48 protein-coding genes, 1 tRNA gene, 1 rRNA gene, 1 other RNA gene and 1 pseudogene (1 of these 52 running past the window's edge) are annotated in these 56639 nt (G+C 74.1%); 27 read left to right on the top strand and 25 right to left on the bottom strand.

Features of this window, described 5'->3' with window-relative positions; genetic code table 11:
* The first annotated feature begins 16 nt into the window (after positions 1-16).
* Positions 17-133 (top strand): 5S ribosomal RNA (gene rrf, locus ACERUJ_RS09120).
* A gap of 379 nt (positions 134-512) precedes the next feature.
* On the top strand, positions 513-1217 hold the full coding sequence (locus tag ACERUJ_RS09125) for a tetratricopeptide repeat protein (RefSeq protein ID WP_370248205.1): 705 nt from the start codon (positions 513-515) through the stop codon (positions 1215-1217).
* Here the strand turns inward: ACERUJ_RS09125 and ACERUJ_RS09130 are convergent.
* Positions 1208-1822, bottom strand: coding sequence for a hypothetical protein (locus ACERUJ_RS09130; protein WP_370248206.1), 615 nt, complete (start codon positions 1820-1822; stop codon positions 1208-1210). The genes ACERUJ_RS09125 and ACERUJ_RS09130 overlap by 10 nt on opposite strands.
* Before the next feature lie 190 nt (positions 1823-2012).
* On the opposite strand from ACERUJ_RS09130, the gene ACERUJ_RS09135 reads away from it, so the two are divergent.
* Both ACERUJ_RS09135 and ACERUJ_RS09140 read left to right on the top strand, forming a co-directional pair.
* Entirely contained in the window at positions 2013-2801 is a 789-nt protein-coding gene (locus ACERUJ_RS09135; RefSeq protein ID WP_370248207.1) for an alpha/beta fold hydrolase, read from the top strand.
* A gap of 196 nt (positions 2802-2997) precedes the next feature.
* A complete protein-coding gene (locus ACERUJ_RS09140; protein ID WP_370248208.1) occupies positions 2998-3507 on the top strand; it encodes a DUF3145 domain-containing protein in 510 nt (169 codons plus the stop codon).
* 91 nt (positions 3508-3598) lie between these two features.
* Here ACERUJ_RS09140 and ACERUJ_RS09145 read toward each other — a convergent pair whose 3' ends face one another.
* The 6 genes from ACERUJ_RS09145 to ACERUJ_RS09170 all read right to left on the bottom strand — a co-directional run bounded on the left by ACERUJ_RS09145 (position 3599) and on the right by ACERUJ_RS09170 (position 10215).
* Positions 3599-5032 carry an acyl-CoA carboxylase subunit beta gene (locus ACERUJ_RS09145; RefSeq protein ID WP_370248209.1) on the bottom strand — a complete coding sequence of 478 codons (1434 nt, stop codon included), beginning with the start codon at positions 5030-5032 and terminating at the stop codon, positions 3599-3601.
* A gap of 1 nt (position 5033) precedes the next feature.
* Positions 5034-6266: a beta-ketoacyl synthase gene (locus tag ACERUJ_RS09150; RefSeq protein ID WP_370248210.1), complete on the bottom strand. Its 1233-nt coding sequence runs from the start codon at positions 6264-6266 to the stop codon at positions 5034-5036.
* Positions 6267-6369: 103 nt separating this feature from the next.
* On the bottom strand, positions 6370-6615 hold the full coding sequence (locus tag ACERUJ_RS09155) for an acyl carrier protein (protein WP_370248211.1): 246 nt from the start codon (positions 6613-6615) through the stop codon (positions 6370-6372).
* Between the two features lie 73 nt (positions 6616-6688).
* Complete coding sequence (locus tag ACERUJ_RS09160; RefSeq protein ID WP_370248212.1) at positions 6689-7699, bottom strand: beta-ketoacyl-ACP synthase III; 1011 nt, start codon at positions 7697-7699, stop codon at positions 6689-6691.
* On the bottom strand, positions 7696-8895 hold the full coding sequence (locus ACERUJ_RS09165) for an acyltransferase domain-containing protein (protein WP_370248213.1): 1200 nt from the start codon (positions 8893-8895) through the stop codon (positions 7696-7698). Before ACERUJ_RS09165 ends, ACERUJ_RS09160 begins: the two co-directional genes overlap by 4 nt.
* A 141-nt stretch (positions 8896-9036) precedes the next feature.
* Complete coding sequence (locus tag ACERUJ_RS09170) at positions 9037-10215, bottom strand: PucR family transcriptional regulator (protein ID WP_370248214.1); 1179 nt, start codon at positions 10213-10215, stop codon at positions 9037-9039.
* Between the two features lie 125 nt (positions 10216-10340).
* Between ACERUJ_RS09170 and ACERUJ_RS09175 the strand changes: the two genes are divergently transcribed.
* Positions 10341-11366, top strand: a complete 1026-nt coding sequence (locus tag ACERUJ_RS09175) for an alpha/beta fold hydrolase (RefSeq protein ID WP_370248215.1) — start codon at positions 10341-10343, stop codon at positions 11364-11366.
* A gap of 81 nt (positions 11367-11447) precedes the next feature.
* On the opposite strand, the gene aceE is transcribed toward ACERUJ_RS09175, so the two are convergent.
* The gene (gene aceE / locus ACERUJ_RS09180) at positions 11448-14273 is read right to left on the bottom strand and encodes a pyruvate dehydrogenase (acetyl-transferring), homodimeric type (RefSeq protein WP_370248216.1); all 2826 of its coding nucleotides are present in this window, start codon (positions 14271-14273) and stop codon (positions 11448-11450) included.
* A gap of 208 nt (positions 14274-14481) precedes the next feature.
* Between aceE and ACERUJ_RS09185 the strand changes: the two genes are divergently transcribed.
* From ACERUJ_RS09185 to ACERUJ_RS09210, 6 genes are all read left to right on the top strand, one after another.
* On the top strand, positions 14482-14940 hold the full coding sequence (locus tag ACERUJ_RS09185) for a DUF3052 domain-containing protein (protein WP_370248217.1): 459 nt from the start codon (positions 14482-14484) through the stop codon (positions 14938-14940).
* Positions 14941-15022: 82 nt separating this feature from the next.
* Positions 15023-16654 carry an AMP-binding protein gene (locus ACERUJ_RS09190; protein ID WP_370248218.1) on the top strand — a complete coding sequence of 544 codons (1632 nt, stop codon included), beginning with the start codon at positions 15023-15025 and terminating at the stop codon, positions 16652-16654.
* Entirely contained in the window at positions 16651-17136 is a 486-nt protein-coding gene (locus ACERUJ_RS09195; RefSeq protein WP_370248219.1) for a peroxiredoxin, read from the top strand. Before ACERUJ_RS09190 ends, ACERUJ_RS09195 begins: the two co-directional genes overlap by 4 nt.
* Positions 17137-17330: 194 nt before the next feature.
* Positions 17331-17402: transfer RNA gene (locus ACERUJ_RS09200), tRNA-Val, on the top strand.
* A 53-nt stretch (positions 17403-17455) separates the two neighbouring features.
* The gene (locus tag ACERUJ_RS09205) at positions 17456-19234 is read left to right on the top strand and encodes a hypothetical protein (RefSeq protein WP_370248220.1); all 1779 of its coding nucleotides are present in this window, start codon (positions 17456-17458) and stop codon (positions 19232-19234) included.
* A complete protein-coding gene (locus ACERUJ_RS09210; protein WP_370248221.1) occupies positions 19234-20067 on the top strand; it encodes a LuxR C-terminal-related transcriptional regulator in 834 nt (277 codons plus the stop codon). Before ACERUJ_RS09205 ends, ACERUJ_RS09210 begins: the two co-directional genes overlap by 1 nt.
* On the opposite strand, the gene ACERUJ_RS09215 is transcribed toward ACERUJ_RS09210, so the two are convergent.
* Entirely contained in the window at positions 20055-21989 is a 1935-nt protein-coding gene (locus ACERUJ_RS09215) for a hypothetical protein (protein ID WP_370248222.1), read from the bottom strand. The genes ACERUJ_RS09210 and ACERUJ_RS09215 overlap by 13 nt on opposite strands.
* Positions 21990-22350: 361 nt before the next feature.
* Between ACERUJ_RS09215 and ACERUJ_RS09220 the strand changes: the two genes are divergently transcribed.
* From ACERUJ_RS09220 to ACERUJ_RS09230, 3 genes are read left to right on the top strand one after another with little or no spacing between them, the layout of a single operon-like run.
* Positions 22351-22599, top strand: a complete 249-nt coding sequence (locus ACERUJ_RS09220; protein ID WP_370248223.1) for a twin-arginine translocation signal domain-containing protein — start codon at positions 22351-22353, stop codon at positions 22597-22599.
* A 1-nt stretch (position 22600) separates the two neighbouring features.
* Positions 22601-23989 carry a DUF4331 domain-containing protein gene (locus tag ACERUJ_RS09225; protein WP_370248224.1) on the top strand — a complete coding sequence of 463 codons (1389 nt, stop codon included), beginning with the start codon at positions 22601-22603 and terminating at the stop codon, positions 23987-23989.
* Positions 23986-24456: a hypothetical protein gene (locus ACERUJ_RS09230; RefSeq protein ID WP_370248225.1), complete on the top strand. Its 471-nt coding sequence runs from the start codon at positions 23986-23988 to the stop codon at positions 24454-24456. Before ACERUJ_RS09225 ends, ACERUJ_RS09230 begins: the two co-directional genes overlap by 4 nt.
* Here the strand turns inward: ACERUJ_RS09230 and ACERUJ_RS09235 are convergent.
* The 3 genes from ACERUJ_RS09235 to ACERUJ_RS09245 form a co-directional block, all read right to left on the bottom strand.
* Positions 24446-25117 carry a response regulator transcription factor gene (locus tag ACERUJ_RS09235; RefSeq protein WP_370248226.1) on the bottom strand — a complete coding sequence of 224 codons (672 nt, stop codon included), beginning with the start codon at positions 25115-25117 and terminating at the stop codon, positions 24446-24448. The two genes, ACERUJ_RS09230 and ACERUJ_RS09235, sit on opposite strands and share 11 nt — an antisense overlap.
* Positions 25117-26514 carry a sensor histidine kinase gene (locus ACERUJ_RS09240; protein ID WP_370248227.1) on the bottom strand — a complete coding sequence of 466 codons (1398 nt, stop codon included), beginning with the start codon at positions 26512-26514 and terminating at the stop codon, positions 25117-25119. The genes ACERUJ_RS09235 and ACERUJ_RS09240 overlap by 1 nt, the downstream gene beginning before the upstream one ends.
* Before the next feature lie 73 nt (positions 26515-26587).
* The gene (locus ACERUJ_RS09245; protein ID WP_370248228.1) at positions 26588-27283 is read right to left on the bottom strand and encodes a hypothetical protein; all 696 of its coding nucleotides are present in this window, start codon (positions 27281-27283) and stop codon (positions 26588-26590) included.
* A gap of 185 nt (positions 27284-27468) precedes the next feature.
* Between ACERUJ_RS09245 and ACERUJ_RS09250 the strand changes: the two genes are divergently transcribed.
* Genes ACERUJ_RS09250 through ACERUJ_RS09265 form a run of 4 tightly spaced genes read left to right on the top strand, consistent with a single transcriptional unit; the run spans position 27469 to position 32139 of the window.
* On the top strand, positions 27469-29016 hold the full coding sequence (locus ACERUJ_RS09250; RefSeq protein WP_370248229.1) for an AMP-binding protein: 1548 nt from the start codon (positions 27469-27471) through the stop codon (positions 29014-29016).
* Positions 29017-29055: 39 nt separating this feature from the next.
* Positions 29056-30174: a Nif3-like dinuclear metal center hexameric protein gene (locus tag ACERUJ_RS09255; RefSeq protein ID WP_370248230.1), complete on the top strand. Its 1119-nt coding sequence runs from the start codon at positions 29056-29058 to the stop codon at positions 30172-30174.
* The gene (locus ACERUJ_RS09260) at positions 30171-30911 is read left to right on the top strand and encodes a zinc ribbon domain-containing protein (RefSeq protein WP_370248231.1); all 741 of its coding nucleotides are present in this window, start codon (positions 30171-30173) and stop codon (positions 30909-30911) included. Before ACERUJ_RS09255 ends, ACERUJ_RS09260 begins: the two co-directional genes overlap by 4 nt.
* Before the next feature lie 4 nt (positions 30912-30915).
* Entirely contained in the window at positions 30916-32139 is a 1224-nt protein-coding gene (locus tag ACERUJ_RS09265; RefSeq protein WP_370248232.1) for a bifunctional RNase H/acid phosphatase, read from the top strand.
* Here the strand turns inward: ACERUJ_RS09265 and yaaA are convergent, their stop codons facing one another.
* Positions 32140-32919 carry a peroxide stress protein YaaA gene (yaaA, locus tag ACERUJ_RS09270; protein ID WP_370248233.1) on the bottom strand — a complete coding sequence of 260 codons (780 nt, stop codon included), beginning with the start codon at positions 32917-32919 and terminating at the stop codon, positions 32140-32142.
* Between the two features lie 21 nt (positions 32920-32940).
* On the opposite strand from yaaA, the gene ACERUJ_RS09275 reads away from it, so the two are divergent.
* A complete protein-coding gene (locus ACERUJ_RS09275) occupies positions 32941-34410 on the top strand; it encodes an RNB domain-containing ribonuclease (protein ID WP_370248234.1) in 1470 nt (489 codons plus the stop codon).
* On the opposite strand, the gene ACERUJ_RS09280 is transcribed toward ACERUJ_RS09275, so the two are convergent.
* Complete coding sequence (locus tag ACERUJ_RS09280) at positions 34407-34868, bottom strand: NUDIX domain-containing protein (protein WP_370248235.1); 462 nt, start codon at positions 34866-34868, stop codon at positions 34407-34409. The two genes, ACERUJ_RS09275 and ACERUJ_RS09280, sit on opposite strands and share 4 nt — an antisense overlap.
* Before the next feature lie 206 nt (positions 34869-35074).
* On the opposite strand from ACERUJ_RS09280, the gene ACERUJ_RS09285 reads away from it, so the two are divergent.
* Entirely contained in the window at positions 35075-36226 is a 1152-nt protein-coding gene (locus ACERUJ_RS09285; RefSeq protein WP_370248236.1) for a magnesium and cobalt transport protein CorA, read from the top strand.
* Positions 36227-36233: 7 nt separating this feature from the next.
* Here the strand turns inward: ACERUJ_RS09285 and ACERUJ_RS09290 are convergent, their stop codons facing one another.
* Genes ACERUJ_RS09290 through ACERUJ_RS09300 form a run of 3 tightly spaced genes read right to left on the bottom strand, consistent with a single transcriptional unit; the run spans position 36234 to position 39519 of the window.
* Positions 36234-37262, bottom strand: coding sequence for a hypothetical protein (locus ACERUJ_RS09290; protein WP_370248237.1), 1029 nt, complete (start codon positions 37260-37262; stop codon positions 36234-36236).
* A complete protein-coding gene (locus ACERUJ_RS09295) occupies positions 37259-38293 on the bottom strand; it encodes a hypothetical protein (RefSeq protein WP_370248238.1) in 1035 nt (344 codons plus the stop codon). Before ACERUJ_RS09295 ends, ACERUJ_RS09290 begins: the two co-directional genes overlap by 4 nt.
* Positions 38290-39519 carry an AAA family ATPase gene (locus ACERUJ_RS09300; RefSeq protein WP_370248239.1) on the bottom strand — a complete coding sequence of 410 codons (1230 nt, stop codon included), beginning with the start codon at positions 39517-39519 and terminating at the stop codon, positions 38290-38292. The genes ACERUJ_RS09295 and ACERUJ_RS09300 overlap by 4 nt, the downstream gene beginning before the upstream one ends.
* An 87-nt stretch (positions 39520-39606) precedes the next feature.
* Between ACERUJ_RS09300 and ACERUJ_RS09305 the strand changes: the two genes are divergently transcribed.
* From ACERUJ_RS09305 to ACERUJ_RS09315, 3 genes are all read left to right on the top strand, one after another.
* Positions 39607-40437, top strand: a complete 831-nt coding sequence (locus ACERUJ_RS09305) for a 3,4-dioxygenase subunit beta (protein ID WP_370248240.1) — start codon at positions 39607-39609, stop codon at positions 40435-40437.
* Positions 40438-40533: 96 nt separating this feature from the next.
* Positions 40534-42195 (top strand): sulfatase, encoded by a 1662-nt coding sequence (locus tag ACERUJ_RS09310; protein ID WP_370248241.1) that lies wholly within the window; start codon positions 40534-40536, stop codon positions 42193-42195.
* 58 nt (positions 42196-42253) lie between these two features.
* Positions 42254-43969, top strand: coding sequence for a TerD family protein (locus ACERUJ_RS09315; RefSeq protein ID WP_370248242.1), 1716 nt, complete (start codon positions 42254-42256; stop codon positions 43967-43969).
* 73 nt (positions 43970-44042) lie between these two features.
* Here ACERUJ_RS09315 and ACERUJ_RS09320 read toward each other — a convergent pair whose 3' ends face one another.
* From ACERUJ_RS09320 to ACERUJ_RS09330, 3 genes and pseudogenes are all read right to left on the bottom strand, one after another.
* Positions 44043-45323: an HNH endonuclease signature motif containing protein gene (locus ACERUJ_RS09320; protein ID WP_370248243.1), complete on the bottom strand. Its 1281-nt coding sequence runs from the start codon at positions 45321-45323 to the stop codon at positions 44043-44045.
* A 685-nt stretch (positions 45324-46008) separates the two neighbouring features.
* An RNA gene (gene rnpB / locus ACERUJ_RS09325) (RNase P RNA component class A) lies at positions 46009-46371 on the bottom strand.
* A 104-nt stretch (positions 46372-46475) separates the two neighbouring features.
* Positions 46476-47633, bottom strand: a pseudogene (locus tag ACERUJ_RS09330) (YibE/F family protein); the annotation flags it as partial.
* 53 nt (positions 47634-47686) lie between these two features.
* Between ACERUJ_RS09330 and ACERUJ_RS09335 the strand changes: the two are divergent.
* On the top strand, positions 47687-49957 hold the full coding sequence (locus ACERUJ_RS09335) for an FG-GAP repeat domain-containing protein (protein WP_370248244.1): 2271 nt from the start codon (positions 47687-47689) through the stop codon (positions 49955-49957).
* Here ACERUJ_RS09335 and ACERUJ_RS09340 read toward each other — a convergent pair.
* The 3 genes from ACERUJ_RS09340 to ACERUJ_RS09350 are packed head-to-tail and all read right to left on the bottom strand — an operon-like array spanning position 49944 to position 53319.
* Positions 49944-50786: a transglutaminase N-terminal domain-containing protein gene (locus ACERUJ_RS09340; protein WP_370248245.1), complete on the bottom strand. Its 843-nt coding sequence runs from the start codon at positions 50784-50786 to the stop codon at positions 49944-49946. The genes ACERUJ_RS09335 and ACERUJ_RS09340 overlap by 14 nt on opposite strands.
* Positions 50783-51724 (bottom strand): alpha-E domain-containing protein, encoded by a 942-nt coding sequence (locus tag ACERUJ_RS09345; RefSeq protein WP_370248246.1) that lies wholly within the window; start codon positions 51722-51724, stop codon positions 50783-50785. Before ACERUJ_RS09345 ends, ACERUJ_RS09340 begins: the two co-directional genes overlap by 4 nt.
* Complete coding sequence (locus tag ACERUJ_RS09350; RefSeq protein ID WP_370248247.1) at positions 51718-53319, bottom strand: circularly permuted type 2 ATP-grasp protein; 1602 nt, start codon at positions 53317-53319, stop codon at positions 51718-51720. Before ACERUJ_RS09350 ends, ACERUJ_RS09345 begins: the two co-directional genes overlap by 7 nt.
* A 94-nt stretch (positions 53320-53413) precedes the next feature.
* On the opposite strand from ACERUJ_RS09350, the gene ACERUJ_RS09355 reads away from it, so the two are divergent.
* Complete coding sequence (locus tag ACERUJ_RS09355; protein ID WP_370248248.1) at positions 53414-53623, top strand: hypothetical protein; 210 nt, start codon at positions 53414-53416, stop codon at positions 53621-53623.
* Complete coding sequence (locus ACERUJ_RS09360) at positions 53620-53913, top strand: hypothetical protein (protein WP_370248249.1); 294 nt, start codon at positions 53620-53622, stop codon at positions 53911-53913. The genes ACERUJ_RS09355 and ACERUJ_RS09360 overlap by 4 nt, the downstream gene beginning before the upstream one ends.
* Here ACERUJ_RS09360 and ACERUJ_RS09365 read toward each other — a convergent pair.
* Positions 53900-55093 carry a sorbosone dehydrogenase family protein gene (locus tag ACERUJ_RS09365; protein WP_370248250.1) on the bottom strand — a complete coding sequence of 398 codons (1194 nt, stop codon included), beginning with the start codon at positions 55091-55093 and terminating at the stop codon, positions 53900-53902. The genes ACERUJ_RS09360 and ACERUJ_RS09365 overlap by 14 nt on opposite strands.
* Positions 55094-55434: 341 nt before the next feature.
* Here ACERUJ_RS09365 and ACERUJ_RS09370 point away from each other — a divergent pair, with 341 nt between their 5' ends.
* On the top strand, positions 55435-55893 hold the full coding sequence (locus ACERUJ_RS09370) for a GreA/GreB family elongation factor (protein WP_370248251.1): 459 nt from the start codon (positions 55435-55437) through the stop codon (positions 55891-55893).
* Between the two features lie 89 nt (positions 55894-55982).
* Here ACERUJ_RS09370 and panB read toward each other — a convergent pair whose 3' ends face one another.
* A protein-coding gene (panB, locus tag ACERUJ_RS09375; protein ID WP_370248252.1) for a 3-methyl-2-oxobutanoate hydroxymethyltransferase crosses the window boundary here: on the bottom strand, positions 55983-56639 show its 3' portion. Its footprint extends 219 nt past the window's final position; only the last 657 of its 876 coding nucleotides appear in the window; the start codon falls outside the window, past its right edge — the gene reads right to left on this strand; it ends in the stop codon at positions 55983-55985.

Below are 56639 nucleotides of genomic sequence, written 5' to 3' on the forward strand. Positions count from 1 at the left end.
GTACGGGGTCTAGAGTTACGGCGGCCATAGCGGCAGGGAAACACCCGGTCCCATCCCGAACCCGGAAGTTAAGCCTGCCAGCGCCGATGGTACTGCAACCGAGAGGCTGTGGGAGAGTAGGACGCCGCCGGACAAACATTCCAGTAGAGGTCACCTCAGGGTGGCCTCTACTGTGTTTTCCACCTTCTTCAATAGCGACCCGACGACACGATCTGGAGATCGACGTGGCAGATCAGCGAGGCCGACGCAGCGACGACGGCCGTTCCCGGAGCGGCGAGCGCTCCAGCAAGTCCTCCGGCGGCACCCGTTCCGCGGGTGGCGCTCGCTCGGGTCGCGGTGGAAGCGCAGGTGGCGCCGCCGGCAAGCGCGACGAGCGTCGTGGAGGCGACCAGCGCGATGAGCGTCGCGGAAGTGGCGAGCGTCGCGGGCCGGCCAAGGCGGGCGACAGTCGCTCGAACCGCTCCAAGCCCGCGGGGGGCGAGCGTCGTCCTCGCACCGAGGGCGAGCGCACGGTGGCGCAGGCGGTCTACGACGGTCCGCCGCTGCCGGAGGAGATCACGGGGCGTGAGCTCAGCAACGACGTCTGGGCGCAGCTGAAGGGTCTCCCGGAGAAGCTGGCCACGCGCGTGGCGCGGCACCTGGCGGCAGCCGGCGCGCTCGTCGACGACGAGCCCGAGGTGGCCTACCAGCACACGCTGGCGGCCAAGGCGCGTGCGCCGCGCCTGGCCGTCGTCCGCGAGGCCGTGGGCGAGACGGCCTATGCGGCCGGGCACTACGCCGAGGCGCTCTCGGAGCTGCGGGCGGCGAAGCGGATCAACGGTGCCACCGCCTACCTGCCGATCATGGCCGACTGCCATCGCGCGCTGGGCAACCCCACGCGTGCGCTCGAGCTGGCCAAGAGCCCGTCGGTCGCCCGCTTCCCAGTGGAGGCGAAGGCCGAGATGACCATCGTCGAAGCCGGTGCGCGGCGCGACATGGGGCAGCTGGACGCGGCACTGCGCACCCTCGAGGTCGCTCCGCTCAACCACAAGGGTCGGGACCCCTGGGTGGTCCGTTTGCGCTACGCCTACGCCGACACGCTCGAGCAGGCGGGCCGGCTGACCGACGCCCTGGCGTGGTTCCACAAGACCAACGCGATCGACGGCGAGGAGTTCACCGACGCCGCCGATCGTGCCGAGGCGCTCGAGAAGCGGATCGACCGCGGCGATCAGCCCTGAGGGGCGGTGGCGCCGCCGTCGCCGCTGATCGTGACGATGGCGCGCTGGTAGCCCGCTGAGGACGTACCGCCGCGCAGGTCCTCACGGAAGCTGATCTGCAGGCGCGACACGATGGCGATCACGCCCTCGGTGGCGCGCACGCGCAGTACGACCGAGTCGCCGGACACCATCCGCTCACCCTCGGGGTCGACGAGGTCGGCGCAGAACTCGTCGGGCTTGGTCGTGACGCCGACCGTGCCGCGGCGGCACAGCAGCGGCACGATGTCGAGACGGCCGCTCGCCTTGGCGTCGACCTTGACCCCGCGGATGCGGATCGTGCGGTCGAAGTCGCGGCCTGCTGCGAACATGCCGATGTAGAGGTCCTGCCCCGCGGCTCCCTGCGCGGTGACGGTGCGGGCGCTGGTCGGCAGCGGCGTGGGTGTCTTGATGTAGAGCGTCAGCAGGGCGAGGAGGCCCGCCAGCACGACCGCGACGATGCCGCGCTGCTGCCACGTGGTGGGGCGCCAGCGGACGGCCGGCAGTCGCGGCTGGTCGAAGCGCACCTCGAGACCGCGCGCGTTGTTCGACGACGCGCTCCGGGGGCGTCGACCGCTGCGCGTGACCATGGACAAACCCTAGGACACCCGGCGTCCGGGGTCCGCACCTGCGACACTCCTCGACATGATTTCGAGAACACGTTCTTGGGGGCGCTCCGAGATCGAGCGGCCCACGCTCGAGGGCAGTGTCGCTGTGCGTGATGGTCGTCGACTCAGCTTCGCCGAGTACGGCCCCGCCTCGGGCAGGCCGGTCGTGTGGATGCACGGTACTCCGGGGGGGCGGCGCCAGATCCCGCTGGATGCTCGCCGGTACGCCGCTGCCGCCGGGGTGCGCATCATCGGGGTCGATCGTCCGGGCATCGGATCCTCCACCCCGCACCTGTATCGCGACATCGTCGAGTGGGTCGCGGACCTCTCCCTCCTGCTCGACGCGCTGGCGATCGAGACGACGAGTCTGATCGGGCTCTCCGGCGGTGGGCCGTACGTGCTCGCGGCCGGTGCGGCACTACCGGAGCGGGTGCGCTCGGTGGGTGTGCTCGGGGGAGTCGCCCCCACCCGCGGGCAGGACGCGGTGGCCGGCGGACCGATCCAGCTCGCGGTGCTCGCCGCGCCCGTGCTCGCCGCCTCGCGAGTCCCGCTCGGGGCGGCGCTGACCACCGGCATCCGACTGGTCAAGCCTCTGGCCGGTCCGGCGCTCGATCTCTACGCGGCCGTCCAGCCGCCGGGCGACCAGCGGCTCCTCGGGCGCCCGGAGTTCAAGGCGATGTTCCTCGACGACCTGCTGAACGCCAGCCGTTTCCAGACCTCTGCGCCCCTGGCGGACCTCATCCTCTTCACGAGGGACTGGGGGTTCTCGCTGGCCGACGTGGCCGTGCCGGTGCACTGGTGGCACGGCGACGACGACCACATCGTGCCGCTGCGCCACGGCGAGCACTGCGTCGCTCGCCTGCCCCACGCGAGCCTGCGGGTGATCGCCGGCGAGAGCCACCTCGGCGGCCTCGGCATCGCGCGCGAGGTGATCGACGCCGTCGTCCTCGGCCGGGGGTGACGCGCCACCGGCAGAGCGGTGACGACACGCGCGTCGCCCGCTGGAAACCGGGGGCCACATGCGCCACAATGGCAGCACAACCGCACAGTCGTCACTCTGGCCCGCTGACCACGGGTCCACGACGACCTCCGCACCGTAGCCCGCTGGGGAAGGCGCAGCTCGCGTCGGAGGTAGCAAGCCAGTCGAGGAGATCGTGGTGTCTGCAAGCACGAGTGCCACCCGGGGCGTGTTCTACGTCCACTCTGCGCCGTCCGCGCTGTGCCCGCACATCGAGTGGGCGGTGGGGGGCGTTCTCGGCGTTGCCGTGAACCCGCACTGGACCCCGCAGCCCGCCCAGCAGGGCACCTACCGCTGCGAGTTCTCCTGGACCGGGCGCGTCGGTGCCGCCGCCGAGATCGCGTCCGCGCTCAAGGGCTGGAACCACCTTCGCTTCGAGGTGACCGAGGAGCCGACAGCCGGCAGTGAGGGCGCGCGCTTCTCGTGCACCCCCGAGCTCGGGATCTTCCACGCCGTCACCGGCGTGCACGGCGACATCATGATCCCCGAGGACCGGCTCAAGGCCGCGGTCGTGCGCTCGGCGCTCGGCGAGGTGACGCTGCAGAACGAGATCGACAAGCTGCTCGGCAAGCCCTGGGACGACGAGCTCGAGACCTTCCGCCACGCCGGCGAGGGAGCACCGGTGCGCTGGCTGCACCAGGTCGTCTGAGCGGTACACGCTGACGCAGAACGCCCCCCTGTCCTCGCGGACCGGGGGGCGTTCTGCGTTCCGGGTGCCTCGGCTGGGACGCGCCCGTTGCTCAGAGCGGAATGTTGCCGTGCGCGCCGCGGCGCACGCCGCGGTGGTGCGCGTCGTCCACGAGGGCGCGGGCGAGTGCGGTGCGGGTGAGCTGCGGAGCGACGATCTCGTCGACCACGCCGATCTCGACCGCGCGCTCGACGCCGCCCGCGATGCGCTCGTGCTCGACGGCGAGCTCGGCCTCGACCTGCTCGCGCAGGTCGGGGGCGACCTCGGCGAGGCGACGCCGGTGCAGGATCCGCACGGCGGCGAGCGGCCCCATCACCGCGATCTCCGCACCCGGCCACGCCAGGACGCGCGTGGCGCCGAGCGAGCGGGAGTTCATGGCGATGTAGGCGCCGCCGTAGGCCTTGCGCGTGACGAGGGTGACCCGCGGCACCTCGGCCTCGGCGAAGGCGTGGAGCAGCTTCGCGCCGCGGCGCACGACGCCGTCCCACTCCTGACCGACGCCGGGCAGGTAGCCGGGCACGTCGACGACGACGACGAGCGGCACGCCGAAGGCGTCGCACATGCGCACGAAGCGGGCGGCCTTCTCCGCCGACGGTGAGTCCAGGCACCCGCCCAGGCGCAGCGGGTTGTTCGCCACCACGCCCACGGTGCGGCCGCCGAGGCGGCCGAGCCCGGTGACGATGTTGGGGGCCCAGCCGGCGTGCAGCTCGACGGCGCTGTCGTCGTCCAGGAGGGCGTGGACGAGCGGGTGGACGTCGTAGGCGCGTTTGCGCGAGGCGGGGAGCTCGGCGGCGAGGTCGCGGTCGGCCACCTCGTCGAGGTCCAGACGGCCCTGGTCGCCCAGGAGCGCGGCGAGCGCGCGGGCCCGGTCGAGGGCCTCCCGCTCGCTGTCGGTCACCACGTGGACGACGCCCGAGCGGCGCCCGTGCGGCTCCGGGCCGCCGAGGCGGAGCATGTCGACGGCCTCGCCGGTGACCGAGCGCACGACCTCGGGTCCGGTGACGAAGATGCGGCCCTCGGGGCCGAGGATCACGACGTCGGTGAGGGCCGGCCCGTAGGCGGCGCCGCCGGCGGCCGGGCCCAGCACGACCGAGATCTGGGGGATCACGCCGGAGGCGCGGGTCATCACCTCGAAGATGCGGCCGACGGCGTGCAGGGAGGCCACGCCCTCGGCCAGGCGCGCTCCACCGGAGTGCCACAGCCCGATGATCGGGATGCGGTCGGTGAGGGCACGGTGGTAGGCCTCGACGACGACGTCGCAGCCCTCGATGCCCATGGCGCCGCCCATGACGCCGGCATCGGAGCAGAACGCCACGACGCGAGCGCCCTGCACGGTGCCGGTGGCGGCCATCATGCCGCCGGCCTCCGTGCCCGACGGCAGCAGTCGCAGCGAACCGGGGTCGAGCAGGGCGGTGAGGCGGTTCACGGGGTGGCGCGGGTCGTCGGCGCGGTCGGCGACGATCGGCCGGTTCTCGGTGGCGGTCATCTCAGTCCACCGACCCGAACACGGTGGCGACGTTCGCACCGCCGAAGCCGAAGGAGTTGTTGATGGCCGCGATCTGACCGAGCGGCAGGTCGCGGGCCTTGGCGGCGACGTCGAGCTCGACGGCCGGGTCCTGCTCGTCGAGGTTGATCGTGGGGGGAGCGGTGCGGTGGTGGACGGCCAGCACCGTGGCCACGCCCTCGAGGGCCCCGGCTCCGCCGAGCAGGTGTCCGGTCATCGACTTGGTGGCCGACACGACGAGGTCGCCGGCGTGGGCGCCGAGCACCGCGTGGAGCATCAGGGACTCGGCCACGTCGCCCTGCGGCGTGGAGGTGGCGTGCGCGTTGACGTGGGCCACGTCGGCGGGGGCCACGCCGGCGTCCTGCACCGCGAGCCGGATGGCGCGCGCGCCGCCGCGGCCGGCCGGATCGGGTTGGGCGATGTCGTGGGCGTCGGCGGTGATGCCGGTGCCGAGCACCTCGGCGTAGATCCGCGCACCGCGGGCGAGGGCGTGGTCGAGGGACTCCAGCACGAGCGCCCCCGCTCCCTCGCCGAGCACGAAGCCGTCGCGCTGGGTGTCGAAGGGGCGGGAGACCTCGGCGGGATCGCGCTCGTTCTTCGACAGCGCCATCATGTTGGCGAACGCCGCGATCGGAAGAGGGTGGATGGCCGCCTCGGTGCCGCCGGCCACCGCGACGTCGACGCGACCGAGCCGGATCTGGTCGGTCGCGAGCGCGATGGCCTCGTTGCCCGACGCGCAGGCCGAGACCGGCGTGTTGACGGGACCGCGAGCACCCAGCCGCAGGCTGATGGTGGCCGCCGGAGCGTTGGCCATCAGCATCGGGACCGAGATCGGCGACACGCGCCGCGGCCCCTTGCTGAGCAGCGTCTCGTGGTTGCTGAGCAGGGTCTGCACGCCGCCGATGCCGGAGGCGAAGGCCACCCCGAGACGCTCCGGCTCGACGCCGTCGGCCCCGGCGTCGGCCCAGGCCTCGAGCGCCGCGACGAGCGCGAGCTGCGAGGAGCGGTCGAGCCGGCGGGCGACCACGCGGTCGAGGACGTCGGTGGGGTCGACGGCCGCGGGCGCGCCGATCGTGACGGGCAGGCCCTCGGCGAGGTCGCCGAGGGGGCGCACCCCCGATCGGCCCGCGAGGAGGGCCTCCCAGGTGCTGGGCACGTCACCCCCGAGCGGGTTGGTGGTGCCCACTCCGGTGACGACGACGCGGATGCGCGACATGGTGGGGATCTCCTTCGTCGGTGCTAGGCGGATGCTGCTGGGGAGGACGGGACCGCTCGGCCCCGACGGCGCCGGGCGCGAGGCGCCCGGCGCGGGGGAGGCCTCAGGCGGCGCGGTTGCGCTCGATGTAGGCGACGGCGTCGCCGACGGTGCGCAGGTTCTTGACCTCGCCGTCGGGGATGGTGACGCCGAAGCGCTCCTCGGCCTCGACCACGACCTCGACCATCGACAGCGAGTCGACGTCCAGGTCGTCGCTGAAGGACTTCTCGAGCTGCACGGTGTCGGCCGGGATGCCGGCGACCTCGTTGACGATCTCGGCGAGGGCGGTGCGGATCTCTTCGGTGCTCATGGCGGACTCCTTGTGTGATGCGGGTGGGGATGGGTGGGGGATGGGTGGATGAGCGGCGCGGGATGCGCCGCGGTCAGGGGACGACGACGACCTGGGCCGCGTAGGACAGGCCGGCGCCGAAGGCGATGAGGAGGGCGAGGTCGCCCGAGCGGGCCTCGCCGTCGGCGATCATGCGGTGCAGGGCGAGCGGCACGGACGCCGCGGAGGTGTTGCCGGCGTCCACGACGTCGCGGGCGATGCGCACCGACGCGGGGAGGCGCAGGGCTCGTGCCATCGCGTCGGTGATGCGGTTGTTGGCCTGGTGCGGCACGAAGCAGTCGAGATCGTCGACGCCGATGCCGGCGCGGTCGAGGGCCTGCTGGGCGACCTTGGCCATCGAGAACGACGCCCAGCGGAACACCTCGTTGCCCTTCATCGCCAGGTAGGGCATGGACGGCTCGGCCGAGGCGAGCACGTCGCGCCAGTCGAGGCGGCTGCGGATGTGGTCGTAGTGCTCGCCGTCGGAACCCCACACGACCGGTCCGACGCCGGGCGTGGTCGACGGCCCGACGACGACGGCGCCGGCGCCGTCGGCGAAGATGAAGGCGGTGCCGCGGTCGGTGGGATCGGTGATGTCGGAGAGCCGTTCGACGCCGATCACCAGCACGTGCCGGGCGCTGCCGCCCCGCACCATGTCGCTCGCCAGGGCCACGCCGTGGCAGAACCCCGCGCAGGCGGCCGAGACGTCGAAGGCGGCGGCCTGGTCGGTGCCGAGCTCGTGGGCGATCGCCGTGGCGGCCGACGGCGTCTGCAGGAGGTGGCTGACGGTCGCCACGACGACGCAGTCGACCTGCTGCGCCTCGATGCCGGCACGGCGCAAGGCCTCTGCGCCGGCGGCGACGCTCATCGAGACGACGGTCTCGTCGTCGGAGGCGAAGCGTCGCGTGCGGATGCCCGAGCGCTGCTGGATCCACTCGTCGCTCGACTCGATCGCATCGACCACCTCGGCGTTCGGCACCACGCGGCGGGGCCGGTAGGCGCCGACGCCGAGGATCGCGGCGAACGGGCTGCCCGCCTCGGGGACGGCGGTGAGGGCGCCGCTCATGCGGGGACGGCCTCGGGGTGCAGGCGCAGAAGCGGCTGGCCGGGGGAGACCGGGTCGCCGTCCTCGACGAGCCACTCGACGACATGGCCGCCGTGGGCCGCCTCGACGGGGATGCGATCGCGCAGGCTGGTGACGTCGCCGATCGTCACGCCGGGTGCGAGGAGGTCTCGCTCGAGGGCCTCCTCGGCGCGGTGGAAGACACCCTTCGCGGGCGAGACCACCATGCGCCAGGTGGGTGAGGTCTCGATCTGCGAGGCCTCTCCGTGCCGCTCGCAGAAGGCGCGGGCGTCGTCCAGCTGGTCGGGGGTGGCGAGGCTGAAGGTCTCGACGCTCACGCCGCGGTCGCGGAAGAAGCGCTTGGCGATGCCGGTGAGCGTGCCTGACGGAGGCATCTCGAGCAGGCCGGTGACGCCGAGGTCGAGCATCGTCTCCAGGCAGAGGTCCCAGCGCACGGGGCGGGCGATCTGGCCGACGATGCGGGCGAGCACCTCGCGGCCGTCGTGCAGGATGCGGCCGTCGGCGTTGGAGATGATCGGGGTGCGCGGGTCGTGCACCGACACCGATCGGGCGAGGGCGGCGACGTGATCGACCGCGGGCGCCATATGCGCGGTGTGGAAGGCGCCGGCCACCGACAGGGGGCGCAGCTTGGCGCGGGCGGGTGCGTCGTCGGCGAAGGCGGCGAGCTGCTCGAGGGTGCCGGCCGCGACGACCTGGCCGGGACCGTTGTCGTTGGCCGCGGTGAGACCGTGCCGCGCGATCGCCTCGAGCACCTCGGCACGGTCGCCGCCGAGCACCGCGGTCATGCCGGTGGGAGTGGCGGCGGAGGCGATGGCCATGGCGTTGCCGCGCTCGCGCACCAGCACCATCGCCTGCTCGGCGGTGATGACGCGCGCGCCGGCGGCGGCACCGATCTCGCCGACGCTGTGGCCGGTGACCGCGCCGATGCGGGCGAAGGCGTCACCGGGGTGGGGGAACAGCTCCAGTGCGGTCACGAGCCCCGCGCCCACCAGCAGCGGCTGGGCCACCCTGGTGTCGCGGATGGTCGACTCGTCGGCCTCGGTGCCGGCGTGCGCGAGGTCGATCCCGGCCACGGCGGAAAGCCAGTCGAGGCGGGCGGCGAAGGTGGCGTCGTCGAGCCAGGGACGGAGGAAGCCGGGGGTCTGGGCCCCCTGGCCGGGGGCGGCGATCACGAGCACGGCTTCAGCCTGCCGTGCCCCGGCGCCGCGGTGCGCCTGCGGCGTCCACGAAACTGGTGCGGGCCTCTTGTGGGAGTCCTACAAGACGCCGAGGACGGCGTGCGACGGCACCGCCGCGTGGACGACGCGGGTGCCAGGACCTCACGGGTGCTGCTGGCGCCCCAGGATGAGCGCGAGCTGCAGCGTCAGCGCGTCGCGCGGCTGCGACGGGGTGAGACCCGTGATCTCGGCGATCTGGCCGAGGCGGTAGCGCACGGTGTTGGCGTGGACGAACAGGCTCCGGGCCGTGGCCTCAATCGCGGCGCCGTGGGCGTAGTAGGCGACGAGGGTCTCGACGAGCTCGCCGCGGGCGGAGGCCAGCGGGGCGTGGATCTGCTCGACGGCCTCCGCGCGGGCGGCGTCGTCGCCACCGACGATGCGCTCGGGCAGGAGGTCGCCCGCCAGCACGGGCCGGGGCGCCGCGGGCCAGCCGGCGGCTGCGCGCAGCGAGGTCAGGGCGATCCGGGCGCAGCGATGGGCGGCACTCAGGTCGGCGGCGACCGGTCCGACGACGACGGGCCCCTCGCCGAACAGGTGGGCCACCGCCGCGGCGTCCTTCTCGGGGTCGAGCACGCCGCCCAGGATCACGACGAGCAGGGCGCCCTGCACCGCGCAGAGCGCATCGAGATCACGCCCCTGGGCGGCCTTGCGCACGGCGTCGAACACGCCGGTGTGTCCACCCGCCCGCTCGTCGGGGGCCGTGCCCACCACGACCGCGACCTCGCCGCGCGAGGCCCAGCCCACCGCGCTGGCGCGCGAGAGGACCGACTCGTCGGTCTCCTCGCGCAGCACGGCGTCGACCACGAGCGCCTCGAGTCGGGCGTCCCACCGTCCGCGCAGCTCGGCCGCGCGGGCGTACACCTCGGCGGTGGCGAAGGCGAGCTCGCGGCCGTAGCGGAGCACGGCGCCGTGGACCTCCCCGGCCGCGTCGGGGCCGAGGATCGTGTCGATGTTGCGCTCGACCTCGTCGATGGTGAGCTTGATGAGGTCGACCGTCTGGTGCAGGTCGATGACGCCGGCCATCGCCCGCGGTGCGGTGCCGAACACGCCGACGACCAGGTCGTCGTCCTCGGGATCGAGACCACCGCCACCGGCGAACCAGTCCACGAAACCGCGCACGCCCGCCTGGACGATGACACCCACCCAGGAACGCTCCTCGGCGCTGAGCTCGCGGAACCAGGGCCGCTCGGCCTCCATCCTCGCGGTCGCGGACGTGCTCAGCGCCCCCGTGGCGGCCCGCAGTCGCTCGGTGGCGGCGGCACGGCGCGACGGGGAGGACATGGATCCAGCCTAGGCCCGTATATCCGGGCCCGAAGCGGCGATCGCCTGTAACACGGGCGTGTTTGAATCGTTCACCGCTCGTGACGAGGCCCGTCCACGGGCGTGCGAGAAGCCGGAGGTGTGCGATGGACGAGGTCAGCGGTCGGGACACGACCACTCGCGACGAGACGTCCGACGACGTGCAGTACATCACCCTGCACGGCAAGCGCCGCGCCTTCGTGATGAAGGGCAGCGGGCCGGCGCTGGTGCTCCTGCACGGTCTCGCCTGCGACCACACCACGTGGGACCCCGTGATCGACCTGCTCGCCGAGCGCTACACCGTGATCGCGCCCGACCTGCTCGGCCACGGCCTCTCGGACAAGCCGCGCGCCGACTACACCGTGGGCGGCTACGCCAACGGCGTGCGCGACCTGCTCACGGTGCTCGGCATCGACAAGGCCACCGTGGTCGGTCACAGCTTCGGCGGCGGCGTGGCGATGCAGTTCGCCTACCAGTTCCCCGAGCGCACCCAGCGGGTGATGCTCGTCTCCACCGGCGGTCTCGGCCCGGAGGTCACGCCGTTCATCCGGCTCATCCAGGCCCCCGGGTGGTTCCAGTTGATGGGCCTGCTCACGCTGCCCGGTGTGCGCCAGGTCGAGACCTGGGCGCTGCGCACGGCCGCCGAGCTCGGCGCGGGTGCGCCCAGCGCAGCGGTGCGCGCCCACACCCGCGACCTCGCGGAGATCGCAGCCATCGTCGACTCCTGGGCCGACCGGCGCACCCGCTTCGCCATCCGCCACCTGGTGCGCGCTGTCATCGACTGGCGCGGGCAGATCGTCACGATGGCCGACCGCGCCTACCTCTCCGCGGCGATGCCGATGGCGGTGGTGTGGGGCGCCGACGACCAGGTGATCCCCGCCTCGCACGCCGAGAACGCGCGGGTGCTCGCCCACGACGTCCGCGTCGCGGTGCTCGAGGACGCCGGCCACTTCCCGCACAAGAACCACCCCGAGGAGTTCGTGCGCCTGCTCGACGAGTTCGTCAGCAGCACCGAGCCGGCCGTCTACAACCGGGCGCGCTTCCGTCGCCTGCTCAAGGCCGGGGGCGTGCCGCCGGCCGTGCCGCTCTCGACGGTGCCCGACGGCCCTGCGCCGCAGGCCGCGCCGGCCTGAGCCCTCCGCCACCCTCCCGCGACGCACGAGGGCGGTCCCGCGAACCTGCGGGACCGCCCTCGTGCGTTCGGCGCGACACCCTCAGGCGTCGCCGCCCTCCTGCTTCACGCCCGCCACCGCGGTGGGGTCCTCGATGCGGTAGCGATCGAGCGCCTCCTTGACGCGGGCGGGGTCGATCTCGCCCGCGTCGGCCAGCGCGGCCAGCGCCTGGACGACGACCGACTGGGCGTCGATCTGGAAGAAGCGTCGGGCCGCCGGGCGGGTGTCGGCGAAACCGAAGCCGTCGGCGCCGAGCACGCGGTAGTCGGCCGGCACCCAGGGGGAGATCTGCAGCGGCACGGCCGTCATGTAGTCCGAGACCGCGACAACCGGGGCGCTGCCCTCGCCGAGCGCCTCGGTGACGTAGGCGCTGCGGTGCGCCTCGCCGGGGTGCAGCAGGTTCCACTTGTCGGTGGCCACACCGTCGCGGGCGAGCTCGTTCCACGAGGTGACCGACCAGGTCTCGGCCTGCACGCCCCACTCCTCGGCCAGCAGGCGCTTGGCCTCGGTGATCCACGGGAAGCCGACGCCGCTGGCGAGCAGTCGGACCTGCGGCCCCTCGCCGGAGGCGTCGGTGACGCGGTAGATGCCCTTGAGCAGCCCGGCGACGTCGAGACCCTCGGGCTCGGCCGGCTGCGCGACGGGCTCGTTGTAGACGGTGAGGTAGAAGATGACGTCCTCGCCGGTGGGGTGCTTCTCGCTGCGGCCGTACATGCGCTCGAGGCCGGAGCGCATGATGTGCGCGACCTCGTAGCTGAACGCCGGGTCGTAGTGGACGACGGCCGGGTTGGTGGCTGCGAGCAGCGGCGAGGGGCCGTCGGCGTGCTGGAGGCCCTCGCCGGTGAGCGTGGTGCGACCCGCGGTGGCGCCGATGAGGAAGCCGCGCGCCATCTGGTCGGCCATCGCCCAGATGGAGTCGCCCGTGCGCTGGAAGCCGAACATCGAGTAGAAGATGTAGAACGGGATCATCGCCTCACCGTGCGTGGTGTGCGCCGATCCCGCGGCGATCGCCGACGCCATGGCGCCGGCCTCGGAGATGCCCTCGTGGAGCATCTGACCCTGCGGCGACATCTTGTACGACAGCAGCATGTTGCGGTCGACGGACTCGAAGTTCTGGCCGGCGGGGTCGTAGACCTTGGCCGAGGGGAACATCGAGTCCATGCCGAAGGTGCGGTACTCGTCGGGTGCGATCGGAACGATGCGCGGACCGATCGAGGGGTCCTTCATCCAGTCGCGCAGGAGGCGCACCGTGGCCATCGTGGTGGCGACCTGGTGGGTGCCGGCGCCCTTGCGCAGCTCGGCGTAGGCCTTGTCCCCCGGCAGCGTCAGCGGCGCCGAGCGGTCGACGCGGCGCGGCACGGAGCCGCCGAGCTGACGACGACGCTCGAGCATGTACTCGATCTCGGGGGAGTCGGCGCCGGGGTGGAAGAACGGCGCGGTGCCGGTGGACTCGTAGGCGGTCTCGAGGTCGCGGTCGCTGATCGGCAGGTAGAGCCGGTCGCGGAACTTCTTGAGGTCGTCCTTGGTGAGCTTCTTCATCTGGTGGGTGGCGTTCTTGCCCTCGAGGGCGTCGATCGTCCACCCCTTCACCGTGTGGGCGAGGATCACCGTGGGCTGGCCGACGTGGCGCGTTGCGGAGTGGAAGGCCGCGTAGACCTTGCGGTAGTCGTGCCCGCCGCGCGGCAGCTTCTCGATCTGCCGGTCGCTCATGTGCTCGACCATGCGGCGCAGGCGCGGGTCGGGGCCGAAGAAGAACTCCCGGTTGTAGGCGCCGCTCTCGACCGAGAAGGTCTGGAAGGCGCCGTCGGGGGTGGAGTTCATCTTGTTGACCAGGACGCCGTCGACGTCGCGCGCGAGCAGGGCGTCCCACTCGCGGCCCCAGACGACCTTGATGACGTTCCAGCCGGCGCCGCGGAAGTACGACTCCAGCTCCTGGATGATCTTGCCGTTGCCGGTGACCGGTCCGTCGAGCTGCTGCAGGTTGCAGTTGATGACCCAGGTGAGGTTGTCGAGCTCCTCGCGCGCGGCCACGCGGATGGCGCCCAGCGACTCGGGCTCGGCCATCTCGCCGTCGCCGAGGAACGCCCAGACGTGCTGCTGGGAGGTGTCCTTGATCCCGCGGTTGTGGAGGTAGCGGTTGAAGCGGGCCTGGTAGATCGAGTTGATGCCCGTCAGGCCCATCGACACCGTGGGGAACTCCCAGAAGTCCGGCATGAGGCGCGGGTGCGGGTACGACGGGAGGCCGGCGCCCGGACCGTGCTGGACCTCCTGGCGGAAGCGGAAGAGCTGCTCCTCGCTCAGGCGACCCTCGAGGTAGGCGCGGGCGTAGATGCCGGGGGAGGCGTGGCCCTGGATGAAGATCTGGTCGCCGCCGCCGGGGTGGTCCTTGCCGCGGAAGAAGTGGTTGAACCCGACCTCGTAGAGGCTGGCCGAGGACTGGTAGGTGGCGATGTGACCGCCGACCTCCAGGCCCTTGCGGTTGGCGCTGGACACCATCACCGCGGCGTTCCAGCGGATGAACGCGCGCACGCGGCGCTCGACGTCCTCGTCGCCGGGGAACCACGGCTCGCGCTCGGGCGGGATGGTGTTGATGTAGTCGGTGCTGCGCAGCGCCGGCACGCCGACCTGCGTCTCACGGGCGCGCTCGAGCAGCCGCAGCATCACGTAGCGCGCGCGCTCGCGGCCCCGCTCCTCCAGCAGGGCGTCGAAGGAGGCGATCCAGTCCTGGGTCTCCTCGGGATCGATGTCGGGCAGCTGCGTCGGGAGACCCTCGTGGATGACCGAGGGCGTGGACGGCGTCGACGTGCCGGCGCGGCCGGGGGTGGTGGCCGGGTCGGCGGTGACCGGGGTGGTGTTCTCTGCGCTCACCTCTCCATCGTGTCACCTCCGGGGTCGGGTTGGAACGATCCAAAGGCGCTACTGGACGGTAGTATCCGCGGGCCTGCCGGCACGGGCGGGCGCGGGTAGTTGCGGAACCTCCTCGCTCTCCGGTGGACTGTCGCCACGCACCGCGCCCCGCACGACGGGGTGGCGGACCCTGAGATCGGCCCGACCAGCAGTAACGAGGAGACGACACGTGAGCGCGACCGCGGGTGGCGGGACCACCCCCACCAGCCCGGCAGGCCCGTCCACCACCGGAGCCCAGGGGCCGGCCGAGCGACTCGGTCTGCGGCCCGGCATGGTGGTCCAGGAGCTCGGCTGGGACAACGACACCGACGACGAGCTGCGGATCGCGATCGAGGACTGCATCGACGCCGACATGGTCGACGGCGACTACGGCAACGTGGTCGACGCGGTGCTGCTGTGGTGGCGCGAGGGCGACGGCGACCTCGTGGACGGCCTCGTGGACTCCCTGACCGACCTCGTGGCCGGTGGCCCGATCTGGCTGCTCACCCCCAAGATCGGCCGGCCCGGCGTCGTCGACGCCTCCGACATCGCCGAGGCGGCGCCCATCGCCGGCCTCGCGCAGACGATCACCGCCAGCGTCAGCAAGGACTGGGCCGCCACGCGCCTGGTCACCCCCAAGGGCCCCTGACCTCGCGCTGAGTCGAAGGCCACGTCCGGATCGGGCTCCCGGATCGTGCCCCGGGTCGTCCCGGCGGGCTAGAGTCCCTGCCGTGCTGCAGCGACTCACGGCCGGCCTGTCCTCGACGAGCACCACGGTGAAGGTGCTCGGCGGCGCGGGCCTCATCCGCCCCTACACCCCGCTCACCCTCGCCCGGATGGGCCGCACGCTCAAGCAGTGGGGCACCGGGCCCGCGGGCGGCTTCGCCGCGCTCGCCCTGCGCGCCCCCACCGCCGTCGGTCTCATCGACGAGCGGGGGGCGCTGACCTTCGCCGACCTGCACCGTCGCTCCAATGCGCTCGCCCGTGCGCTGCGCGCCGCCGGGGTGGGCGAGGGCGACGCGGTGGCGATCATGTGCCGCAACCACCGCGGCTTCGTCGACGCCACGATCGCGACCAGCAAGCTCGGCGCCGACGCGCTCTACCTCAACACCGCGTTCTCCGGCCCGCAGCTGGTCGAGGTCGTCGGGCGTGACAAGCCCACCGCCCTGATCTACGACGAGGAGTTCGCCGGCCTGGTCGGGGACGCCGAGGTCGGGGTGAAGATCCTCGGCTGGACCGACGACGAGACCGCGGGTGGCGACGTGCCGCGCCTGGAGTCGCTCATCGCGACCCACGACACCGCCGACCTCGAGCCGCCGACGCGGCACGGCCGCACCGTCATCCTCACCTCCGGCACCACCGGCACCCCGAAGGGCGCCCCGCGCCGCGAGGCCGGCGTCGACGCCGCGGTCTCCCTGCTCTCGCGGATGCCGCTGCGCTACGGCTGGCACACCCACATCGCCGCGCCGCTGTTCCACACCTGGGGCTTCGCCCACCTCGCCCTCGCGATGCTGCTGGGGTCCACGGTGGTGCTGCGGCGTCGCTTCGACCCCGAGCAGTTCCTCGAGGTCGTGCAGCACCACCGCTGCGAGTCCGCGGTGGTGATCCCCGTGATGCTGCAGCGGATCATGGCGCTGCCCCCGCAGGTGCGCGACCGCTACGACCTCACCTCGCTGCAGGTGGTGGCCTCGTCCGGGTCGGCGATCCCCGGCGACCTCGCCACCCGCTGGATGGACCAGTTCGGCGACAACCTCTACTCCACCTACGGCTCCACCGAGGTCGCCTACGCCGCCATCGCGACGCCCGAGGACCTGCGGGCCAATCCGGCGACGGCCGGCCACCCGCCGTACGCCACCGTCGTGCGGATCCTCGACGACCGGGGCCGCGAGGTGCCGCAGGGCACGCCGGGCCGGATCTTCGTCGGCAACGGGCTGCTCTTCGAGGGCTACACCGGCGGCGGTCACAAGGAGGTCATCGACGGCCTGATGTCCTCGGGCGACGTGGGGCGCTTCGGCCCCGACGGCCGCCTGTACGTCGAGGGACGTGACGACGAGATGATCGTCTCCGGCGGCGAGAACGTCTTCCCCAAGGAGGTCGAGGACTGCCTGGCCCGCCACGACGCCGTGCTGGAGGTCGCCGCCATCGGGGTCGACGACGACGACTTCGGCACGCGCCTGCGCGCCTTCGTCGTGCTGTCCGCCGGTGCCGAGTGCACCGAGGACGAGCTCAAGGACTGGGTGAAGGCCAACCTGGCCCGCTACAAGGTGCCCCGGGAGATCCACTTCCTGCCCGAGCTGCCCCGCAACGCCACGGGCAAGGTGCTCAAGCGCGAGCTGGTCCAGCGCGACCGGCCCGAGGCATGAGCGGACTCGCGCTCGGCGGTCCTGCGCCCGACTTCACGCTGCGCGACCAGTTCGGGACCGAGGTGTCCCTCGCGGAGTACCGGGGGCGCAAGGCGGTCGCCCTGCTGTTCTACCCCTTCGCCTTCTCCGGCGTCTGCACGGGGGAGATGGCGGGCATCCGGGCGCGACTGGACGCCTTCCTGACCTTCGACACCGAGGTCCTCGGCATCTCCTGCGACCCGGTCTACGCGCTGCGGGCCTTCGCCGACGCCGACGGCCTCAACTTCCCGCTGCTCAGCGACTTCTGGCCGCACGGGGAGGTGTCGCGCGCCTACGACGTCTTCGACGACCGCCGCGGCGCCCCCCGACGCTCCTCCTACGTCATCGACAAGCAGGGCCTGGTGCGGTGGGCCGTGCACAACGCCCTGGCCGAGAGTCGTGATCTCGACGAGCACCTCGCGCGGTTGCGCGAGGCCGCCGACGGGCCCGACGGACTCGACTGAGGCACCCTCTGGTCCGGAATGACTAGGGATCGCGATTCGATCCTGGTCATTTGGGACTAATGCGGTCCGGACACCTTGTCCGCAGGGGCCGGGGGTGGCTAACGTGAGGGTTGTTGAGCCGCTGGTGACCCGAGACGCCAGCGGCTCGACTCTTTTTCCGCACCGATCCCGGTGTCGCTAGGCTGCGCAGGTCCGCGCGGTTAGCTCAGCGGTAGAGCGGTCGGCTTACACCCGGCTGGTCGGGGGTTCGATCCCCTCACCGCGCACCGACCCGGACGTCGTCCGTCCGGTCCGCACTGCCCTCCGAGGAGGTCCCCCGGTGCCGAGCACGATCGACCCGAGCCGCCCCTGGCCGATCGTCGGACGCGCCCCCGAGCGGGCCGCCGTCGTCGCGGCCCTCGCGTCCGGGAGCCGGGTGGTCACCGTCCACGGCCCGGTGGGGATCGGTCGGGCGCGGTTCCTGCGCGACCGCGGGGCGCCGCGCACCGCGACCGACGCCGCCCGGTACCGGGTTCTGGGGCTGGCCGGCAGCGCCGTGCTGGTCGACCTGCCGTACAGCGGGGTCGAGCCGCTGCTCGGCGACCTCGCCGGCGGCGCCGAGGATCCCGGGGCGGGCGCCGACGCGGCCCTCGTGGCCCGGGCGACGCGTCGTCTCGCCGACCTGCCCGACGAGGGCGAGGTGGTCGTCGTGGTCGACGACCTGGCGCTGCTCGACCCCGACTCCCTGCGGCTGCTGATGCGGCTGACCGCCCTGGGCCGGATCCGGGTCGTCGGGGCGCTGGCGGACCACCATCGGACGCCGGAGGTCCTCGAGCAGGCCCTCGACGCCGGTCGTGACCGGCGCGTGGTCCTGGCGCCGCTGCCCCCGGCCGAGGTGGCGCACGTCGTGCGCGGCCACCTCGGCGGCCGAGTGTCGGACCGGGCCGCACGCGCACTCCACGCGCACACGGGCGGCACGCCGCTGACGCTGCGCGAGACGGTCACCGCGGCCCTGCACAGCGGCGCCCTCGCGTCGTACAGCGGGGTCTGGCAGCTCGCGGGTCCGCTGGAGCCCACGGCGTCGACGCGCGACCTCGTGCTCCGCCGACGCCGGGCGCTCGACCCGGTGACGTGCGACCTGCTCGACCGCGTCGTGGTGTGTGAGGACCTGAGCCTGCGCCACCTGCCGGGATGGCCGGAGGTCCGCGACCGGCTGACGGTCCTGGAGGAGGAGGGCTGGGTCGAGGTCCGCGACGGTCGGGTGCGGCCGCGCCTGCGCGCCTGGGCCGACGCCCTCCTGGCGGACCTGCCCGCGCTGCACGTCGAGCGGCTGCGGTCCGCGCAGGCCGACCTGCTGGAGGCGGAGGAGCTGGCGCCGCAGGACGTGCTGCGCGCGGCGCTGTGGCGCATCAGCACCACCGGTGAGCGCGCGCACCCCGACCCCGACCTGCTGCGTCGCGGCCTCGCGATCGCCCGCGAGCGTGAGGACCACGACGCGATCCTGCGACTCAGCGCCGCCGGTCTGCGCGACGACCCGGGCGCCGCGGAGCTCGTCGCCCCCCGGGCCGACACCCTCGTGCGTCTGGGCCGGGTGCAGCAGGCCCTCGACCTGCTCGACACGCTGGACCCGGCCGGCGTGCCGGCCGCGTGGGCGGCCGACCTCAAGCGGTCGCGCGTGGTGGCCCACCGCGGCCTCTCCGGACCCGAGGCCGGACTGGCGGCCTACGCCGAGGACGACCTGGAGACCCCCGTCCTGGCCTACGAGCGCGCCGCCATGCTGGCCAGCATCGGCCGGGTCGAGGAGTCCGAGGACGTGATCCGCGACGCCGTGCTCACCGGCGACCCCGAGCGCGACGCCGCCGTGCAGGCCCAGGGGAAGGTGGTCTCCCTCGCCCTCGAGGGCCGCTACGCCGACGCGCTGGCCTGCTCGGCACTCGCCGAGTCCTACGCCCGCTCCGCGCGGGTCCCGGGGCTCAGCCCGCTGGAGATCGTGTACGCCCGCGCCTGCGCCCACTTCCTCGCCGGCCGGCTGGCGGTGGCCCGCGATCTCGCCGCCGACGCCCTCGCCACGGCCTTGCGGACCCACGAGGGGCCTTCGGTCGCTGGATCGAGTACCTGATGGGCCACATCGCCCTGGCTGCAGGCGACCTCGCCGCCGCCGAGGAGTGGTTGCTGGAGGGGATCAGCGGCTGCGAGGTGGTCGGCATGCCGTACCTCGCCGACGTCATCCGCGGCGAGCTGACCCAGGTCCACCTCCTCGCGGGCGACCTCGCCCGGGCCCGCGAGTCGGCGCTGAGCCGGGAGGGCGACCTCACGATGATCGACGCCTGGATCGAGGTGAGCGAGGGCCGGGGCCACAGTGTCGGCGTGCGGCTGCTCGACGACATCGCCGCCTGTGTCGGGGCGGGCGACCGGTACTCCGCGGCGATGCTGCTGCAGTCGCTGATCGAGCTCGACCTCCCGCTGCCGCCCGTCGCCATCGCCGACCGGCTGGTCGAGGGCGTCGACAGCCCGCTGCTGCTGAGGCTGGCCGAGCACGTGCGGGCCGGCGCCGGGGGCGATCCCGCGGCACTGCTCGAGGTGGCCGCGCGCTGGCGCGACGAGGGCCAGACCCGGCTCGAGGCGGCCGCGCTCGCCGGTGCCTCCCGGCTGCTGCGGGCGGCCGGTGAGGGCCGTGCCGCCAGCGCGGCGCAGGCCCGCGCCGAGGAGGCGGCCCGCGCCGGCGGACTGAGCACGCCGGTGCTGCGGTTCGCCCGGGCGAGCGAGCCGCTGACGCCGCGGGAGCGGGAGATCGCCTCCATGGCCGCCGCCGGCGCGGCGAGCAAGGAGATCGCCGCGCTGCTGCACCTCTCGGTGCGCACCGTCGACAACCACCTGCAGCGGATCTACGGCAAGCTCGGCGTCACCGGCCGGGCCGAGCTCGCGCGCGTCGGCCTCGATCAGGGCACGTAGTACTCGCTCACGAGCCCGCCGCTCCCGAAGCCGGCGGAGCCGAGGGAGAAGGTGACGTCGGGTGCGCTGATCGTGGCCCCGACGTCGACGATCCCGAGCGAGTGACCGCCCTGGCCGTGCCCGCCGGCACCGCCGACGCCCCCCGTGCCGCCGTCGCCGCCGTCGCCGCCGTCGCCGACCTCGGCCGGGCACGCCGTCCGACCCGCGGCGCCCTGGCCCCCGGCGCCGCCGGCACCGCCGGTCCCGCCGGCGCCCCCGTCACCGCCCTCGCCGCTGATGAGTTGCACCCCGTCCAGGGTGAGCGAGCCCTGGTAGACGTAGGCCGCGACCGAGGCGTAGCCGCCCGTGCCACCGGTCCCGCCGGTGCCGCCGGCACCGCCCGCCCCGCCGCCGCCGCCGGCGATGCCGCCGCCGACGACGACGTACACCCCGGTGCCGCCACCGCCGCCGCCACCGCCGCCACCGCCCGTGCCGGGCGCGCCGGTGCCACCGGTGCCCGAGGCGCGCGGGGCGTAGCCCGCGGGGCCGAAGGTCCCCAGCAGGGTGGGACCGACGGCGCCGGCCGTGCCGGTGCGGCCGGGGTTGCCGTCCACGCCGTCGGCCGGCGGGGCGTCGGACCCCCAGTTCCCCCCGGTGCCACCGCGCCCCGCGTAGGGCGGCTGGTCCTGGTAGCCGCCGCCGTGCGCGCCGTCGTCGGCGAAGAAGGGGTCGGGCTGGCTGCCGGCCCAGCCGCCGTCGCCGCCGGCCCCGCCGGAGAAGCCACCGGTGGGCGCCGTGCCGCCGGCGCCGCCGACGGGCCGGTAGCTGGCGTTGTCGCACGCGCCCGGCTGCCCCTGGGCGCCGGTCCCGCCGGCCGCGCCGGTGGTGCCGGGCGTCCCGGGCGTGCCATTGCCCGCGTCGTCGGCCTTGAGGATCGAGTCCGTCACCGTCGCGGCGCCGGTCGGAGTCACCAGCAGCGCGATCGCGTTACCGCCGGAGGTGCTCGTGTGCAGCGCGGTGACGCGCTCCAGCGTCACCGCCGGTCCCGTGACGGCGACGGTCGCGCCCGGTGCGGTGCTGGTGAACCACAGCGTCGACACGGCGTTGCCCCCCTGGAGGCGCACCCGGCCAGCGAGGGTCACCACGCTCCCGCCCCCGCCGGTGTCGGGGTCGCGCGTCCAGGTCGTCGGGTCGAAGCTGCCGTAGAGCCCGACGCCGCCGGGCAGGTCGATCGCCGGGCTCGCGAAGTCACCGAGCGCCAGCAGGACGTCGGTGCGCTGCGCCGTCACCAGGGCCAGCGCGCGGGTCAGGGTCGCCACGGGCGCGGTCCGCGAGCCGTCGCCGGCGTCGTCACCGGTGGGCGAGACGTGGATCGAGGCGGACTCGGTGCCGTCGCGGCCGTCGCAGTCGGTGTCGCGTCCGGCGAGGTCGGGGTGGTCGAGCGCCCCGGGGTGCACGGCCGGATCGGTGGGGGCGCAGTCCAGCCGCGCGGCGCCGTCGAGGTCCAGGTCGAGCGGGCGGGTCGCGGTGAAGGTCTGCCGCGCCGCCTGGGTCCGGCCCGCCAGCACCGGCTGCTGCCGGGTGGGGCGGTAGGTCACGCGGGGCCGGGCGGCGATGTCGGCGGCCGCCCCCTCGGCGATGCGGATCACCAGCGAGGTCGAGCGGGTCGCGCGGTCGATCCCCACGATGCGGTACCCGGCCACCGTGAACGGGAAGCGCCGGGTGTCGCGGGCGTGGCTGATCCGCCGCGAGTAGGTGAGCACGACCCGGTCTGCGCGGTCGTCGCCGTCGGTGTCGACCATCGCGGCCGCGACGACGCGCGGGGCGCTCGCCCGGGCGGTGCCGGGGGCGGTACCGGGGCTGGGGCCGGCTGCGGCGGGCGCGGCCGGGATCAGGAGGAGCAGGGCGAACGCGCCGTGCAGGCGGCGGGGGCGGGGCGTCATCGGGAACCTCGGTGCGAGCGTGTCGGGCAGGACGACGACGACGCTAGGGAGCGCCGGACCGGGGGAGGAGAGTAGTGATTGCTCATCTCGGGACACCGGCACGGCCTGCCCCGACCACCGGTCGATCCGAAAACCCGGCCGATCCGTCCCCATCCGCCCCGGGGAGGACTCCGAACAACTCCCGGGCCCGCGCTGGCTTCCGTGGGGGTGACTAGCGCGGGCCCCTTCCTGTCCCCGGCGCCTGTCCCCGGCGCCTGTCCCCGGCTCATCTCCCCGGTCGGCCCCATCCGTCCGGGTCGCCGCGGCGAAGTACCTGTGGCGCGGGTCACCGGAACCGGCGCGGACGTCACAGGAGGACACCATGAGTGAGACCAGTCGGCGGAAGTTCATCGCCGCGGCGGGGGTGAGCGCGGCCGCGGGGTCGGCGCTGATCGCCGGCAGCGGCCGGGCCGAGGCCGTGCCCGACCCGCGCCGCGCCCAGGAGCCTGTCCTGGCCCTCGTCGACGACCACCGCGGATCGGTCGTGCGCCTGCTCGTCGGCGAGCGCGAGATCGTCGTGGAGGACCGCGACCTCGTGACCCGCATCCTCAACGCCGCAGGAGGCAACTGACATGTCGTCGCACCGCGAAGCACCCGAGATCTCCAAGGACCCCGTCGCCGACGGCACCGACACCTACGCCTTCATGCACCCCACCCAGCCCGACACGGTGGTGCTGATCGCGAACTTCATCCCGCTGCAGAAGCCCGACGGCGGCCCGAACTTCTACGAGTTCGCCGACGACGTGCTCTACGAGATCCACGTCTCGAACACCGCCAAGAGCGAGCCGGACGTCACCTACCAGTTCCGCTTCACCACCGAGGTGCGCGGCCCGTCGTTCCTCTACAACACCGGCCCGATCACCTCGATCAGCGACAAGACCTGGAACCGGCCGCAGTACTACACCCTGACCCGGGTGAAGAACGGTCGCTCGAAGGTCCTCGCCGAGCGGGTGCCCGTGCCCCCGGTGAACGTCGGGGTGCGCAGCACGCCCGACTACGAGGTGCTGGCCGGTCAGGCCGTGCGCAACCTCGGCGGCGGCCGCAAGGTCTTCGCCGGCCAGCGCGCCGACGCCTTCTACGTCGACCTCGGCTCGATCTTCGACCTCGGGGCGCTGCGCCCGTTCAACGAGGCCCACCTGATCAACATGCCGAACATGGGCGGCGTCAACGCCGTGCAGTCCTACAACGTCCACTCGATCGCCCTGCAGGTGCGCACCGCCGACCTCACCAAGGACGGCAAGCCCGCCAGCGTCGTGGTGCGTGACCGTCGCAACGTGATCGGCGTGTGGGCCACCGCCAGCCGGCGCAGCGGCCGGGTCTTCGACTCCCGCAAGGGCCGCTACGACGGCAAGGGTCCCTTCGTGCAGGTCTCGCGGCTGGGCAACCCGCTGTTCAACGAGGTCATCGTGCCGATGGGCCGCAAGGACCGCTGGAACGCCTCCCCGATCAACAAGGACGCCGACTACGCGCGCTTCGTGCAGCAGCCCGAGCTCGCCAAGCTGCTCCCGGTGCTCTACCCGGGCGTGTTCCCCAACCTCGCGGCCTACACCAAGCCCCGCGCCGACCTCGACGCCATCCTGCTCACGGGCATCCCGGACGGCGTCGTGCCCGGGTTCCAGAACTACACCGGCCCCGTGAAGTCGGACATGCTCCGGCTCAACATGGCCGTCCCGCCGAACCCGGACCCGAACCCGCTCGGCGTGGTGGGCGGCGACCTCGCGGGCTTCCCGAACGGTCGTCGGATCATCGACGACGTGGTGACCATCGAGCTGCGGGCCGTGGCGGGTGTCACGATCCCGCTGGTCGACGACACCTTCACCCCGGACGGCGCCGCTGCGGCGGTGCAGGACGGCACGAGCAACACCAACGCCGAGCTGCTCGACGACTTCCCGTTCCTCGGGCTCCCGGGCGGTGGGTACCAGACCACGCCGGGCGAGACCTCGGCCACCGGGGTGGCGTGAGCACCTCCGACGAGCTCGGTGCGGCGGCGGGCGTGACGCCCGTCGCCGCCCCGAGCGGCCCGGACTCACCGGAGAACCCCCACGCCGGTCAGGGGGCGGTGCTGCTCGACATCGGCGGTGACGTCGGCGCGATCGTCGTGACGATGCCCGTGACGACCGTGGGCGACGAGGTCGACCTGGTGCCGGCCGACGCCGTCGACGACGACCACGGGCACGACCACGGGCACGACCACGGACATGGGCATGGGCACGGACATGGACATGGGCACACCCACCACCCGCATGTGGCGGTCGTGCGGCGCCCCCTGCCCGACGGCACCTGGGTGCCGTCGCTGGTCTACCCCGCCGTGGTCGAGGGCGACTACGTGCTCGTGCGGCAGGGCGACCGGGCCGACCGGCGGGCGGTCACGGTCACCGGTGGTGCGGTGACCGAGCTGGTGTGGGAGCAGCCCGGCGCTACACGTTGAACCGGTAGCCCATCCCGCGCACGGTGGTGATCGCGGCCGCGCCGAACTTGCGCCGCAGGTAGCCCACGTAGACGTCGACGACGTTCGAGCCGGGGTCGAAGTCCAGGCCCCAGACGCGATCGAGCAGCTGCTCGCGGGACAGCACCTGACCCGCGTTGGTCATGAACGTCTCGGCCAGGGTGAACTCCCGGGCCGAGAGCTCCACCTGACGGCCGCCGACCGTCGCCCGGCGCGTGCGCAGGTCGAGGTGCACCCCACCCACCTGCAGCGCGTCGGCGGCGTCGGAGACCGACTCCACGGCGTGCTGGCGCAGGCGCACCCGGACCCGCGCGACGAGCTCGGCGAACCGGAACGGCTTGGCCATGTAGTCGTCGGCGCCGCCCTCCAGCGCGGTGACGGTGTCGGTGACCGAGCCGCGGGCCGTGAGCACGATGACCGGCATCCGCGAGCCCTGGTCGCGCAGCTGCTCCAGCACCTGGAACCCGCTGAGGCCGGGCAGCCCGATGTCGAGGATCATCAGGTCGTGCTCGTCGGCGAGTGCCGCCTCCAGGCCGAGCCGGCCGTCGGCGCACACGGTCGTGACATGACCCTCCGCCCGCAGGCCCTTGGCCACGAACGCCGCGATCCGGTCCTCGTCCTCCACGATGAGGATCCGCGCCATCAGGCCACCGGACCGTTCGCCGGGAGCGGCTCGGGCGCCGCCATCGGGACGGCGACGACGAACCGGGCGCCGTCGAGGTAGTCGGGGTCCAGCCAGGCATCGCCGCCGTGGGCGCGGGCGATCCCGCTCACGATCGCCAGCCCGAGCCCGAAGCCCTCGGGGTGGCGGTGGGCGGCGTCGTCGCCGCGCCCGAACCGCTCGAAGATGCGCTCGCGCTCCGAGGGCAGGACGCCCGGGCCGGTGTCGCGCACCCACCACAGCACCATGTCCTCCTCGATCCGCGAGCCCAGGGCGACGACGTCGCCGGGCGCGGTGTGCTTGACGGCGTTGGCGGCCAGCTGCAGCAGCGCCTGGGTGATCCGCTGCTCGTCGACCGGGGTCGTGGCCAGGGCGAGCTCGTCGATGCACCAGTCGCGCTCGGCCAGGCCGCTGGCCTTCGCCAGGGCCGACTCGGTGAGGGAGGCGGCGTCGACGTAGCGGGTGGTGAGGAAGTCGGGCTGCTCGGTGCGGGCCAGCAGGATGAGGTCGTTGACCAACCGCGACATCCGGTCCAGCTCCTCCAGGAGCAGCTGCCGGGTCTCGGCCACCTCCTGGGCGTCCTCGGGGTCCAGCAGCTCGAGGTGGCCCTGCAGCACCGTGAGGGGGGTGCGCAGCTCGTGGCCGGCGTCGTCGAGCAGCTGGCGCTGGCCGGTGAAGGCGGCCTCGAGGCGGGCCAGCATCGAGTTCACGGTGCGGGTCAGGCCCGTGATGTCGTCGTTGCCCTGCTCCGGGATGCGCAGGGAGAGGTCGGTCTCGCTGATCTCCTCCGCGGTGCGCCGCAGCACCCGCAGCGGGGCCAGCAGCCGGCCGGCCTGGAGGAAGGCCATCACCGAGATCAGCAGCAGGCTGAACGTCGCGACGGTCGCGTAGGTGCGCATCGTGTCGAGCAGGTTCGCGCGGTCGATCCGAAGGTCGTGCACCACCACGAGCGCACCGTCCTGGGTGCCCTGGCGGATCGGTTGGGCGGCGACCACCAGCGTGCGGCCCTCGATGTCGAGGCGTCGGGTGCCGCCGGTGTCGGCCAGCGGGGCGACGACGTCGAGGAAGGCCGGCGCCGAGACCAGCGGCGAGGGCTGCGGGAACTGCAGCGCGACCTGGCCCTCGACCCAGCCGAGCATCAGCTCGCCGTCGTCGGGCACGGTGCGCTGCAGGAAGTTGCGCAGGGTGCCGGTGAGGTCGCCGCTGGGCGCGGCGGCCCGCCGCTGGGCGACCAGGGCGAACTCGTCCAGCTCCTGCTGGGCGCTGTCCACCGCGTGCTCCTCCAGACGCCGGCTCTCCAGCACGTAGACGAAGAAGCCGGCCAGGGTCAGGCCCACGGCCGCGAGCAGCGCCACCGTCGCGGTGATCCGCACCCGCACCGGGACGCCCGACCGGCGGACCGGGCGGGCGTCGGCGGAGGGGAGCTCGCGGGGCAGGGGCCGGATCCCGACCTCAGGCGCGCGCGGCGCGGGGCGCGTCGTCGCGGGTGTCGTCGGGGGTGTCGTCGCCGCCGCGGCCCCGGCCGCCGTCGTCGTCGGGGGAGTCACCGGAGTCATCTGCGTGGTCCTCGGAGTCGTGCGCGTCGTCCTTGCCCGAGCCGGAGCCGCTGCTGTCGTCACTGCTGTCGTCACTGTTGTCGCCGCTGCTGTCACGGCCGTCGTCCCTGCCGTCGTCCGTGCCGCCGTCCCTGCCGTCGTCGCCGCCGCGGCCCCGCCCGTCGTCGCCGCCGCGGTCGTCGTCGCCGCCCCGGCCGCGCCCGTCGTCGTCGGAGCCGCTGGAGGGGGAGTCGGACGGGCTGTCGTCGCGGCCGCCGCCGTTGTCGTCGCCGGAGCCGTCCCTGGAGTCGTCGCTGGAGTCGTCCGCGGAGTCGTCGGCGTCGTCGGACTCGTAGGGCTCGGGACGCACGACCTCCACCCCGTCGGTGCTGTCGTCGCTGCTGTCGGGCGTGCTGTCGTCGGTGCGGTCGTCGCCGGGGGTGCGCGAGGACGACGGCGAGTCGGCCTCGGCCGGCGTGCCCACCTGCGGCACGACGATCTCGGGACGCTCGCCGGGGGTCTCGGCCGAGCTGGTGAGGACCGACCCGGCGGCGAACCCGCCGAGGGGCAGCAGGACTGCTGCGGCGATGAGGGACTGCCAACGCATGTTCATGGTGGAAGCATCCTCGCGCATCGTGGGGTCCGTGTGAGGTGTCGATGAGAGCCTTCTCATCGCCGTTCGGCGCGCGGGGGGCGCCGTTGGTCGATCGGCGCACCCGTGCCCCCGCCGGGGCGGGTCGGACGGTCGTGGCCTCCCCCTAGAGTGGCCTCGCTCACACCCGGTTGCAGGAGGACCCCATGTTCGTGCCCTTGACCATCCGCGACTTCATCGACCGCGCCGTGCAGGTGTACGGCGACCGCGTCGGGATCGTCGACGAGCCCGACCAGCCCGCCGACCCGTGGGGGAGCCTTACCTACCGCGAGCTCGGCGAGCTCGCCGAGCGGCAGGCCGCCAAGCTCGACGAGCTCGGGATCGGGGTGGGGGAGCGGGTGGCGGTCGTGAGCCACAACAGCGCCCGGCTGCTGACCTCGTTCTTCGGCGTGGCCGGCTCGGGCCGGGTGCTGGTGCCGGTCAACTTCCGGCTCCGCCCCGACGAGGTCAGCTACATCGTCGAGCACTCCGGGGCCCGGGTGCTGTACGTCGACCCCGAGCTCGACGAGGCGCTGGCGGGAGTGGGTGCCGAGCACCGGTTCGTGCTCGGGGACGACGAGTCGTTCCTGGCCGCGCCCGGTGCGGTGCCGCAGCCGTGGGAGCCGGACGAGAACGCCACCGCCTGCATCAACTACACCTCCGGCACGACCGCCCGGCCCAAGGGTGTGCAGATCACCCACCGCAACATCTGGATCAACGCCACCACCTTCGCGATGCACGCCCAGGCCGGCGACCGCGACGTCTACCTCCACACCCTGCCGATGTTCCACGCCAACGGCTGGGGCTGGCCCTTCGTCGCCACCGGCCTCGGGATCCCGCAGATCGTGCTGCGCAAGATCGACGGCGCCGAGATCCTGCGCCGCGTGCGCGACCACGGCGTGACGGTGATGTGCGCCGCCCCGGCGGTCGCCGCCGCGGTGCTGGAGGCCGCGGCCGACTGGGAGGGCGAGATCCCCGGCCGCGACCGGGTGCGCATCATCATGGCCGGCGCCCCGCCGCCCACCAAGACCGTCATGCGCGTGGAGGCCGAGCTGGGCTGGGAGTTCATCCAGATCTACGGCCTGACCGAGACCTCCCCGCTGCTCACCTTCACCCGCACCCGCGCGGAGTGGGACGACCTCACCGCCGAGGAGCGCGCCCAGCGGCTGACCCGGGCCGGTGCGCCCGCGCTCGGGGTCCGGCTCGCGCTCTCCGACGCCGACGCCAGCGGCACCGGCGAGGTGCTCGCCCGTTCCAACGTCGTGCTGGAGGGCTACTGGAACCAGCCCGAGGAGACCGCGGCCGCGCTGGCCGGGGGCTGGTTCCACACCGGCGACGGCGGCGTCGTCGGCGAGGACGGCTACCTCGTGATCGCCGACCGGAAGAAGGACGTCATCATCACCGGCGGCGAGAACGTGTCCTCCATCGAGGTCGAGGACGCCCTGTTCCTGCACCCGGCGGTGGCCGAGGTCGCGGTGATCGGCGTGCCGAGCGAGAAGTGGGGCGAGACGATCAAGGCGCTGGTGGTGCTCGGCGCCGGGCAGCAGGCCACCGAGGCCGAGCTGATCGCGTGGTGCAAGGAGCGGCTGGCCGGCTACAAGGCGCCGACCTCGGTGGAGTTCCGCGACGAGCTGGCGCGCACCGCCACCGGCAAGCTGCAGAAGTTCAAGCTGCGCGCCCCGTACTGGGAGGGCCGCGAGCGCCAGGTCAACTGACGTCACGAGCGGGTGCACGGTCCCCACTAGCCTGGGGCCGTGCCCACGCTCGCTGACGTCGTCGCCCGCCTCGAGGGCTGGTACCCGCCCGCCACCGCCGACTCCTGGGACGCCGTCGGCCTGGTGGCCGGCGACCCGGCGCAGCCGGTGCGCCGCGTGCTGCTCGCGGTGGACCCCGCGCCGGCGGTGGCGGCCGAGGCCGTGGAGTGGGGCGCCGACCTCGTGCTGGTGCACCACCCCCTGTTCCTCAAGCCCGTGCACGGTGTCGCCGCCACCACCCCGAAGGGCCGCACCCTCCACACCCTGCTGGCGGCCGGCTGCGCGCTCTACACCGCCCACACCAACGCCGACCAGGCCGTGGGTGGGGTCTCGGAGGCGATGGCCCACGCGCTCGGGCTGAGCGAGGTGCGGCCCCTCGTGCCGGCCCCGGCGCCCGCCCGCGACGTGCTGGTCACCTACGTCCCCCAGGACGCCGCCGCGGTCGTGCGGGCCGCGCTCGCCGAGGCCGGCGCCGGCCGGCTGGGCGACTACGACCTCGCCTCGTTCTCCCACGAGGGCACCGGCCGATTCCGGCCCCTCCCGGGCGCGCAGCCCGCGATCGGTGCGGTCGGGGTGGTCGAGGAGGTGCCCGAGACCCGCATCGAGGTCGTCCTCGCGCGCCGCGACCGAGCCCGTGTGGTGGCCGCACTCCTGGCGGCGCACCCCTACGAGGAGCCCGCCTACCAGGTGGTCGAGCTGGCCGACCCGCAGGTCGCCACCACCGGCACCGGCCGGATCGGCGTCGTGGCCCGCCAGAGCCTGGGGGAGTTCGCGGCGAGCGTGGCGGCCGCCCTGCCCGAGACCGCCGGCGGGGTGCGGGTGGCCGGCGACCCCGCGCGCAGCATCCGCACGGTCGCCCTGTGCGGCGGCGCCGGCGACTTCCTGCTCGACACCGTGGCCGCCAGCGGCGCCGACGTCTACGTCACCAGCGACCTGCGCCACCACCCGGCCTCGGAGTTCGTCGAGCGCGGCGGCCCCGCGCTCGTCGACGTCGCCCACTGGGCGGCGGAGTCGACGTGGCTCCCGGTGGTCGCGCAGCGCCTGCAGGAGGCCTTCGGTGCCGAGGTGACCACCCGCGTCAGCGAGGTCCGCACCGACCCGTGGACAATGCGCCTGTGAACGCCGATCCCGCCGCCCAGCTCCGCCTGCTCGACCTCCAGGCGGTGGACAGCCGGCTCGACCAGCTGCGCCACCAGCGCGCCAGCCTCCCCGAGATCGCCGAGGCCGCCTCGCTGGAGGCCACGCGCCGGGTGGCCGAGGACGCCCGACGCGACGCCCGGATCGTGGTCGACGACCTGCGCGCCGCCCAGCAGCGCGCCGAGGCCGACGTCGAGCAGGTGCGCACCCGCCGTGCCCGCGACCAGCAGCGCATCGACCAGGGCGTCGTCACCAACCCCAAGGACCTCGAGCGCCTCACCGGCGAGCTCGCCTCGCTCGAGCGGCGCATCGGCGTGCTCGAGGACGAGGAGCTGGAGGTCATGGAGCAGCTCGAGGCCGCCGAGGCGGTGCTCACCGAGCGCGAGCAGGAGGTGGCCGCCCACTACGAGCGGCTCGCCGTCCTGGCCGCCTCCCGTGCCGAGAAGACCGCCGCGATCGACGCCGAGCTGGCCCAGGTCGAGGCGCAGCGGCCGGCCGCGGTCGAGGGACTGCCGGCCGACCTGCTGGCGCTCTACGACCGGCTCCGCGTGACCAAGGGGGTCGCCGCCGCCGAGCTGCGGGCCCGTCAGTGCGGCGGGTGCCGGCTCACCCTCGACGCCGCCGAGCTGCAGGCCATCCGCACCGCCGCGCCCGAGGCGGTCGTGCGCTGCGAGGAGTGCACGCGGATCCTGGTGCGCACCGCCGAGTCGGGGCTCTGAGCCGGTGGCACGGCGCGTCATCGTCGAGGCCGACGGCGGCTCCCGCGGCAACCCCGGACCGGCCGGCTTCGGCGCGGTCCTGAAGGACGCCGACACCGGGTCGGTGATCGCCGAGGACGGCGAGACCATCGGGGTGGCCACCAACAACGTCGCCGAGTACCGCGGTCTGATCGCCGGACTGATGCTCGCGCGCGACCACGCGCCCGGCGCCACCGTCGAGGTCCGGATGGACTCCAAGCTCGTGGTGGAGCAGATGTCGGGACGCTGGAAGATCAAGCACCCCGACATGAAGCCGCTGGCGGCCCAGGCCCAGCGCCTCGCCCCCGCCGGTACCCGCTACACCTGGGTGCCGCGCGCGCAGAACGCCCACGCCGACAAGCTCGCCAACCAGGCCCTCGACGGCGCGGCCTCCGGGGTGCGGCTGCGCGCGGGAGCCACCGCGACGGGCACGGGCGCGACGGGCGGGGTCGCCGGTGAGGAGTCCGACTCCCTGATCGCCGAGCTCGAGGCGGAGTCGTCCCCGGCCCCGGCGCGCGGGTGGTCGGGCGCCGACGGTGCGCCCACCACGCTGGTGGTCGTGCGCCACGGCGTCACCGTGCACACCGCCGCCAAGCGCTTCTCCGGCGGTCTGGGCGGGGACAACCCGCCGCTGAGCGACGACGGTCGCGCCCAGATCCGGGCCACCGGCGCCTGGCTGGCGCCCCTGGCCGGCACCGTCAGCGCGGTGATCGCCTCACCCGTGCGTCGTACCCGCGAGTCCGGCGACCTGCTGGCCGAGGCGCTCGGCGGCGTGCCGGTGGAGGAGGAGCCGGGCTTCGCCGAGATGGAGTTCGGGCACTGGGACGGCCTGACGTTCGGCGAGGTCGCCACCCAGCACCCGGACGAGCTCGACGCCTGGCTGGGCTCCCTCGACGTGGCCCCGTTCGGCGGGGAGTCCTTCCGCGAGGTGCAGACCCGTGTGCTGGCCGGCCTCGAGCGGGTCAAGTCCCGCCACGCCGGACGCACCGTGGTGGTGGCCAGCCACGTCACCCCCATCAAGACCCTGGTGGCCCACGCGATGGACGCACCGCTCGACGCGGTGTTCCGCATGGAGCTGAGCCCCGCCTCGGTGACGGTGCTGACCTACTTCGACCACGCCCCCACCGGACGTCGGGGACCCAACGCCTCGCTGCGCCTCTACAACGCGCTGCCGCCGGGCCGCGACGCGTTCAGCGGCGGCCTGTGGTGATCACACCTCGGTGACGACGACGTCGAGCTGGGTGCCCTTGGCGCCCGGCTCGCCGAGCTCCACGTGCCAGCCGAGGTCGCGCAGCGCCGTCGCCAGCGCGACCGGGGTGCGCGGGGCCGCGCCGTGCTCCAGCAGCGCCCGCACGATCCGGCCCTTCGTGGCCTTGTTGAAGTGGCTCACCACGCTGCGCCGGCCGTCGGTCTCCTGCAGCACCCGCACCGTCGCGGTGCGGCTCGCGAGCGCGGCGGGCGGGCGCCAGAACGCGGTGTAGGTGGTCGAGCGCAGGTCGACCAGCAGTCCGCCGCCGAGGAGCTCCTCCACCGCGGGACCCAGGTGCGCGCGCCAGTGGGCCGCCACCCCGCCCAGACCCGGCAGTACGGCGTCACCGGAGAGCCGGTAGGACGGGATCCGGTCGCCGAACCGCACCACCCCGAACAGGCTGGAGGTCACCGCCACCCGGGTGGCGGCGCGCCGCTTGGCGCTCGTGGAGAGCGAGGCGGCGCCGAGCGCGTCGTAGAGGACCCCGGTGTAGATCGCGTCCGCGCGGGCCGTGGGGGCGGTGGCGAGCCGGGCGTTGAGGTCCACCAGCTCGGGCTGGGTGGCCGGCACCCCGAGGGTGGCGGCGGCCGTGGCGTGGTCGCCGCGGCACAGCGCGACCAACGCCTCGAGCACGGCGGTGCGCGCGGGGGTCAGGCCGGGCGCGGACAGGGCGGTGAGGTCGAGGGAGGCCCCGCGACGCGGCACGGCCTTGCCCTCGCTGGGCGGCAGGAGGATCAGCATGGCGCTGGCTACGGTAGGGCCATGCCGAGCACCCCTGTGGTCCGGGTCCGCACCTCCGACGAGCGGGTCCTCGCCCTGCTGCGCGACGGGGTCGCCGCGATCCGCGCCGAGCTCGGCGTCACCCCCGACTTCCCGCCCGAGGTGGTGGCGGCGGCCGAGGAGGCCGGCCGTGCCGACGTCGCCGCCGGTCGGGTGGACCGCACCGACCTGGGTTTCGTGACCCTCGACCCGCCGACCTCGCAGGACCTGGACCAGGCGGTGCACCTCACGCGTCGCGGCCGCGGCTACGAGCTGCACTACGCGATCGCCGACGTCGCCGCGTTCGTGCCCGCCGGTGGACCCGTGGACACCGAGGCCCGGCGGCGGGGCCAGACCCTGTACGGCGCCGACTCCAAGGTGCCGCTGCACCCGGTCGCGCTCTCGGAGGGCGCGGCGTCGCTGCTGCCGGACCAGGACCGCCCGGCGCTGCTGTGGCGGCTGCTCCTCGACGCCGACGGTGCGCTGGAGAGCACCGAGGTGACCCGCGCACTGGTGCGCTCGCGGGCCAAGCTCGGCTACGACGACACCCAGCGCCGGCTCGACGCGGGCACGGCCGGCGACCGCGACGACGTGCTGCCCCTCGTGCGCGAGCTCGGTCTGCTCCGGCAGGCGCAGGAGGCCGCGCGCGGCGGGCTGGCGCTGCCGCTGCCCGAGCAGGAGGTCGAGGTCGACGACGCCGGTCGGTGGGCGCTGCGGCTGCGCTCCCCGCTCCCGGTGGAGGAGTGGAACGCCCAGCTGTCGCTGGCCACCGGGATCGGGGCCGGGGGACTCATGGTCGGAGCCGGCGTCGGCCTGCTGCGCACGGTGCCGCCGGCGCCGCCCGAGGCGGTCGCCCGACTGCGGCGCACCGCGGCGGGCCTGGGGATCGCCTGGCCGGAGGGGGTGCGCCCCTCCGACCTGATCCGCACCCTGGACCCCGCCCGGCCCGACCATGCCGCCCTCGTGCTGGCCGCGGCGCGGCTGATGCGCGGCAGCGGCTACGTCGTGCTCGATCCGGCCACCCCGCTCCCGGAGGAGCAGCGGGTGCATGCCGGGATCGCAGCGGAGTACGCCCACGTCACGGCCCCGCTGCGTCGGCTGGCCGACCGGTTCGCCGGGGAGGTGGCGCTCGCGGTGTGCGCGGGCGCGGACGTGCCCGACTGGGCGTGGCGGGCGCTGTCGGACCTGCCCACGATCATGCAGGAGTCGGGGCGTCGGGCGGCGGTCTACGAACGGGCCGTGGTGGACCTGGTCGAGGCGGTGCTGCTGGCCGACCGGGTGGGGGAGGAGTTCGACGGGGCGGTGGTCGCGGTCGACCCCGAGCGTCCCACCCGCGGGACCCTGATCCTGCGCGACCTCGGGGTGGAGGCGCCGCTGCGGTCCGAGACCGCGCTCCCGCTGGGGCAGCAGGTGCGGGCCCGGCTCACCACCGCCGACCCGGCCACCCGCACGGTGCGGTTCACGCCGGTCTAGGACTCAGTTCCCGCTCCGGCGACGAAGTCGCGCAGGATCGCGTCCGGATCCGACCACGCCGCCGCGAACGCCGGGTGCAGCCGTAGCGACGCGACCTCGGCCTGCGGCACCCAGCGGTGGCCGTCGGACTCGGCGTGGTCGTGCAGGTCGACCACCGCGTCGGCGTGGGGCCGGCCGAGCACGGTCTCGTACGACCAGCCGCCGCACCGCGCGACCCGGCTCCCGTGCACGCGCACGAGCGCGGGGTCCAGCCCGAGCTCCTCCCCGGCCTCGCGCAACGCGGCGCCGACGGCGTCCTCGCCGCGCTCGATGGCTCCGCCGGGGATCGACCAGGTGCCGCCCTGGTGGGCCCAGCGGGCCCGCAGCTGGAGCAGCACCTGCCCCCGGTCGGCGAGCAGCAGTCCCGCCGCCCCGTGGCGGCCCCAGTGCGCGTGACCGCGCCGGCACGTCGTCCACATGCGCTCGGCTCCTCTGCGTGGTGTCGGGTCCACCCCCTCGGGGCGTAGCATGGCCGATGGACCTGACGTCGAGCGGTGAGGAGGTGGGCTGTCGTGGAGAGTCAACCTCCCAGTCCCCGCCCGGTGCCTCACCCGCTCGCGGACTGACGCACCCGGCCCCGCTCGCCCGCACCCGCCCGACCCGACACCCGTCGTGGAGGTCCGTCATGTCCGACCGTTCCCGCAAGCCCTTCCCGTCGCTGCTCACGCTCGACCGCGCCCGCCGGCACGCCCCGCCGCGCCCGCCGGCGTCGCGTCCCGCCCCGCAGCTCGCCAAGCCGGCCGAGCGCGAGCGCGGGGCCACCCTGGTCGATGCCGCCATCTACGTCGACGGCGACCGCGTCGGCTCTCCGCCGACGCTGTCGGAGTCCTACCAGGCGTTGCGCGAGCAGGGCGGTGCCATGGCCTGGATCGGGCTGTACCGACCCGACCACCACGACCTCGCCTCGCTGGCCGAGGAGTTCGACCTGCACGAGCTGTCGGTCGAGGACGCGATCGTCGCCCACCAGCGCCCCAAGCTGGAGCGCTACGACGACACCCTGTTCGTCGTGCTGCGCCCGGCCCGCTACCTCGACGACGTCGAGGAGGTGGAGTTCGGCGAGGTGCACGTGTTCGTCGGCCCGGACTTCGTGGTGAGCGTGCGCCACAGCGAGGCGCCCGACCTCGCCGCCGTGCGGCGTCGTCTGGAGAGCAACCCCGACCTGCTGCGGCTGGGCCCCGAGGCCGTGCTCTACGCCATCCTCGACCGCGTCGTGGACGGCTACCTGCCGGTCGTGGCCGGTCTGGAGAACGACATCGACGAGATCGAGACCGAGGTGTTCCGCGGCGATCCCCGGGTGTCGCGGCGCATCTACGAGCTCACCCGCGAGGTCATCGAGTTCCAGCGGGCCGCGGGGCCGCTCACCTCGGTGCTGCGCTCGCTGCGGGCCGGGTTCGCCAAGTACGGCACCGACGAGGAGCTGCAGCGCTACCTGCGCGACGTCGAGGACCACCTCATCGAGGTGATCGAGAAGGTCGCCGGGTTCCGGCAGCTGCTGCGCGACATCCTCACCGTGAACGCCACCCTGGTGGCCCAGCAGCAGAACGAGGAGATGAAGGCCCTCACCGAGGCCAGCATCGACCAGAACGAGGAGGTCAAGCGGATCTCCGCCTGGGCGGCCATCCTGTTCGCCCCCACCCTCATCGGCACCGTCTACGGCATGAACTTCGACGACATGCCCGAGCTGCACTGGCACCTCGGGTACCCGTTCGCGCTGGTCCTGATGGGACTGGTGAGCCTCACCCTCTTCGCCGTCTTCCGTCGGCGCGGGTGGATCTGAGGTGGCGTCAGCCGCCGCGTCGCTCCCGCCACCAGATCACCCAGCTGACGAGGACGCCGATCCGGTAGAGCGGTGAGACGGCGACGACGAGGTCGGTCCCGGCGGCCGGGGCGAAGCAGACCGCGAGCGCGCCCACCGTGAGCATCAGCGCCAGCCCGAGGATCAGCAGGACCGCGCCGTCGCGTCGCATCACCTCGCTGAGGCCTCGGCGGGGGCCGGCGTCGAGCGCCCGCCACAGGCCGGCCCCGAGCCCGCCGAGCACGACCAGCAGCACGACACCGAGCGTGATGCTGCCCGCTGTCGCCTCGCGCGGATCGCGTCCGTCGGTAAGCAGGTAGGCGCTGCCGAGGGACGCCAGCCCGACCAGCCATGCGACCCACATCAGCCGGCGGAGGGCGCCCACGAGGTTCTCGTAGGCCGATGCCTCGTGCGGGTCCAGCGCCAGTGCCGACCACAGGCCGTTCAGCAACCGGGCGACCCGCCAGGGGTGCGTGATCGCCAGCAGCTCTCGTGCCTTGGCGTTCTCGGGGGCCAGTGCCAGCGCGCGATGGAAGGACCGCGCCGCGCGGCGGCGTCGGTGCGCCCGCAGGTGGGTCAGGCCCTCCACCACGTGGACCTCGGCGTCGTCCGGGGCGAGTCGTACCGCCTCCGCGGCGGCCCGGCGTGCCACGGCCCGGTCGCGGCGGCGGAGGGCGACCAGCGCGAGGGTCGCGTGCTCGACCGGGTCGTGGGGGTCCAGGGAGACCGCGCGCGAGGCTGCGGCCTGGGCGTCGCGGTGGCGCGCGAGGCTGCTCAACGCCAGGGCGCGGTACCGGTGGCCGAGGGCCACGTGGGGTGCGATCCCGAGCGCCGCGTCGGCGGCGGCGAGGGTCCGCGGAGCGTCGTCGACCCCGAGGTGCCGACGTGCGGAGGCCAGCAGGAGGTCGACGTCCTGGGGATCCCTGGCCAGGGCGACCGCCAGCGCGTCGTCCACCTCCGGCCACCGCTCGACGTCGATCAGGCGATGGATGCGGTCCAGGTCGTGCTCGCCGCTCATCGGCGCCCGCGTTCCACGGCGGTCCAGACCGCCAGCCCGACGGCCAGCAGGCCGAGGACCGGGCCGAGCACGCCCATCACCAGCACCCCGGGGCCGGGGGAGACCCCGACGACGCCGGTGGTGAGCACGAGGCCGACGGCGAGCACCACGAGGGCGAGCAGGCGGCCGGGGCGGCGCACGCGGCGCGCGAGGTAGGTGCGTGCCACCGGCTCCAGGGTGTGCCGGAACACCGCGGCGCCGATCAGGGCGGCGGCGAGGACGACGAGGGCGAGGAGCCGGGAGGTGCCGGTCGCGGTGGGGTCCTCGCTGGCGGCGTCCACGGCGTCGGCGGCCAGCACCAGGCCGAGGAAGCCCGCCCCGGCCACGCGCCAGCAGAACCGCTCCAGCACGCCGTCGAGGTTGCGACGGGCGTACTCGGAGTCGGGGTCGAGGGCCAGGGTCTGGGTCATGCCGAGCGCCACCCGGGCCAGGCCGCCGTCCTCGAGGAGGGTGAGGTTGTTCAGGGCCGCCGCGTGCTCGGGATCCAGGGCGAGCGTGCGCCGGTAGGCCTCGAGGGCGACCGCGCGCTGCTGCTGCGACTCCGCCACCACCCCGAGCAGGAAGTGGCTGTCGGGCTCCGCGGGCTCCAGTTCGATCGCGCGACAGGCCGCGGCCCAGCCGTCCTGCAGTCGGCCGCGGGCCCCGAGCGCGGCGCGCGCCACGCTGCGGTGGGTCGACGCGTCGAGCGGGTCCAGGCGCACCGACTCCACCGCGGCCGCGAAGGCCTCCTCGTGCCGGTCGAGCACGCCGAGCGCGATCGCGCGCAGCTGGTGCGCCACCGGCTCGCCGGGGGCGGCACTCACCAGCGCGTCGGCGGCGTCGAGCGCGCCCGCGGCGTCGTCGGCGAGCAGGCGCTGGCGCGCCAGCAGCTGCAGCAGGCGGGGCGAACCGGGCTGCTGTGCGAGGGCGGCGGCCAGCATCTCCCCGGCCCGTTCGACCCGCCCGGTGTCGAGCATCGCCTCGATGAGGGCGGGGTCCTCGGGGCCGGTCACCGGCGACGCCGGGTGCGCAGCTGGGCGGCGAGCTCGTCCCAGCTGCCGTCGCCGTTGGCGAACAGCGCGACGTTGCGCGCCGTCTCCATCCACGGTCCGACCGAGGGCCGGATCTCGGTGAGTGCCCCCTCGAGGTCGTGCTGGCTGATCAGTCGCACCTCGCCGGTCTCCACCGAGTCCATCAGCGCCCGCTCGGCGGCGGTCTCGCAGGCGTGGGCGATGTCGGCGCCGGTGAGCCCGTCGCTGCGCGCCGCGAGCCGCGCGACGTCGATCCCGCCGATCGGGCGGTCCTGCAGGTGCAGCCGCCAGATGGCCTCCCGGGCGGGCTGGTCCGGGGGCATCACGAGCACGGTGCGGTCCAGCCGGCCCGGCCGACGCAGCGCGGGGTCGACGTCCCAGGGCTGGTTGGTGGCGGCGAGCACGAAGACGCCGTCGTTGGCCTCGGCGACCCCGGAGAGCTCGACGAGCAGCTGGTTGAGGGTGGTCCTCATCCAGTCCTGGTGCGACTTGCTGCGCTTGAGCCCGATGGCGTCGACCTCGTCGAGGAACAGCACGCAGGGCGCGTTGGCGCGAGCGGTCTCGAAGATCTCGTGCACGTTCTGCTCGCTGCGCCCGATGAAGGAGTCGAGGATGTCGGCGATCGTGACGGTGAGGAACCGGGCACCGAGCTCGCCGGCCAGGGCGCGGGCGAGGTAGGTCTTGCCGCAGCCGGGCGGGCCGTAGAGCAGCAGGCCGCCGCGCAGCGACTTGCGGTAGGCCGTGCGCAGGGCCTCGTGGCGCAGCGGGGCGAGGAACGCGGCGTTGAGCCGCTTCTTCACCTCCTCCATGCCGCCGACGTCGGCGAGGGTGAGGCCCGCTGCCTCCACCCCGAACCGGCCGGGGCCGGGCGCGGCCTCGGCGCGGACGCGGCCGTCGTCGTCGGAGGTGACGAACGGCGGAGGGACGCCGAGGTCGGCGGCCGCACGGTCCCAGTCGAACCCGGACTCCGGCGGGGGCTCCGGGGCCGGCTCGGGGGCCGGCGTGCTCGGTGCGAGCGCGCGGGCCATGAGGTCGCGGGCGGTGGCGGAGGTCGGGTCGCGACGCAGCACCTCGGCCGCATGGGGCACCGCCTCCGCGGCGCGCCCGGCGTCGAGGAGCAGGCCGGCCAGGTGGGTGCGCAGGGCGAGGTCGTCGGGGCTGGCGGCCACGGCGCGTTCGAGGCTGGCGATGAGGTCCGAGGGCTCCACGAGCACAGCCTAGGTGTGCCGACCCCTCACAGGGTCCACACAGCGGGTCCGGAGCGGGCGGCAAGGTCGGCCCGGCAGGCTCCCGCCATGACCCACGACGACGACCCCTTCGACCAGGGCCTGGCCCACGACCTTGACACGCTGCGGCACCAGCAGGTGCGGCACCGGCGCGCGGTGCTCGGGCTGCTGGGTGCCGGCGGCCTCGGCCTCGGCGCGGGGGTGCTCGGCCTCGCCGGCGCCCGCGGTGGCGCCCTCGGCCCCGCCGGTGCGGCGGCCGCGGCGGCCACCTGCGGCGACCCGATCCCGTCCGAGACCGCCGGGCCCTACCCCGGCGACGGCTCCAACGGTCCCGACGTGCTGCTGCTCGACGGCGTGACGCGGCGCGACATCCGGCGCAGCATCGGCGGGGCCTCCGGCGTCGCGGCCGGGGTGCCGTTCTGGTTCGGCATGCAGCTGATCGACGCCGACACCTGCCGGCCGCTGCGCGGTCACGCCGTCTACGCCTGGCACTGCGACCGCAACGGCGACTACTCGATGTACTCCTCGGGGCTGGAGGAGGAGAACTACCTGCGCGGGGTGCAGGTGAGCAACCGCCGGGGCAAGCTCGTCTTCCGCTCGATCTTCCCGGGCTGGTACTCCGGACGTTGGCCCCACGTGCACTTCGAGGTCTACCGCAACCGGGCCACCGCCCTGCGCAGCGGCACGATCCTGCACACCTCCCAGCTGGCGATCCCGCGGCGTCCCTGCGCGCAGGTGTACCAGAACGCCGCGGGCTACGAGGACAGCTGGACCAACCTCAACCGCATCTCGCTCTCCAGCGACATGGTCTTCGGTGACGACGGCGGCGTCGACCAGCTCGCCACCGTCACCGGCAACGTCACCGACGGCTACCGGGCCGCCCTCACCGTGCGGATCTGACAGCAGGGCGTGTGGCGCGGATCACGGGGGAGGGGCGTGACTCCTCGGGGTTTTGTCTAGTTAGTTGAGCGATAAAACCAAGACAGGAGCCATTGCATGACGACGTCCTCCCCGCGCCGCATCCCGTTCCTCCACCGTCCGCCCGCGCCTCGGCCCCGCGGTGTCCGCGTCGGCCTCGCCGCCCTCACGTCCCTCGCCTCGCTCGCCGGTGTGGTCGTCGTGACCACGTCCAGTGCCGAAGGTGTGCCGGTGACCGTCACCGCACTGCGCGCCGACCCGGCCCCCCGACCGTCGGCGGCCGAGCGCTCCCCGGATGCCCCGAACATCGTCACGGTGATGCTCGACGACGTCGATGTCGCCTCGGTGGAGTTCATGCCCACCGTCCAGCGGCTCCGGCGTCAGGGCGCCACCTTCGACCGACACACCGCCTCCTACTCCCTGTGCTGCCCCTCGCGATCGACCTACCTCACCGGCCAGTACGCCCACAACCACGGCATCCGCGGGAACTTCCCGCCCTACGGTGGCTACGCGAACCTCAACACCGCCGAGACCCTCCCGGTGTGGTTGGAGAAGGCGGGCTACGCCACGGCCCACATCGGCAAGTACCTCAACGGCTACAACGCCCTGGCGGAGCTGCGTCGTCAGGGCATCCCGCCGGGGTGGACCGAGTGGTACGGCTCGCTGGACCCCTTCACCTACAACTTCTACAACTACGTCCTCAACGTCAACGGCCGTCGCACGGTCTTCGGCCGCGGGGCGCAGAACTACCAGACCGACGTCTACACCGACTTCGCGCTCGACTTCATCGATCGCCGTGCGCCCAAGGACGCGCCGTTCTTCCTCGACGTCTCCTACCTCGCCGCCCACTTCGAGGCCCGCCCGGGGACGACGCTCAACGAGGCCGGTGACTTCGAGGGCAGCGTCGACAACGAGCCCACCCTCGGCGTCCCCCCAGTGCCCGCTCCCCGGCACCGGGGGATGTTCGCCGGCGCGACGGTGCCGCGCGTGCCCTCGTACAACGAGGCCGATGTGTCCGACAAGCCGGCCGACATCGTCGCCAAGCCGCGGATGACCGCCGCACAGCGCGACTACGTCGACCACTGGTACCAGCGCCGGCTCGAGAGCCTGCAGTCCGCCGACGAGGGCATCGCGGCCATCGTCAAGCGGCTCAAGAAGCTGGGGGAGTGGGACGACACCTACCTGATCATCACCAGTGACAACGGCTACCAGATGGGCGAGCACCGCATCTGGTTGAACAAGGTCGACCACTACGAGCCCTCCACGCGGCTGCCGCTGGTGATCCTCGGTCCCGGTGTCGAGCGTGGCGGCACGGTGCGCGACTGGACCTCCAACGTCGACATCCACGCCACGATCCTCGACCTCGCCGAGGCGCGTCGCCCGGGGGCGACGTTCCCCCTCGACGGCGTCTCGCTGGTCCCCTACCTGCGCGACACCGACAGGAAGCGTGGCCGCGTCGTCGTGCACGAGGCCTACAACACCTTCGGCGCCGAGCCCGACCCCACGTGGCAGGGCGTGCGCGTCGGACGATGGAAGTGGATCTCCTACCGCGACGGCACGCGCGAGCTCTACGACGTGCTGGGCGACCCGTACGAGCTGGAGAACCTGGCGCAGGACCCCGCCTACGCGCGGGTGCGGGCGCGGCTGGACAGGGTGCTCGACATCGCCGGCGACTGCGCAGGGCGGGCGTGCGTGATCACGGGGTTCGGTGACGACTGGGGCTCGCGCCTCGTGCGCTGATCGCCGTGGCTCGGGGGCATCGGTTACGGTCGGGCCCCCGAGCCGCCGAGGAGCACGTGTGACCCGACCCATGGCGTTCGTCGATGTGGAGACGACCGGCCTCAACACCTGCGCCGACCGGATCGTCAGCGTGTCCGTCCGCGCGGTCGACGAGCAGGGTCGGACCGAGGCCGTGCTCGACTCGATGGTCGACCCGGGACGCTCGCCCGGGGCCACCCACATCCACAGGCTGACGGCGGAGATGCTCGCCGGTGCCCCCCGCTTCGAGGACCTCGCGCCCCAGGTCGAGGAGCTGCTGGAGGGCCGGATCCTGGTGGCCCACCACGCCCGTTTCGATCACGCGATGCTGCACGCCGAGTGCCGCCGGGCCGCTCGAGAGCTCCCGACCACCCACCGCCTCTGCACCGTCGCGTTCGCCCGGCGTCTCGACCTCGACGTGCCCGACCACCGCCTCGCGACGCTGGCCGCCTACTGGGGGATCGACCAGCTCGCCCCCCACACCTCGCGCGACGACGTCGACGTCCTTCACCGGGTGTACCTGCACAGTGCGGACGTCGCGTTGCGGCTCGGCGTCGAGGCGCCGGTGACGCCGTGCGACGGCCGCGGTGCGGTCGTGTATCCCGCCCGTGTGCCGCGGGTGCCGAGCCCGTACCTCAATCCGCCCGCCTGGAGCGTCGAGGAGCCGTTGGTCCAGGGCCTGAAGGTCGTGATCACCGGGGAGACCCGGATGCCGCGGACCAGTCTGGCGGCGCGACTCGCCGAGTACGGGTTGGATGTCATGAACAGCCTCTCCGGGCAGACCCGGCTGCTCGTCTGCAACGACCCCACCACGGCGACCGTCAAGGCGCGGTCGGCGAGGGCCACCGGTCTGGCCGTCCTCCACGAGGACGACGTCCTGGCCCGGTTGTCCGAGGTGCGGCCGGGCGTGCTGCGCGCTCAAGCGCCGACGGGCACGACCGCGCCGCGTCGTCCCGCCCCGGCCCGACCGTGGGCGGGGCGTGGCGTCCTGGTGCTCGGTGGATCGGCGCCCCAGGCGGCGGAGGCGCGGGAACGGATCGCGGTGCTCGGTGGTCGGGCACTGGTGAACCTGGGGGCGCGCACCACCCATGCGCTCGTGCTGGACGGCGGTGAGTCCGACCGGCGGTTCGCTCTCGTGCGGGAGCGCGGCGTCCCCCTGCTGTCGCTCGGCGATCTCGATCCCGCCGCGCCGGTCCCCGAGGCGCCCGCCGAGACCCCGGCCGTGCCCGAGCTCGGTCGTGGTCACGTGCTCGATGTCCCCGCGGGACTCGACCGGCTCAGCATCTGCGCCCTCTGGCCCGACGCGGCGCTCGAACCGGGGGAGGAGGTCGACGTCCTCGCCCTCCGGCTCGACGTGTCGGATCGGGCGATCGGCGACGCCGACGTCGTCTTCTACAACCAGCCCTCCACCCCGGACGGCGAGGTCCGCCTGGTCGTGGACGGTGACCGCGAGCAGGGTGTCGAACTCGACCTCGCGGCGTTGGCCCCCGAGGTCGCCCGGGTCCGACTCGTCGCGGCGATCGACGGCGCCTCGGCCTTCGGCGCGGTCGGACCGCTGCGGGTGGTGGTCCGTGACGGCGACTCCGGCGTCGAGATCGCGGCCACGACCCTGGACGCGGCGACCACCGAGCGGACGCTGATGCTCGTGGACGTCTACCGACGAGGTGACACCTGGCGACTGCGTGCGGTCGGCCAGGGCTTCGACCACGACCTCGCCGCCCTGCTGCGCGATCACGGGATTGACGTCACCGACTGAGTGAGGCGGGCAGCACGACGGGGCGGCACCCGGGTGGGTGCCGCCTGTCGGTGCTGCTGGGCCGGAGTTCGGGTCAGTCGAGTGGGGTGGTGCCGGTGGGTCCGCGGAGGTAGCGGCTGCCGGAGGGGAGGGTCCACAGGTACGACGTGCCGTCGTCTGTGGTGATGGGTTCGTAGGTCCAGCCGGCGTGGGTCTTCAACCGGTGGTGCCGTCTGCAGAGAGCGGCGAGGTTCGCGGTCGACGTCGGTCCGCCGCGGGGTGGGGGGGCGTGGTCGAAGGGTTGGATGTGGTCGAGGTCGGCGCCGCGTGCTGAGTGCGTGCAGTAGGGGGCGACGCAGGTCCCGTCCCGCAGGATCACGGCCTCGCGGATCATCGGGGTGGCTTCGTAGGCGTCGGTGTGACGGACGGTGCCGGTGTCGAGGACCGGTCGGACGACGACCTTGGTGCCTGCCACGCCGCACCAGGTGCGGATCTGGTCCAGAGTGACGGGGATGCGGGTGTTCTCCAGCCGCCCGATGCCGACACCGGCCTCGAGGGCGGCCTGGGACAGGTGGACGTAGAGGGTGAGGTCCCTGCGGTTCCTGGGCTCCCGGTCCTCGTCGCTCGGGGCGCCGAAGTCGAGGGTGAGCTGTTTGCGGCCGAGCTCCCCGAGCGCCATGGAGCGGCGGACCTCCAACGAGTCCTCGCTGCCGACGGCCTTGAGGTCGGCCGCGATCTCACCCAACGCGCGGTCGAGGTCGAGCGCGTCGGCGGCGTCGAGGGTGGCGTACATCTCGACCGTGCCGTCGGCACCGGTGGTCGTGGTGCCGATGAGGACCCTGCGCCCGTCGGCAGCCGCCTTGGCCTGTGCGGCGGCGAGTTCGGGGTCGTGGGCGGCGATGGCGGCGGCGACGGTGCGGTCGAGCTGGGCGAAGGAGCACGAGTGGGCGTAGGCGGCGAGCCTGCGGTCGACGTACTCGGCGACGGCGGCGTTGCGGCAGTAGGTGCGGTCCGCGATGAGCCGGGCTCGCCACACCGACACCTCCCCGGCCAGGACCCGGACCCACAAGCGCGGGAGGCGCGTCGCGCACTCCTTCGCCGCGGACAGGTACCCCAGCCCGGAGGCGTAGGTGCGGCCGGTGGCGCAGGCGAACTCGGCGACCGCGGACTCATCGATCCCCGCGACCTCCTCGATCGTCTCGGGCTCCTCATCGGCCCGGGTCCACACCACGATCGGGTGCGCCACCGCGTAGGTCGCGGCGCCGATGAAGAACCGCCGTTCGGCCGCTTCGGCGTCCCCGGCCAGCTCCGTCAACCCGGTCAGGGTGCGCGCGTCAGAGACCGTGGACGCGGTGTCGGCCGTGGCGGTGGGCATGGTCTGATTCTACTCGAACACATGTTCGAACAGCAATGCGATTCCACAGGTCAGCGCGGGTTTTCGGGCCGGGTTCCCGGCCCGCGTCCGCCCTGCGCCGACAGGCGACGGCACGTCCCACGGCCCTCGTCGCCGGCGCCTTTCGTCACGGCGAGCCACCGGCAGGGGACGGCACCGCCAGAGGTGGTCTGTCGGGTGCGGGCGCCTCGTGACGCTCGCCGGGGCTCGCTCCTCGACGACCGAGCCGTGCCCCACGGCCCCCGACCCGCACCCGACCGGCGGCATCAGGCCCCGCCGGCCTGGCGTCGCCAGCGCCTTTCGTGACGGCGAGCAACCACCAGCAGACGGCGCTGCCACGAACGGCCCGTGGTGGGTCACCGTCTTTCCGTCGCCACCAGCGGAATGTGCAGACAGTGCCGTGGACCCGCCGGCCGGCGCCTGCACATTCCGCTGGTGACGACGCCCGCGCCCGCCACCGGCGCTCTGTCGGGTGCGGGCGCCTCGTGACGCTCGCTGGGGCTCGCTCCTCGACGACCGTGCCGTGCCCGCGACGCAGACCCCTCACCCGACCGGCGGCCCCGGACGCCCACGGGCCCCTTCGTCACCGGCGCAGTTCGTCACGGCGAGCAGCCACCAGCAGACGGCACCGTGACGAACCGCCCGCCGTGGATGGCGAGAGGTGGTGCGGACGGGTCGGCTTGTAGGCCGGGTTCTGTCGGGGGCGACCATCCATCTAGGACCACCGTTGCCGATGGCCTCCAGCGACCTACCCGTGCACTCGGGCGAGCAGCCCTCGGGCGTGCACTGTTCGGTCTTGCTCCGGGTGGGGTTTACCGAGCCGCACCGGTCGCCCGGTGCGCTGGTGGTCTCTTACACCACCGTTTCACCCTTACCCCCCGCCTTCCTCGAGAGGAGAGACGGGTGGCGGTCTGTTCTCTGTGGCACTGTCCCGCGGGTCACCCCGGGTGGGCGTTACCCACCACCCTGCTCTTCGGAGCCCGGACCTTCCTCGGGGGCACCAGGCCCACGCGGTCGCCCGGCCGGCCCGTCCGCGTCGCTCACCCTAGCGTGTGCGGCGCGCGGCAGGGTGGCGGTGGCGATCGCGGTGGTGAGCGGCACGGCGAGCACGAGCCCGATGCTCGTGGTGAGGGTGCGCACGATCTCCTGGCCGATCTCCTCGGTGGCGAGCAGGTCGAGGAAGGGGCGGTCGTAGAGCGAGAGCACGAGCAGGATCGTGAGCGCAGTGCCGGCATAGGCGAACACGATCGTGTAGATCGTGGAGGCGATGTGGTCGCGCCCGATCCTCATGCCGGAGGCGAACACCTGACGCCGCGACAGTCCGGGCGCCGCCCCCCGGATCTCCCACACCGCCGAGGCCTGGGTGATGGTGACGTCGTTGAGCACCCCGAGGCCGGCGATCAGCACCGCACAGGTGAACAGGCCCTGGAAGGACAGCTCGGGGGCGAAGGTGCCGAGCAGGCGGCTGCCCTCGTCGGCCACGCCGGTGACCCGCGCGCCGCGCACGCTCCACAGGCCGAGCAGCGCGGTGACCCCGATCCCCGCGAGCGTGCCGGCCAGGGCCGCGCTGGTGCGCAGCGAGAACCCGTGGGTGGTGTAGAGGACGACGTACATGATCACCGCCGCCCCGACGGCCCCGACCAGCAGCGGCTCCTCGCCCGCGAGCAGCGCCGGCAGCACGAACCAGCCGAGCACGACGGCCGCGAAGGCCAGACCGCACAGGGCGAAGAACCCGCGCCAGCGGGCCACCGCGAGCACGACGACGACGAAGAGCACGCCCAGCAGCAGCACCGGGCTCTCGCGCACCGTGCCGAAGTAGTTGACCCCGGCGGGGTTGCCGTCGGTGCCGGGGGTGCGGATCAGCTTCACCGGGTCGCCGGGCTCCAGCCCCGAGCGCAGCACCTCGGGCGGGACGATGACGGTGAGGATGCGCCCGTCGTCCAGCCCCTCGGTCACGCGCACCCGCAGTCCGCCGCAGTCGGTGGCGGTGGCCGACTCGGCGACGGTGGCACAGGTCGGCTGCACCTCCAGCACCTCGCCCTTCGGGAACGTCACCCCGGGGGCGGCGAACTGCACCTGGGTGCTCAGCTCGTCGACCCGGGAGCGGTCCGGCCACAGCGAGACCGCGCCGAGCACGACGCCGCCGAGCACGGCCGCCAGCACGCCCAGCAGCAGCACCCGCGCCAGCGGGCGCACGGCGACGTCGGGAGCCGGCCCGTGTCCATGCCCGTGTCCGTGCCCGTGCAGGGCGGGGTCGGTGCGGGAGCGTCGATGGGAGTGCGAACCGGCCACCGGACCGATCCTTCCACGACCGGGTGCCGGGATCGGTGTGCGACACTTCCGGCGTGCCTCGCCTGCTCCCCTCGGGCGGTCTCGTCACGGCCCTCCTCCTGGCCGCGACGGCCCTGAGTCCGGCCCTGAGTCCGGCTCCCGTCCCGGTGCGCTCGTCGACGGCGCCGGAGGTGACCGGGGTCCGCACCGTGCGTGCCACCAGCGGCGCGCCCGCCCCGCAGCGCGACGTGCCGGCCGTGGTCGTCGGCGGCCGCGCGATCGCCCGTACCGCCGCCGGCTCCGGCGACCCCGACGTCGCGTTCGCCGTGCTGCCCGCCGTGGCGGGGCGGGCGGTGTGGGGCGACTGGTCGGGACGCGGCGTGGCGGAGCTGGCGCGGTTCCGTCAGGGCCGCTGGGTGCTGCCGGGGTCGAACGCCGCACCGCCGGCCGTCGCGCGCACCCTGCGCTTCGGCGCCCGCGGGGACGTGCCGCTCGCCGGCGACTGGAACGGCGACGGTCGCACCGACCTCGCGGTGAGCGCCGGCGGTGGCGTGTGGCGCCTGGCCCTCAACCGAGCGGGGGAGCGGCGTCCCGGCGTGTGGCGCACCGTGCGACTCGGCGCACCGGCGGAGGCCGTGGTGGTCGGCGACTGGGACGGCACCGGCCGCGACCGCTTCGGCGTCGCCGGGCCGCGACGTTGGCGGCTCTACCGCGACGCCGGTGCCACCGAGGTCGGCTGGCGCCCCGTGCTCGGCCGTGGGACCGGGACCGCGGTGGCGGGTGACTGGGACGGCGACGGACACGACGGGATCGGCGTCGTCACCGGCGGGCTCTGGACGCTGCGCGACGACGCCGGCACGCGCCCCCAGGTGCGCCTGCGCCCGGGCCTGCCCCGGACCGCCGCCCCGTTGCCGTGGTCGACGGTCGCCGGCCCGGCCGGCGACCGGTGCCCGACCATGCGCGCCGGGCTCGTGATGCCCACCGGCGCGGTCGGGGCGCCGTCGGTGCCGGCCGAGGCCTGGACCGCCGCCCCCGACGACGTCGCCACGGCCATGCGGGCCGCGGCCCGCTACGCCCTCACCACCGGCTTCACCGACCCGTGGGGCGCCCAGACCGGCCGCACCTACCTCGACGTCCGCGGCCGTGCGCGGCTGGCGGAGTACGCGGTGCGCTTCCCGGCGATGTCGGCGCTCACGATCGCGGTCGCCCTGGCCTCGCCCGAGGACGGGTTGCTGCCGGCCGGGACCACCCGCGCCGCCGCCCTCGCGCGCCTGGACCTGCTGCTGCGCTCCACCGCCTGCCAGCACCGGGCGATCACCCCGGGCGGCTGGGGCGGGGCGTTCCAGGCCGAGCACTGGGCGAGCCTGCTCGCCATCGCGGCCTGGCTGGTGTGGGACGACCTCTCGGCCCCGGCCCGCGACTACGTGCGCCTCGTCGTCACCGCGGAGTCGCAGCGGCTGCGTGCGTTGCCCGACGAGTACTGGCGCGACCGCTCCGGCGTCGTCGTGCCCGGTCGGGCGGGCAACAGTGCGGCCGAGGAGGTCGCCTGGCAGGTGCCGCTGCTCGAGATGGCGGCACGGTTCGCCGGCCCGACCACGACGGCGGGGCGGGTGTACCGGCGGCTCGCCGCGCAGCGGGCGGTCGTCGCCTACGCCGTGCCCGCCGACCTCGCCGACCCCACCCCGGTGAACGGGGTCGCGCTGCGCGACCGGGTGGCGGGCAGCAACGTGCTGCCCTCGGGTCTGGTGGTCAACCACGGCCGGGTGCAGCCCGACTACGCCGGCAACATCCAGCACCTGTGGTGGGCCGCCGACCTCGCCGTCCTCGGCGGCGATGCGGTGCCGGAGGCCTACCTCGCCCACGCCGATCTCGTCTACGCGACCTTCACCGACCTCGAGTTCGAGCCCGGCACGCCCTCGGCGGCGGACGCCGGGCGTCGCTACCTGCGCCCCGGGGGCACGGTGTACCGCTTCCGCACCGCGCGTCCCGGTGACCTCTACTTCCCCGACGGCGGCGACAACGGCTCCCAGCGTCGCGCGCCGTTCCTCTCGATCGACGCCCACGCCGAGGTGTGGTCGCTCGACGGCGACGCCGCCTGGCCCGCCGCGCAGGCCCGCGCGGCCCACGCCGCCGACCAGGTCGCCCTCATCGCGGCCTCCGGTGCCCGGGACGGGCGCACCTACGCCCTCGACCCGGCCGTCGCGGCTACCCAGGACCGCTACCCCGGGCGCGAGGAGTACGCCGGCCAGCAGGTGGCGATGGCCTACCTCGTCGCGCGGCTGCGCGAGGTCGTGGCCGCCACCCCGATCAGCGACGCGCCCCTCCCGCTGCTCACAGCGCCGTGATCTCCACCGCGACCTCGAGGGCGGAGGTGCGGGCGCCGGCATAGATGCCCGAGAGCGGCTTGACGTCGTGGTAGTCGCGGCCGTGGGCCACCTCCACGTACCGGTCGTCGACGGGGCGGCCCTCGCCGGGGTCGAACCCCCGCCAGCCGTCGTCCCACCACTCGACCCACGCGTGCGGCTGGGAGGCCACGCTCGCGCCGAGCTCGGGATCGGTGTCGGGATGGGCGTACCCGGACACGTAGCGCGCCGGGATCCCGACGGCCCGCAGGCCGCCGATCACCAGGTGCGCGACGTCCTGGCACACCCCGGCCCGCTGCTGCCACGCCGTGGCGGCGGTGCCGTCGACGGCGGTGGCGCCGGGCACGTACTCGACCTCCTCCACGACGAAGGAGCACAGGTCGCGCGCCGCCTCGCCGGGCAGCGCGTGGTCGGCGGCGATCTGCTGGGCGCGCTGCACGAAGTCCGCCGGCGGCGCCACGGTGGGCGGGAGCACCAGGTACTCGGTCCAGCGGTCGGCCACCGCGACCGTGCGCAGCTCCTCCCAGGACGCGCGCGCCTCGATCTCCCCGACGCGGGTGACCTGCACGGTGGAGGTGGCGGCCACCGTCATCGTGTCGTGGGGGTCGAGCAGCTCGAACGCCGTCACCTGGGTGCCGAAGTAGTCGCGGTACTCGAAGGTCCACGGCTTCGGGCTGATCTCCAGGCGCGAGTGCACCACGATCTGCTCGGTGGTGGTGGCCGGGGTCAGCCGGGCCTGGTTGTACGACGTCGCGGCGGGGCCGCCGTAGCGGTAAATGCTGTGGTGCACCACGCGCAGCTGTCGGGTCATGAGGCGCCCACTCCACTCCACTCGCGTGCCTCGGCGCCGGCGAAGAAGCGCCGCGTCACCGCCTCCGTGGCCGAGGCGCACGTGCGCTGCAGCCGTTCCATCTCGTGCGGCAGGTCGGCCAGCACGTCGCTCAGCGAGCGGTACTCCAGCTCGGCGCGCGTGCGGCCGAGCAGCCGCTGCGCCTCGTTCTGGAACCCGGCGCGCTGCCCGGAGGCCTCCAGCTCGACCAGGCACTGCTCGGCCCGGTTGAGGGAGAAGACCACCGAGCGCGGGAAGAGCCGGTCGAGCAGCAGGAACTCCGCGGCCGCGCGCTCGGTCTCCTGGCCCCGGTAGGTGCGCAGGAACGCCTCGTAGGCGCCGCACGCGCGCAGCGTGGTGGTCCACTGGTCGCCGGCGTCGGAGGTGCCGGCGCCCAGGGCGGCGGTGGCGACCAGCCGCGAGGTCATGTCGGCCCGCTCGACGCAGCGCCCGAGCATGAGGAAGTGCCAGCCCTCGTCGCGGGTCATCGTGGCGTCGGCGGTGCCGTTGATCAACGCCGCGCGCTCGCGGACCCAGCTGAACACGGCCGGCGGACGACGGTGGCGGAAGGTGCCGCCCGCGATGTCGCGGTAGGTGGTGTTGATGACCTCCCACAGCGGCACCGAGAGGGTCTCCCGGGCCCGCCGCGCGCTCTCGCGGGCCGCCGCGATCGCCGCGGCGACCGACTCGGGGGAGTCCAGGTCGTAGGCCAGGGCGTCGAGCACGTAGGCGAGGTCGACGCCCTCGGGCGCTTCCTCGATGCCCATGATCGAGAGCAGGCCCCGGCAGGTCTCGTCCACGTCCAGCGTGGCGTCCTCGAGCAGCAGCTGGGTCTGGACGTCGAGGATGCGGGCGGTGTCCTCGGCGCGCTCGACGTAGCGCCCGATCCAGAACATCGACTCCGCGATCCGGCTCAGCACGAGCCCACCCCCTGCTGCTGCTGCTCGGCCTGGTCGCGGAGCAGGTGGTGCTCCTGGGGCACCGGTCGCGAGGGGACCGGGACCACCGTGGGCACGACCGGTGGGGGCGGTGGTTCGGCGGTGGCCGTGGGCCGCTCGGCGGGCTCGGGCACGACCGGGGTGGAGGGCCCCGCCAGCACCCAGGTGTCCTTGGAACCGCCGCCGCGCGAGGAGTTCACGATCAGCTCGCCCTCGGCGAGCGCCCCGCGGGTGAGGCCGCCGGGCAGCACCCACACCCGGTCGCCGTCGTTGACCGCGAAGGGCCGCAGGTCCACGTGGCGCGGGCCCAGGGCGCCGTCGACGAAGGTCGGCACGGTGGAGAGCTGCACGACCGGCTGGGCGATCCAGGCCCGCGGGTCCTCCAGCACCTTGCCGCGCAGCTCGTCGAGCTCGGCACGGGTGGCGCGCGGACCGATCACGATGCCCTTGCCGCCCGAGCCGTCCACCGGCTTGAGCACGAGCTCGTCGAGCCGGTCGAGCACCTCCTCGCGCGCGGCGGCGTCGCCCAGCCGCCAGGTGTCGACGTTGGGCAGCACCGGCTCCTCGCGCAGGTAGTACCGGATGATGTCGGGCAGGTAGGTGTAGACCAGCTTGTCGTCGGCCACCCCGTTGCCCACGGCGTTGGCCAGGGTCACGTTGCCGGCCCGGGCGGCGTCGATGATGCCGGGGCAGCCGAGCATCGAGTCGGCCCGGAAGTGCACCGGGTCGAGGAACTCGTCGTCGATGCGGCGGTAGATCACGTGCACCGGGGCGAGGCCCTGGGTGGTGCGCATCATCACGCGCCCGCGCCGGCACTCCAGGTCGCGGCCCTCCACCAGCTCCACGCCCATCGTGCGGGCCAGCAGCGCGTGCTCGAAGTAGGCGCCGTTGTAGACGCCCGGGGTCAGCACGACCACGGTGGGGTCCGTGACGCCGGCGGGTGCCGCGGCGCGCAGCGCGGCCAGCAGCCGCTGGGGGTAGCCCGCCACGGGGCGGATGCGGTGCTGGGCGATGGTCTCGGGCAGCGCCGAGGAGATCGCCCGACGGTTGGTGATGACGTAGGAGACCCCCGAGGGCACCCGGACGTTGTCCTCCAGCACCCGGAAGTCACCGTTGTTGTCGCGCACGAGGTCGATGCCGGAGACGTGCACGCGTACGCCGTTGGCGGGGCGCACCGTCGCGCTGGCGCGGTGGTAGTGGCTGGAGGTCGTGATGACGCGCCGCGGGATGACGCCGTCGTCGAAGATCTCCCCGGGACCGTAGACGTCGGCGAGGAACCGCTCCAGGGCCGCGACCCGCTGCTGCACCCCGGCGTCGATGCGGGACCAGGTGTCCATCTCGATGACCCGCGGCAGGATGTCGAGCGGGAAGGCCCGCTCCTCACCGCCGATGTCGAAGGTGACGCCCTGGTCGAGGTAGGCGGCCTGCAGCGCCTCCACCCGAGCGACCAGGTCGGGGGTGCTCATCTCCCGCAGGGACTCCCGCAGGCGTTGGTAGGGCGGGCGCAGCTCGTCGCCGTCGAACATCTCGTCGAAGGCGGGGCCGGCGCTGCGATACCCCTCGAACATCGCGGTCATGGGTCGAGGCTAGTGACGGCGTGAAACGGCGATGTTTCGCCCGTGTATCGCGGGGGCCCGGTCGACCGCGGTGCGGTGGCCCTAGGGTCGTGCCATGCGCGCGACCAAGGGCGGCGAGCCCGAGCAGTACTGGTACTGCCTGACGCACGAGCGGGTGGAGGGCCGGGACGGCTGTCCCAACCGCGACCGGCTCGGGCCCTACGACGACGCCGCCAGCGCGGCGCGGGCCCTGGAGATCGCCGCCGAGCGGACCCGGGCCTGGGACCGTGAGGACGCCGATCCCGACGCCGACGGCAGCCCGTGAGGCAGCGTCGTCGCACCGCGCGGCCGCCGCGGCCCGACGGTGCGCCGTCGCCGTGGCCCTTCGCCGGTCTGGTGCTGATGGCCGGCTCGTTCTTCCTCCACGCCGCGAGCGTGACGGTGGCGCCGTGGTGGGCCGTGGTGCTGCTCCTGGTGCTGTGGGCCCTGGAGCTGCGGTTGTGCCTGCGCTGGTTCACGCCCCATCCGCGCCGGCTCGTGCCGGTGGCCCTGGGCGGGATGGTGCTGTGGTTCGCGGTGCTGGTCGGTGGTGCGGTGGCCTTCAGCTGGGGCTGACCGGGCTCACCCGCAGCAGCCGGCCGTCGCCCTCGCCGTCGGTGCAGACCAGCAGGTCGCCCCCCGGCAGGGCCCGGACCGTGCGCAGCCGACCGAAGCGGCCGTCCAGCGCGGGCGGCACGGTCTTGCCCAGGAACGCCCCGCGGGCGTCGAAGCGCAGCAGCACGACCTTCTCGGCCTTGAGCGTGGCGACGGCCAGCGCTCCGCTCCAGGCGCCCCAGCGGGAGCCGCGCACGAAGTCGGCGCCGGAGGTGGCCAGGGTCGGCACGCCGGTGCTCCACCGGGCGCCGACCTGCGGGCCCGGCAGGCTGCGGTCGGTCATCGGCACCGACTCGTTGTAGCCGGGCACCGGGTTCCAGCCGTAGTCGCCGCCGGGGCGCAGCTTGTTGACCTCGTCGTCGCGGTCGGGGCCGTGCTCCACCGACCACAGCGTGCCGTCCTCGCGCTGGGCCAGACCCTGCACGTTGCGGTGGCCGTAGGTGTGGACGTAGCGCCGGTTCGGGTTGCTGCTGCCGATGAACGGGTTGGTGGCCCACGGCTTGCCGGTGCGCGGGTCCAGGCGCAGCGTCTTGCCGCCCAGGGAGTCCTTGTCGCGGGGGTTGCGGCCCTGCGCGGCGTCGCCGGTGCCCACGATCAGCGCACCGTTCTCCGCGATCAGCAGGCGGCAGCCGCCGTGACGTCCGGTGGTGGTGGGGAAGCCCGAGACGAGCGGTCCGACCAGGCGCGCACGGGTGGCGTCGGCCGACAGCGTCCAGGCGTTGACCCGGACGTCGTGGCCGCCGCCCTCCGCGGCCCCGCGCCGCCAGCCGCTGCAGGTGTAGAAGCGTCGGTTCTCGGCGAAGTCGGTGTCCAGCGCCAGCCCCATCAGGCCGGTCTCGCCCTCGGCCCAGATCCGGCGGGTCGGGAACGCGACGGTGGTGCGCTGCGTGCCGCGCACGACGCTGAGCCGGGCGGGGTTGCGCTCGGTCATCAGCAGGGCGCCGTCGGGCATCGCGACGACGTCCCAGGCGTGGCTCAGCCCCGAGGCCAGGGTGCGCACCCGCAGGGCGGGTGGTGCGGCCCGGTCGACGGCGGCCGTCGGGGCCGCGGCATCGGCTCCGGCGGTGTCGGCGGTGACGAGCGGGGCCGAGACGAGCGGCACCCCGAGAGCGAGGACGGCGAGAGCCAGACGCGTGCGCATACCCCCGACCCTAATCGCGTGGACGCGGCGTGTGAATCGCCTCACGCGACGGCCTGCTCGGTCCCTCGGCGGGAGTCGCCTGGCCCGGATCGGGGGTCCGAGTTCGACCGATCGGGTGACGCGCGGGCTCCGAATCCCGCGGGAGAGTCCTCCCGGACGCTCCGCCCGCGTCCCGGGGCCCACCGGCCCCGGCACGCACGCAACCTGAACGGAACCGCTCCGAGCCTGAGAATTCCCCGAGATTCCTGGCGTTCGGGAAGGTACCGGCCGATTCAGGGGTTCAACCTCCATCACCACGGGTAACGCCCCGGCACCGACCCCATGCGAGAAGGACACCAGCCATGACCGCTCCCACCACCGCAGCCGCCCACCCCGACCGGCTCCAGCTCCTCGAGTCCCGCCTCGTCGCCCTGCGCGCCGAGCGCGACCAGACCCTCGCCGAGACCCGGGCCGAGGCCGTGGGCGACATCGTCGACCGCGCCACCAACGTCGAGGCCAGCATCCGGCTGCAGTTGCTCGAGGAGCGCATCCACGTGCTCCAGGACGAGATCGACCTCGCCCGCTCCCACCCGCACATCGACGGCGTCGTGTCGGTGGGCGACACCGTGGTGGTCGACCTCGGCGACGGTCCGGAGACCTACGTCGTCGGCTCGGTCGAGGAGGCCGTGGCCGGCATCGACACCGTCACCCCGGCCAGCCCGCTGGGCCGCGCGATCGTCGGCGCCCCCGTGGGTGCCACGATCCGCTACTCGCCGCGCCCCGGCCTGGAGCTCTCGGCCACCATCCTCTCGGCCGCCTGAGGCGCCTGCGTCACCTGACGCCCGACGCGCCCCCACCGTGATCCGGGGGTGGCGCGTCTGCGTTTCGCGGAGCCCGTGGGCGGCGGAGGTCAGAAGGTGTGCTCGGGGCCCGGGAAGGTGCCGGCCTTCACGTCGGCACCGTAGGCGCGGGCGGCGTCCAGCAGCACGCCGCGGACGTCGGCGTACTGCTTGACGAAGCGGGGCAGCCGGCCCTGGCGCAGCCCGAAGGCGTCCTGCCAGACCAGCACCTGCCCGTCGCACCCGACGCCGGCGCCGATCCCGATGGTGGGGATCGTGAGCTCGGCGGTGACCCGGGCGGCGGTGTCGCCGGGGACCATCTCCATCACCACCGCGAACGCACCCGCCTCCTGCACGGCGCGGGCATCGGCCATCACGCGCTCGGCGGCGTCCCCGCGTCCCTGCACCCGGTAGCCGCCCAGCACGTGCTCGGACTGCGGGGTGAACCCGATGTGGGCCATCACCGGGATGCCGCCGCGCACGAGCGCCGCGATCTGCGGGGCCATCTCGACCCCGCCCTCCAGCTTGACGCAGTGCGCCCCGCCCTCCTTCATGAAGCGCACGGCGGTGAGGTAGGCCTGCTCGGGGGAGGCCTGGTAGGACCCGAACGGCAGGTCGCCCACCACGATCGCGCGGCGCGCGCTGCCGGCCACCGCGCGGGTGAGCGGCAGCAGCTCCTCGACCGTGATCGGCAGGGAGGTCGCGTGTCCGTAGACGTTGTTGCTGGC

This window comes from Nocardioides sp. (genome assembly GCF_964228225.1).
Lineage (GTDB): Bacteria > Actinomycetota > Actinomycetes > Propionibacteriales > Nocardioidaceae > Nocardioides.

Coding starts and splice junctions, on each gene's coding strand:
- ACERUJ_RS09130 (WP_370248206.1), bottom strand. CDS start 1,822: ATGGTCACGCGCAGCGGTCGACGCCCCCGGAGCGCGTCGTCGAACAAC.
- ACERUJ_RS09135 (WP_370248207.1), top strand. CDS start 2,013: ATGCACGGTACTCCGGGGGGGCGGCGCCAGATCCCGCTGGATGCTCGC.
- ACERUJ_RS09145 (WP_370248209.1), bottom strand. CDS start 5,032: ATGACCGCCACCGAGAACCGGCCGATCGTCGCCGACCGCGCCGACGAC.
- ACERUJ_RS09150 (WP_370248210.1), bottom strand. CDS start 6,266: ATGTCGCGCATCCGCGTCGTCGTCACCGGAGTGGGCACCACCAACCCG.
- ACERUJ_RS09155 (WP_370248211.1), bottom strand. CDS start 6,615: ATGAGCACCGAAGAGATCCGCACCGCCCTCGCCGAGATCGTCAACGAG.
- ACERUJ_RS09160 (WP_370248212.1), bottom strand. CDS start 7,699: ATGAGCGGCGCCCTCACCGCCGTCCCCGAGGCGGGCAGCCCGTTCGCC.
- ACERUJ_RS09170 (WP_370248214.1), bottom strand. CDS start 10,215: ATGTCCTCCCCGTCGCGCCGTGCCGCCGCCACCGAGCGACTGCGGGCC.
- ACERUJ_RS09175 (WP_370248215.1), top strand. CDS start 10,341: ATGGACGAGGTCAGCGGTCGGGACACGACCACTCGCGACGAGACGTCC.
- ACERUJ_RS09195 (WP_370248219.1), top strand. CDS start 16,651: ATGAGCGGACTCGCGCTCGGCGGTCCTGCGCCCGACTTCACGCTGCGC.
- ACERUJ_RS09210 (WP_370248221.1), top strand. CDS start 19,234: ATGGGCCACATCGCCCTGGCTGCAGGCGACCTCGCCGCCGCCGAGGAG.
- ACERUJ_RS09215 (WP_370248222.1), bottom strand. CDS start 21,989: ATGACGCCCCGCCCCCGCCGCCTGCACGGCGCGTTCGCCCTGCTCCTC.
- ACERUJ_RS09220 (WP_370248223.1), top strand. CDS start 22,351: ATGAGTGAGACCAGTCGGCGGAAGTTCATCGCCGCGGCGGGGGTGAGC.
- ACERUJ_RS09225 (WP_370248224.1), top strand. CDS start 22,601: ATGTCGTCGCACCGCGAAGCACCCGAGATCTCCAAGGACCCCGTCGCC.
- ACERUJ_RS09235 (WP_370248226.1), bottom strand. CDS start 25,117: ATGGCGCGGATCCTCATCGTGGAGGACGAGGACCGGATCGCGGCGTTC.
- ACERUJ_RS09245 (WP_370248228.1), bottom strand. CDS start 27,283: ATGAACATGCGTTGGCAGTCCCTCATCGCCGCAGCAGTCCTGCTGCCC.
- ACERUJ_RS09250 (WP_370248229.1), top strand. CDS start 27,469: ATGTTCGTGCCCTTGACCATCCGCGACTTCATCGACCGCGCCGTGCAG.
- yaaA (WP_370248233.1), bottom strand. CDS start 32,919: ATGCTGATCCTCCTGCCGCCCAGCGAGGGCAAGGCCGTGCCGCGTCGC.
- ACERUJ_RS09275 (WP_370248234.1), top strand. CDS start 32,941: ATGCCGAGCACCCCTGTGGTCCGGGTCCGCACCTCCGACGAGCGGGTC.
- ACERUJ_RS09280 (WP_370248235.1), bottom strand. CDS start 34,868: ATGTGGACGACGTGCCGGCGCGGTCACGCGCACTGGGGCCGCCACGGG.
- ACERUJ_RS09285 (WP_370248236.1), top strand. CDS start 35,075: ATGTCCGACCGTTCCCGCAAGCCCTTCCCGTCGCTGCTCACGCTCGAC.
- ACERUJ_RS09290 (WP_370248237.1), bottom strand. CDS start 37,262: ATGAGCGGCGAGCACGACCTGGACCGCATCCATCGCCTGATCGACGTC.
- ACERUJ_RS09305 (WP_370248240.1), top strand. CDS start 39,607: ATGACCCACGACGACGACCCCTTCGACCAGGGCCTGGCCCACGACCTT.
- ACERUJ_RS09310 (WP_370248241.1), top strand. CDS start 40,534: ATGACGACGTCCTCCCCGCGCCGCATCCCGTTCCTCCACCGTCCGCCC.
- ACERUJ_RS09320 (WP_370248243.1), bottom strand. CDS start 45,323: ATGCCCACCGCCACGGCCGACACCGCGTCCACGGTCTCTGACGCGCGC.
- ACERUJ_RS09340 (WP_370248245.1), bottom strand. CDS start 50,786: ATGACCCGACAGCTGCGCGTGGTGCACCACAGCATTTACCGCTACGGC.
- ACERUJ_RS09350 (WP_370248247.1), bottom strand. CDS start 53,319: ATGACCGCGATGTTCGAGGGGTATCGCAGCGCCGGCCCCGCCTTCGAC.
- ACERUJ_RS09355 (WP_370248248.1), top strand. CDS start 53,414: ATGCGCGCGACCAAGGGCGGCGAGCCCGAGCAGTACTGGTACTGCCTG.
- ACERUJ_RS09365 (WP_370248250.1), bottom strand. CDS start 55,093: ATGCGCACGCGTCTGGCTCTCGCCGTCCTCGCTCTCGGGGTGCCGCTC.
- ACERUJ_RS09370 (WP_370248251.1), top strand. CDS start 55,435: ATGACCGCTCCCACCACCGCAGCCGCCCACCCCGACCGGCTCCAGCTC.